The 56021-nt window shown below is 72.7% G+C and carries 53 protein-coding genes and 1 pseudogene (1 of these 54 running past the window's edge); 29 read left to right on the top strand and 25 right to left on the bottom strand.

Features of this window, described 5'->3' with window-relative positions:
* Positions 1 to 215 precede the first annotated feature (215 nt).
* From ACZ7C5_RS35735 to ACZ7C5_RS35745, 3 genes are all read right to left on the bottom strand, one after another.
* A complete protein-coding gene (locus ACZ7C5_RS35735; protein ID WP_470324270.1) occupies positions 216 to 1271 on the bottom strand; it encodes an ISL3 family transposase in 1056 nt (351 codons plus the stop codon).
* A gap of 820 nt (positions 1272 to 2091) precedes the next feature.
* Positions 2092 to 3021 (bottom strand): PIG-L deacetylase family protein, encoded by a 930-nt coding sequence (locus ACZ7C5_RS35740; RefSeq protein ID WP_401092460.1) that lies wholly within the window; start codon positions 3019 to 3021, stop codon positions 2092 to 2094.
* 1094 nt (positions 3022 to 4115) lie between these two features.
* Positions 4116 to 4415, bottom strand: coding sequence for a hypothetical protein (locus ACZ7C5_RS35745; RefSeq protein WP_401092461.1), 300 nt, complete (start codon positions 4413 to 4415; stop codon positions 4116 to 4118).
* A gap of 490 nt (positions 4416 to 4905) precedes the next feature.
* On the opposite strand from ACZ7C5_RS35745, the gene ACZ7C5_RS35750 reads away from it, so the two are divergent.
* The 4 genes from ACZ7C5_RS35750 to ACZ7C5_RS35765 all read left to right on the top strand — a co-directional run bounded on the left by ACZ7C5_RS35750 (position 4906) and on the right by ACZ7C5_RS35765 (position 8471).
* Positions 4906 to 5520 (top strand): class I SAM-dependent methyltransferase, encoded by a 615-nt coding sequence (locus tag ACZ7C5_RS35750; protein ID WP_470324271.1) that lies wholly within the window; start codon positions 4906 to 4908, stop codon positions 5518 to 5520.
* 272 nt (positions 5521 to 5792) lie between these two features.
* A complete protein-coding gene (locus tag ACZ7C5_RS35755) occupies positions 5793 to 6152 on the top strand; it encodes a PadR family transcriptional regulator (RefSeq protein WP_401092464.1) in 360 nt (119 codons plus the stop codon).
* On the top strand, positions 6149 to 7126 hold the full coding sequence (locus ACZ7C5_RS35760; RefSeq protein WP_470324272.1) for a hypothetical protein: 978 nt from the start codon (positions 6149 to 6151) through the stop codon (positions 7124 to 7126). Before ACZ7C5_RS35755 ends, ACZ7C5_RS35760 begins: the two co-directional genes overlap by 4 nt.
* A gap of 409 nt (positions 7127 to 7535) precedes the next feature.
* Positions 7536 to 8471: a glycoside hydrolase family 19 protein gene (locus ACZ7C5_RS35765; RefSeq protein WP_401092466.1), complete on the top strand. Its 936-nt coding sequence runs from the start codon at positions 7536 to 7538 to the stop codon at positions 8469 to 8471.
* Positions 8472 to 8720: 249 nt separating this feature from the next.
* Here ACZ7C5_RS35765 and ACZ7C5_RS35770 read toward each other — a convergent pair whose 3' ends face one another.
* Positions 8721 to 9266, bottom strand: a complete 546-nt coding sequence (locus ACZ7C5_RS35770) for an NUDIX hydrolase (protein ID WP_470324273.1) — start codon at positions 9264 to 9266, stop codon at positions 8721 to 8723.
* Positions 9267 to 9544: 278 nt separating this feature from the next.
* Here ACZ7C5_RS35770 and ACZ7C5_RS35775 point away from each other — a divergent pair, with 278 nt between their 5' ends.
* Positions 9545 to 9706 carry a hypothetical protein gene (locus tag ACZ7C5_RS35775; RefSeq protein ID WP_401092468.1) on the top strand — a complete coding sequence of 54 codons (162 nt, stop codon included), beginning with the start codon at positions 9545 to 9547 and terminating at the stop codon, positions 9704 to 9706.
* 77 nt (positions 9707 to 9783) lie between these two features.
* On the opposite strand, the gene ACZ7C5_RS35780 is transcribed toward ACZ7C5_RS35775, so the two are convergent.
* From ACZ7C5_RS35780 to ACZ7C5_RS35805, 6 genes are all read right to left on the bottom strand, one after another.
* Complete coding sequence (locus tag ACZ7C5_RS35780; RefSeq protein WP_470324274.1) at positions 9784 to 10236, bottom strand: hypothetical protein; 453 nt, start codon at positions 10234 to 10236, stop codon at positions 9784 to 9786.
* A 282-nt stretch (positions 10237 to 10518) separates the two neighbouring features.
* Positions 10519 to 11703: a helix-turn-helix domain-containing protein gene (locus ACZ7C5_RS35785; protein WP_401092470.1), complete on the bottom strand. Its 1185-nt coding sequence runs from the start codon at positions 11701 to 11703 to the stop codon at positions 10519 to 10521.
* 100 nt (positions 11704 to 11803) lie between these two features.
* A complete protein-coding gene (locus ACZ7C5_RS35790) occupies positions 11804 to 12433 on the bottom strand; it encodes an HAD family hydrolase (RefSeq protein WP_401092471.1) in 630 nt (209 codons plus the stop codon).
* 560 nt (positions 12434 to 12993) lie between these two features.
* Positions 12994 to 14262 (bottom strand): polysaccharide deacetylase family protein, encoded by a 1269-nt coding sequence (locus ACZ7C5_RS35795; RefSeq protein WP_401092472.1) that lies wholly within the window; start codon positions 14260 to 14262, stop codon positions 12994 to 12996.
* A gap of 233 nt (positions 14263 to 14495) precedes the next feature.
* On the bottom strand, positions 14496 to 15515 hold the full coding sequence (locus ACZ7C5_RS35800) for an aldo/keto reductase (RefSeq protein WP_470324275.1): 1020 nt from the start codon (positions 15513 to 15515) through the stop codon (positions 14496 to 14498).
* An 88-nt stretch (positions 15516 to 15603) separates the two neighbouring features.
* On the bottom strand, positions 15604 to 16563 hold the full coding sequence (locus ACZ7C5_RS35805) for an alpha/beta hydrolase family protein (protein ID WP_470324276.1): 960 nt from the start codon (positions 16561 to 16563) through the stop codon (positions 15604 to 15606).
* Positions 16564 to 16724: 161 nt separating this feature from the next.
* On the opposite strand from ACZ7C5_RS35805, the gene ACZ7C5_RS35810 reads away from it, so the two are divergent.
* The 5 genes from ACZ7C5_RS35810 (at position 16725) to ACZ7C5_RS35830 (ending at position 21649) form a co-directional block, all read left to right on the top strand.
* Positions 16725 to 17354, top strand: a complete 630-nt coding sequence (locus ACZ7C5_RS35810) for a TetR/AcrR family transcriptional regulator (protein WP_470324277.1) — start codon at positions 16725 to 16727, stop codon at positions 17352 to 17354.
* A gap of 307 nt (positions 17355 to 17661) precedes the next feature.
* Positions 17662 to 18690, top strand: coding sequence for a phosphotransferase family protein (locus ACZ7C5_RS35815; RefSeq protein WP_401092477.1), 1029 nt, complete (start codon positions 17662 to 17664; stop codon positions 18688 to 18690).
* A gap of 5 nt (positions 18691 to 18695) precedes the next feature.
* Positions 18696 to 19925 carry an acyl-CoA dehydrogenase family protein gene (locus tag ACZ7C5_RS35820; protein ID WP_401092478.1) on the top strand — a complete coding sequence of 410 codons (1230 nt, stop codon included), beginning with the start codon at positions 18696 to 18698 and terminating at the stop codon, positions 19923 to 19925.
* Between the two features lie 105 nt (positions 19926 to 20030).
* Entirely contained in the window at positions 20031 to 20204 is a 174-nt protein-coding gene (locus tag ACZ7C5_RS35825) for a hypothetical protein (protein WP_401092479.1), read from the top strand.
* Between the two features lie 155 nt (positions 20205 to 20359).
* Positions 20360 to 21649 carry an alpha/beta hydrolase family protein gene (locus ACZ7C5_RS35830; RefSeq protein WP_401092480.1) on the top strand — a complete coding sequence of 430 codons (1290 nt, stop codon included), beginning with the start codon at positions 20360 to 20362 and terminating at the stop codon, positions 21647 to 21649.
* A 74-nt stretch (positions 21650 to 21723) separates the two neighbouring features.
* On the opposite strand, the gene ACZ7C5_RS35835 is transcribed toward ACZ7C5_RS35830, so the two are convergent.
* Positions 21724 to 22137 (bottom strand): winged helix-turn-helix transcriptional regulator, encoded by a 414-nt coding sequence (locus tag ACZ7C5_RS35835; protein ID WP_188298436.1) that lies wholly within the window; start codon positions 22135 to 22137, stop codon positions 21724 to 21726.
* A 93-nt stretch (positions 22138 to 22230) separates the two neighbouring features.
* On the opposite strand from ACZ7C5_RS35835, the gene ACZ7C5_RS35840 reads away from it, so the two are divergent.
* Positions 22231 to 23052, top strand: a complete 822-nt coding sequence (locus ACZ7C5_RS35840; RefSeq protein WP_470324278.1) for an NAD(P)H-binding protein — start codon at positions 22231 to 22233, stop codon at positions 23050 to 23052.
* Between the two features lie 128 nt (positions 23053 to 23180).
* On the opposite strand, the gene ACZ7C5_RS35845 is transcribed toward ACZ7C5_RS35840, so the two are convergent.
* From ACZ7C5_RS35845 to ACZ7C5_RS35855, 3 genes are read right to left on the bottom strand one after another with little or no spacing between them, the layout of a single operon-like run.
* Positions 23181 to 24152: an NADPH:quinone oxidoreductase family protein gene (locus ACZ7C5_RS35845; protein ID WP_401092482.1), complete on the bottom strand. Its 972-nt coding sequence runs from the start codon at positions 24150 to 24152 to the stop codon at positions 23181 to 23183.
* Positions 24149 to 24937 carry an SDR family oxidoreductase gene (locus tag ACZ7C5_RS35850; RefSeq protein WP_470324279.1) on the bottom strand — a complete coding sequence of 263 codons (789 nt, stop codon included), beginning with the start codon at positions 24935 to 24937 and terminating at the stop codon, positions 24149 to 24151. Before ACZ7C5_RS35850 ends, ACZ7C5_RS35845 begins: the two co-directional genes overlap by 4 nt.
* Positions 24934 to 25692: an SDR family oxidoreductase gene (locus ACZ7C5_RS35855; RefSeq protein WP_317620342.1), complete on the bottom strand. Its 759-nt coding sequence runs from the start codon at positions 25690 to 25692 to the stop codon at positions 24934 to 24936. The genes ACZ7C5_RS35850 and ACZ7C5_RS35855 overlap by 4 nt, the downstream gene beginning before the upstream one ends.
* A 163-nt stretch (positions 25693 to 25855) precedes the next feature.
* Between ACZ7C5_RS35855 and ACZ7C5_RS35860 the strand changes: the two genes are divergently transcribed.
* The 4 genes from ACZ7C5_RS35860 (at position 25856) to ACZ7C5_RS35875 (ending at position 29305) form a co-directional block, all read left to right on the top strand.
* Positions 25856 to 26482, top strand: coding sequence for a TetR/AcrR family transcriptional regulator (locus ACZ7C5_RS35860; RefSeq protein ID WP_470324280.1), 627 nt, complete (start codon positions 25856 to 25858; stop codon positions 26480 to 26482).
* A gap of 385 nt (positions 26483 to 26867) precedes the next feature.
* Positions 26868 to 27131: an ABC transporter permease gene (locus ACZ7C5_RS35865; protein ID WP_401092485.1), complete on the top strand. Its 264-nt coding sequence runs from the start codon at positions 26868 to 26870 to the stop codon at positions 27129 to 27131.
* Positions 27132 to 27149: 18 nt separating this feature from the next.
* On the top strand, positions 27150 to 27920 hold the full coding sequence (locus ACZ7C5_RS35870) for a hypothetical protein (protein WP_470324281.1): 771 nt from the start codon (positions 27150 to 27152) through the stop codon (positions 27918 to 27920).
* 5 nt (positions 27921 to 27925) lie between these two features.
* On the top strand, positions 27926 to 29305 hold the full coding sequence (locus ACZ7C5_RS35875) for a hypothetical protein (RefSeq protein WP_401092487.1): 1380 nt from the start codon (positions 27926 to 27928) through the stop codon (positions 29303 to 29305).
* A 131-nt stretch (positions 29306 to 29436) separates the two neighbouring features.
* Here the strand turns inward: ACZ7C5_RS35875 and ACZ7C5_RS35880 are convergent, their stop codons facing one another.
* The 3 genes from ACZ7C5_RS35880 to ACZ7C5_RS35890 form a co-directional block, all read right to left on the bottom strand.
* Positions 29437 to 30534, bottom strand: coding sequence for a M14 family metallopeptidase (locus tag ACZ7C5_RS35880; RefSeq protein ID WP_401092488.1), 1098 nt, complete (start codon positions 30532 to 30534; stop codon positions 29437 to 29439).
* A 15-nt stretch (positions 30535 to 30549) separates the two neighbouring features.
* Entirely contained in the window at positions 30550 to 30885 is a 336-nt protein-coding gene (locus ACZ7C5_RS35885; protein ID WP_401092489.1) for a hypothetical protein, read from the bottom strand.
* Positions 30886 to 30990: 105 nt separating this feature from the next.
* The gene (locus ACZ7C5_RS35890) at positions 30991 to 31719 is read right to left on the bottom strand and encodes a TetR/AcrR family transcriptional regulator (RefSeq protein WP_401092490.1); all 729 of its coding nucleotides are present in this window, start codon (positions 31717 to 31719) and stop codon (positions 30991 to 30993) included.
* 591 nt (positions 31720 to 32310) lie between these two features.
* Here ACZ7C5_RS35890 and ACZ7C5_RS35895 point away from each other — a divergent pair.
* The 3 genes from ACZ7C5_RS35895 to ACZ7C5_RS35905 all read left to right on the top strand — a co-directional run bounded on the left by ACZ7C5_RS35895 (position 32311) and on the right by ACZ7C5_RS35905 (position 36826).
* Positions 32311 to 32940: a maleylpyruvate isomerase N-terminal domain-containing protein gene (locus ACZ7C5_RS35895; protein ID WP_401092491.1), complete on the top strand. Its 630-nt coding sequence runs from the start codon at positions 32311 to 32313 to the stop codon at positions 32938 to 32940.
* Between the two features lie 161 nt (positions 32941 to 33101).
* Positions 33102 to 34937 carry a M1 family metallopeptidase gene (locus tag ACZ7C5_RS35900; protein ID WP_470324282.1) on the top strand — a complete coding sequence of 612 codons (1836 nt, stop codon included), beginning with the start codon at positions 33102 to 33104 and terminating at the stop codon, positions 34935 to 34937.
* Between the two features lie 197 nt (positions 34938 to 35134).
* Positions 35135 to 36826 (top strand): S53 family peptidase, encoded by a 1692-nt coding sequence (locus ACZ7C5_RS35905; RefSeq protein ID WP_470324283.1) that lies wholly within the window; start codon positions 35135 to 35137, stop codon positions 36824 to 36826.
* A gap of 365 nt (positions 36827 to 37191) precedes the next feature.
* Here ACZ7C5_RS35905 and ACZ7C5_RS35910 read toward each other — a convergent pair whose 3' ends face one another.
* The 3 genes from ACZ7C5_RS35910 to ACZ7C5_RS35920 form a co-directional block, all read right to left on the bottom strand.
* On the bottom strand, positions 37192 to 37422 hold the full coding sequence (locus tag ACZ7C5_RS35910; RefSeq protein ID WP_470324284.1) for a hypothetical protein: 231 nt from the start codon (positions 37420 to 37422) through the stop codon (positions 37192 to 37194).
* 285 nt (positions 37423 to 37707) lie between these two features.
* Complete coding sequence (locus tag ACZ7C5_RS35915; protein WP_470324285.1) at positions 37708 to 38712, bottom strand: tetratricopeptide repeat protein; 1005 nt, start codon at positions 38710 to 38712, stop codon at positions 37708 to 37710.
* Between the two features lie 36 nt (positions 38713 to 38748).
* Entirely contained in the window at positions 38749 to 39675 is a 927-nt protein-coding gene (locus ACZ7C5_RS35920; protein ID WP_470324286.1) for a hypothetical protein, read from the bottom strand.
* A gap of 705 nt (positions 39676 to 40380) precedes the next feature.
* Between ACZ7C5_RS35920 and ACZ7C5_RS35925 the strand changes: the two genes are divergently transcribed.
* Genes ACZ7C5_RS35925 through ACZ7C5_RS35935 form a run of 3 tightly spaced genes read left to right on the top strand, consistent with a single transcriptional unit; the run spans position 40381 to position 42385 of the window.
* Complete coding sequence (locus ACZ7C5_RS35925) at positions 40381 to 41688, top strand: hypothetical protein (RefSeq protein ID WP_470324287.1); 1308 nt, start codon at positions 40381 to 40383, stop codon at positions 41686 to 41688.
* A 13-nt stretch (positions 41689 to 41701) separates the two neighbouring features.
* Positions 41702 to 42244 carry a GNAT family N-acetyltransferase gene (locus ACZ7C5_RS35930; RefSeq protein WP_470324288.1) on the top strand — a complete coding sequence of 181 codons (543 nt, stop codon included), beginning with the start codon at positions 41702 to 41704 and terminating at the stop codon, positions 42242 to 42244.
* Between the two features lie 18 nt (positions 42245 to 42262).
* The gene (locus tag ACZ7C5_RS35935) at positions 42263 to 42385 is read left to right on the top strand and encodes a hypothetical protein (protein WP_470324289.1); all 123 of its coding nucleotides are present in this window, start codon (positions 42263 to 42265) and stop codon (positions 42383 to 42385) included.
* Between the two features lie 58 nt (positions 42386 to 42443).
* On the opposite strand, the gene ACZ7C5_RS35940 is transcribed toward ACZ7C5_RS35935, so the two are convergent.
* Positions 42444 to 43349: a lysozyme gene (locus ACZ7C5_RS35940; protein WP_470324290.1), complete on the bottom strand. Its 906-nt coding sequence runs from the start codon at positions 43347 to 43349 to the stop codon at positions 42444 to 42446.
* Positions 43350 to 43662: 313 nt separating this feature from the next.
* On the opposite strand from ACZ7C5_RS35940, the gene ACZ7C5_RS35945 reads away from it, so the two are divergent.
* From ACZ7C5_RS35945 to ACZ7C5_RS35955, 3 genes are all read left to right on the top strand, one after another.
* Entirely contained in the window at positions 43663 to 44229 is a 567-nt protein-coding gene (locus ACZ7C5_RS35945; RefSeq protein WP_401092495.1) for a GNAT family N-acetyltransferase, read from the top strand.
* Between the two features lie 246 nt (positions 44230 to 44475).
* Positions 44476 to 46215 carry a glycosyltransferase family 2 protein gene (locus ACZ7C5_RS35950; RefSeq protein WP_470324291.1) on the top strand — a complete coding sequence of 580 codons (1740 nt, stop codon included), beginning with the start codon at positions 44476 to 44478 and terminating at the stop codon, positions 46213 to 46215.
* Between the two features lie 174 nt (positions 46216 to 46389).
* A complete protein-coding gene (locus tag ACZ7C5_RS35955; RefSeq protein ID WP_470324292.1) occupies positions 46390 to 48681 on the top strand; it encodes an acyltransferase family protein in 2292 nt (763 codons plus the stop codon).
* On the opposite strand, the gene ACZ7C5_RS35960 is transcribed toward ACZ7C5_RS35955, so the two are convergent.
* Positions 48672 to 49307 (bottom strand): hypothetical protein, encoded by a 636-nt coding sequence (locus tag ACZ7C5_RS35960; RefSeq protein ID WP_401092498.1) that lies wholly within the window; start codon positions 49305 to 49307, stop codon positions 48672 to 48674. The two genes, ACZ7C5_RS35955 and ACZ7C5_RS35960, sit on opposite strands and share 10 nt — an antisense overlap.
* A 137-nt stretch (positions 49308 to 49444) precedes the next feature.
* Here ACZ7C5_RS35960 and ACZ7C5_RS35965 point away from each other — a divergent pair, with 137 nt between their 5' ends.
* Both ACZ7C5_RS35965 and ACZ7C5_RS35970 read left to right on the top strand, forming a co-directional pair.
* On the top strand, positions 49445 to 49675 hold the full coding sequence (locus ACZ7C5_RS35965; protein WP_188298919.1) for a hypothetical protein: 231 nt from the start codon (positions 49445 to 49447) through the stop codon (positions 49673 to 49675).
* Between the two features lie 163 nt (positions 49676 to 49838).
* Positions 49839 to 50483 (top strand): class I SAM-dependent methyltransferase, encoded by a 645-nt coding sequence (locus tag ACZ7C5_RS35970; protein WP_401092499.1) that lies wholly within the window; start codon positions 49839 to 49841, stop codon positions 50481 to 50483.
* Here ACZ7C5_RS35970 and ACZ7C5_RS35975 read toward each other — a convergent pair.
* Both ACZ7C5_RS35975 and ACZ7C5_RS35980 read right to left on the bottom strand, forming a co-directional pair.
* Complete coding sequence (locus tag ACZ7C5_RS35975; RefSeq protein WP_470324297.1) at positions 50462 to 51400, bottom strand: WD40 repeat domain-containing protein; 939 nt, start codon at positions 51398 to 51400, stop codon at positions 50462 to 50464. The two genes, ACZ7C5_RS35970 and ACZ7C5_RS35975, sit on opposite strands and share 22 nt — an antisense overlap.
* 23 nt (positions 51401 to 51423) lie before the next feature.
* Positions 51424 to 51654 (bottom strand): annotated as a pseudogene (locus ACZ7C5_RS35980) (effector-associated constant component EACC1); the annotation flags it as partial.
* Between the two features lie 345 nt (positions 51655 to 51999).
* On the opposite strand from ACZ7C5_RS35980, the gene ACZ7C5_RS35985 reads away from it, so the two are divergent.
* The 3 genes from ACZ7C5_RS35985 to ACZ7C5_RS35995 are packed head-to-tail and all read left to right on the top strand — an operon-like array spanning position 52000 to position 55427.
* Entirely contained in the window at positions 52000 to 52314 is a 315-nt protein-coding gene (locus tag ACZ7C5_RS35985; protein ID WP_470324293.1) for a hypothetical protein, read from the top strand.
* Between the two features lie 3 nt (positions 52315 to 52317).
* A complete protein-coding gene (locus tag ACZ7C5_RS35990; protein ID WP_470324294.1) occupies positions 52318 to 54444 on the top strand; it encodes a DUF6571 family protein in 2127 nt (708 codons plus the stop codon).
* An 8-nt stretch (positions 54445 to 54452) separates the two neighbouring features.
* On the top strand, positions 54453 to 55427 hold the full coding sequence (locus tag ACZ7C5_RS35995; protein WP_470324295.1) for a hypothetical protein: 975 nt from the start codon (positions 54453 to 54455) through the stop codon (positions 55425 to 55427).
* 46 nt (positions 55428 to 55473) lie between these two features.
* On the opposite strand, the gene ACZ7C5_RS36000 is transcribed toward ACZ7C5_RS35995, so the two are convergent.
* Positions 55474 to 56021, bottom strand: the 3' portion of a protein-coding gene (locus ACZ7C5_RS36000) for a TetR/AcrR family transcriptional regulator (RefSeq protein WP_401092504.1). It continues 25 nt past the right edge of the window; the window shows 548 of its 573 coding nt (coding positions 26–573); the start codon falls outside the window, past its right edge — the gene reads right to left on this strand; it ends in the stop codon at positions 55474 to 55476.

The following is a 56021-nucleotide window of genomic DNA, read 5'->3' on the forward strand; positions in this document are numbered from 1 at the left end:
GCGCCAAGCAGAACCTGGCGCGCTGGACCTCCACCCGCTCGGTCAAGGAGACCTTCGTCCCGCCGACGGACTACCGCTACCCGCACATGGGCTGAGGTGTCCACACGATTCCCCGGGCTCATCCCCTGTTTGTCGGCAACGGCTGAATTCGGGTTCTGGATCACTTTCCGTGCTGACATGCTGCCGTCACCGACCGTGCCGAGAGAGGATACCGGTCACGCTGCGAGGAGTACTCGCTTGCGCAGGAGGTCCAGGCCGGCGCGGCCGAACATCTGGCGCTTCACCATCTTGATCCGGTTCACCTGCCCCTCCACCGCTCCCGAACTGAACGGCAGACTCAACCCCGCCACCACCGCTCCGAGATCAGAACCGATCCCGTTCACGAACGACACCAACTCGGGCAGGTCGGTGGATTTCACGTTGCCGATCCAGTCGACCAGCTGGTGGCGTCCGGGGGGAGCGGCCTGCGGTTCGGCGCCGGATCGTAGGGGCCGCAGGTAGTCTCGCAGGACCGTCAGGCCGCCGGTGTTGCCGGTGGCCTTGATCTCCTCGAAGAGTGTCTTCGCCGTGGTGCAGCCTTCCTGCCACCGCTGGTGGAGGTAGGGCTTGTAGTCGTCCAGAACGCTGGTGCGGCCCTGCCACTTGCCGACCACGAGTTCCTCGGGGATGCCGGCGTGGGCGAACCTGCGTACTGTGCCGCGAGCCAGGTCCAGCCGGCGGCTGATCTCCCGCCGGGACAGGCCCTGGTCGAGCAGCGCGTGGATGGCCTGGTGCCGCTCGCGGGTGCGGTCTGCGTATCGGTGGGCGCCCCTACCCGTCTTCGCCGCCTGGGTGATCTTCTCCAGTTTGGCGAGGGCCGCCGCGGATTCCTCGGGGGTGGGGACGTGGTCGGGTTCGCGCAGTTGGCGGGAGTGTCGGGTGACGCAGCGCTCCACAGCTTCGGTGAGGTTGTGGAACAGGTGCCAGCGGTCAGCGACTTGGACCGCGTTCGGTGCGCCGAGGCGGGCGCCTTCGGCGTAGGCGGTGGCGCGGTCGCGGCAGATGACCTCGACGCCGGGGTGTTCGGTCAGCCAGCGGGCGAGGGTGGCGGCCTCGCGGTCGGGCAGCAGGTCGACGGGGCGACGGGACGACGGGTCTCCATGTTGATCAGCAGGGTGCCATAGACGTGGCCCTTGCGCAGGGGCGATGCGGGCCGCCCGGGCATCGGCTTGCTGATGTGGTGCACCGGGGCCTCGGCCCCTGCCGTCCCGTGCCCTTGACTCGACGGGCACGGCTGGGTCACCCCGGGCGGTGCGTCAGGAGGCGCGGGATGCGGTCGCCCAGGAGGTGCCAGCCTCCGCGCGTTCGGCGTTCGGTACGCCGGCATCGTGGCCGGCGCACCGTCGGATTCGTTTCGCGGGCAGGCTGGTTCGGGAGACACCTCCTGTCCATGAGTACCGGCGTGCCCTGTCGGCCGCGCGCCGGGCCGCGCCTTCGCACGTGTCGAGAGGGCAGTAGCGGAGGGGTGGGGTACGAACGGCACGGGCAGCCTCGGAGTGACGGTCGGGCGGGGGCCGGCTACCTGGAGGAGGCCCGGTGTTCGAGCGTGGTCGTGGTGTGGTGGGGGTGGGCCGGCGGTGTCGGCGGGTGGTGGCGGTGCCGGGTGTGTTCGCGTTGGGCTGGGGTGTTCTCGGCGGCCCGCTGGGCCCGGCGCAGAGTGCGGCTGCCGTGGGCGCGGGGACGGTGCGGGCCACTGGTGAGCAGGCGTTCACCACAAGGGGTACGTTCACGGTGCCGGCGGGGGTGGGCCGGCTCGTCGTGCACCTCTGGGGCGTCGGCGGCGCGGGAGGAGGCGGCGGCCAGGGCGGCAACGGCGGCCTGGGCGACACCCCCCTGCGGCGCGGACAACGAACCCGGCGCCGCTGGCCAGAGCGGCCGGAGCGGCCGGAGCGGCCGGAGCGGCGCTCCCGGCGGCCCCGGTTACGCACTGATCACCTGGTAGATCCGGCCGCCCCGGGATGCGTCCCCGAAGGCCGCATCCCGGGTAACGCCCCGCTCCAGTCGGTTGTCGCGCAGGGAGAACAGGTCTCCGCCGAGGCCGTCGGCGGCCCGTCAGGACCAGTCCGGACGTCCCACGGTGATCTGCCCGTACTTGTACGAGGAGTTGGGGAGGGCGAAGACGTACTCGTGCGGGTCGCTGTGCGCGCTCTCCATCTTGGCCGGGACGCTGTGGTAGCCGAGCGCGTAGAGGTTCCGGGACGGGTTCCAGGTGTTGTAGCAGTAGATGGCGTCGCGCTTGGTGTCCATGTGGGCCGAGGGGATGTTCAGCACGTAGGCGGCGCCGTTGGCACGGGAGGCGAGCGGTTGGTCGTAGGCGTAGACGAAGTTGAAGCGCACGTCGGAGAGCTTGCCCTCGCGCGCCAGCTGCACGGCCGCGTCGGTGATCGCCTTGTGGGTGTCGGTGACCTCCAGCCAGCCCGCGGTGAACTTGTGCGAAGCACCCGGGTACTGCGCCGCGATGGACGCGATCTTCGACTTGACCGTCTTGGTGAACTGGGCGAAGGCGTCGACTCCTCCGTACGGGGAATCGGGGACCTTCAGGTTGATCACCTTGTCGACGCCGAGGACGGCGGCCGAGGCCATGAACTCCGCGGTCCGGGAGGGCACGACCATGCTGACACCGTCGGTCGGCCAGTTCAGTCCGTGGGGGCCGTGGGCCGCGCAGAGGTTCTTCTTGCGCAGCTCGCACTCCATCTTCTTGCCCTCCGCGTCCTTCTCGTTCATGATCCTCGCCAGCCCGTCGTTCTCGCCCTGTGTCACCAGCACCAGGTACACGGGCCGTCCGGCCGCCTTGTGCTCCAGGATCGACCCGGCCAGGCCCAGCACCTCGTCGTCCTGGTGCGGCGAGTAGAAGATCGCCGGGGCGGACGCGGCCGAGGCCTTGCCCCCCGACAGGCCGGTGCCCAGGAGCGTCGCCCCGGCCAGCGCGCCCGCCGTCAGCACCCGCCGCCGGGACAGGCCAGCACCGCCGATGTCGGCCATCGCTGCCTCCTGCCGGCCCCACCGGGGCTCCGTCCCGCCCCGCGCGGAGGGACCCGTTCCGGTCGACGCACGACCGCCACCAGACAGTTCACCCGGCCACGTCGCGGCGGCCGCACCGGTGGCTGGACGGTCGCCAGTGGAAGCGGTGGTATCACGGTGGCGGCGAGGGAAGTGACGATCGGCCATGCGCAGGCTCCTTGGAAAGCGGCGCCACGAGGGCGGCACGGGAAAGGGGAGTCGGAGGTGACGGCGGCCCGTTCCGGGTGAGCCGCCCGGCGGACGAACTGCCCGGTCACGCCCCCGAGACTACGAAGCGCACCCGTCGCCGGGCGTCACCCGTCGGAACGAGGACCGGGTTCCCACTCCGGCCCCGACCCGGTACTCCGCTCCCCGGCCCCGGCCCTCATCGCCGGCGGCGGCACACGGTTGCCCGGTCACCGGGTGCGGCCCTGAGGCGACGTGACCCGGTGAGGGCGCCGCTGCGTCACGGCCCTGCCCGACCTCGGGCCCGCCGCCGGCCCGCCGTCAACGTCGTGTACGCCTACGCCTACGCCCCTGCGCCGGGCCGGTCGGCTGTCGCGGCTCCACCGGGTCTGACGGTGTGCGGTCGGACGGAGGGGCGCCCTGACCCCTGGCACCGCCAGGCCGGCCTGCACACCCTGGGCCCTGTGGGCTGGTTCAGCGTGGGCGGACGTTCCGGAATCGGACGCACCAAGGCCCTGACCGACGAGGAGTAAGCCGTACGGGCAACGCGGCGACGTCCGACAAGGCCCCTGACCGGTGATCGGGGTCGTTCCGCGCCGGGTCCGCAGACGGGAGACGGCCAGGCGGCGCACCCGGCCAGGCCTGCCGCCGTCGTGTTGCCCGCCGTTCCACCTGGTACCCGGCCCAACAGCCGTCCCGGACCGCCGGACGGTCGCCGTACCCCGCCCCGCACTGCCGCGGCCAGGTCGTTGGCCGCGGGGGTCAGCGGGCGGCCGTCACCGTCGCCGCGGAACCGTTCTCGGACAGGACCCGGGGTGCGGCCCGCAGGTAGATGACCGTGCCGATGACCCCGACCAGGGTCCGACCGGGCGGACAGCGGACCGAACCGCCTACCGGGTAGCCCAGATCGCCGCGGCTCCGCATACGGCAAGGGACACGAAGACCTGCGCCATCATGGCGGGAGGCCAGGTGTTCTCCTCCGACTCGCCCCTCCGCTGCGCCTCCGTCAGGTTCTGCGCGAACTTCCTGCGGTGGCCGATCATTCCCACCGGGAAGGACACCACCGCGAACGAGTACATGGCGAGCACCGCGGCCGTGTCCATGTGCTTCGCGTAGTGGCTGCCGACCCCGAAGACCGCCATCGCGGCCGGCGCCAGCGCCATGCTGATCCGGTGCGTGGGGGTGGGCATTCCCGGCACCAGGACCGCCCAGAACACCGCCGTCGCCAGGATCGCGAGCCACCACCACGACACCACACCAAGCCCCAACGGATACACCGCGCACCCCCTCGCCCAGGCCGTGGGGCCCCGCGTCGGACGCGGGCTCGACAGCACTGTTCCGTCACGGCCTTTCGAGCACGGCCGATCACTCACAGCCTAGCGATGACCTGGTGAGCCTCCGCGCCTCCGTCACGGTTCCGGGCCGTGTACCGCCGTGTCGGGCGGGACTGGACACTCACACTCAGCACGTGTTCGGCCGGCCGCTGCCGCCCGTACGGCGCGATGGCCTCCTCGAACCGTCCGGTCCGAAGCACGCCCGCACCTGCTCCCCGGCCGGGGAGCCGTCGCTGAGAGTGAAGCGCGCGATGCGACGGCGCCGGTACCAAGGCTCCGGCGGTATCGGCTGCGGCGCCTAGCCAGTACCGTTCCACGGACGGCCCGGCAGTACCGGAAGGATCCCGTGAACGCGACCGAACTGACAGCGAAGGCACCCTCGATCGCGGCCGCCATGGCCACCGCCGACGTGTCCCCCGGATTCCAGCCGGCCCAGACCCGCTACCGGGCCGCACTCGTCTCCGGCTGGGACATCCCGGCCGGAGCGTCGGTCCTGGAGGTCGGCTGCGGACAGGGCGACACCACGGCCGTCCTTGCCGAGGCCGTCGGTCCGCGGGGCCGGGTGGTCGCCGTCGACATCGCCGATCCCTCGTACGGTGCCCCGGTCACCCTGGGACAGTCGGCGAAACACCTCAAGGCGACCCCGTTGGGCTCCCGCATCGACTTCCGCCTCGGCCTGGACGTCCTCGACGAGGCGGTCACCTTCCCCAACGGCGGGTTCGACCACGTGGTCCTGGCGCACTGCTCCTGGTACTTCGGCTCCCTGGACCAGCTCGCGGCCACCTGCCGCCGATGCCGGATCCGACCGGAGGAGCGGACGCCACGACCTCGCCGAGTCGCCGGTCGCTCAGCAGGGACAGGCGGGTGGCGACGGCCCCGTAGGCAGCCACACGCGCGGCGTGCCGTGAATCGGAAGGGTGCGTCGACGGCTCCTCGGTGCCCCGGACCAGGGCGTCGGTGATCACCCGAACGTAATCGACTCCCGCCGACGAGGTCTACCTGGGACGGCAAGCAGCCCGACCGCCCCGGCGAAGGCCGCCCCAACCAGGGGCCGGGAAGGTGCTGGTTCGGCTCCGGGGCGCGGTAGTTGAGGCCCGGACGGTCAAGCCCGGCGAGTCCTGAGCCCGATGGCTCGCTGAGCGGTCATCCCCGCCGTCACCGCTACCGAACCGCCTCTGCCACCGCAATAGCTCAACCATCGATATATCTCAATGATTGATCTATGGTCACGCCATGGCACATCCTCAACTACAGGAGCCGACAAGGCTCGTGCTCACCGCGCTGGCCGACGAGCCCCGGCACGGATACGCGATCCTCCAGGAAGTCCTGGCGATCACCGAAGGCCGGACCAAGATGCTCACCGGCACCCTCTACACGGCGCTGGACCGCCTGCTCCAGCAAGGACTCATCCAGGTCGACCACGAGGAGGTCGTGAACGGACGCCTGCGCCGCAGCTTCGCCCTGACCGAACAGGGCCGGGGCGTCCTGGCCGAGGAGACGCGACGGCTGCGCGCCGGCGCGGTCGAGGCCGAGCGCCGGCTCGCCCTCGGCGGCCTCCGCCCGGCGCTGCGGACGAACGGGGGGACGGCATGACCGACTCGCACCTGCCCGCTGCCGGGCTGCTGCGCCGGCTTCCCCTGCGCGGCCTCTACCCGGCCGGGTACCGTGCCGCGCACGGTGAGGAGATCGCGGCCGTCCTCGCGGAGTCCGTCCGGCACGCCGATCGCCGCACCGCCCTGCGCGAGTGGTCCGTCCTCGCCGCACACGCCCTGCGGCTGCGTACCCGGCTCAGCTCCCGCGACCCTGCGGGCCGGGTACTCGCCGGTGCCGCGCCGTTCCTGCTCGCCGGCGGAGCCGCCCTGGGCGCGGTCCACCTGCTGACCGGGCTGTTTCTCCACAGTTCCCGTACGGGAGTGGTCTCGGCCGCGGTGGGCGCCCCCTGGGGCCTCGCCCTGCTGGGCGCCCTCCTCGGCCGCTGGAACGCGGCCCGGGTCCTCGTCCTGGTCGCCGTCGTGGCGTCCCAGCTCCGTCCGGGGGCGGCGTTCGGCCCGTCCGCGGACCTGCTCGACCTCTGGGCCGCGATGGGCGCCCTGGTGCTGCTCGCGCCGCCCGACGCCGTCGACTTCTCGGCGCGGAACCGCGCCCGGGCCGTGGCCTCGGCGGTCGCCGTCGCCCTGCCGATGAGCGGTATCGCGACCCTGTGGCTGGGCACCTGGCCCGAGAACCACGCCGACGTCGTCTTCCCGCCGCTCCAGCAGATCGCGCTCGACGCCTCCACGGCCTGGCCGGCGCTCGTCATGGCCCTCGCCTACCTCCTGCACCTCGGCAGCCCGGACAGCGACCGCCTACAGACCGCCGGAGTCGCGCTGGCCGTCCTGCCCTGGACGGCCATGGCCGCTCCGCCCCTCTACCGCAACATCCCGATCGACGCCCACGACCTGCTGCGCAACAGCGCCGTGGTCCTCGGCTTCCTGGCCGCCGCCACCGCCGCCGGCGTCCTGCGGCGCACCATGCGGCGCACCCGCCTCGCCGGGCCGGCCCGATCGGGGGCGTCCGACCCGATGTGACGGTCCGGGGCACCTACGTGTCCGGTCCGGGCGGGGTGGCCGCCCGGACCTGGGCGAGGCGGGGTCGGGGGCTCGTCCGCCCGTCTTCCCGTCCGTCCTTCCGGACGAAGGGGCCTGACCATGCCGCGGAGGGCGGCACGAGGGCGGCGCGAGGGTGGCGCGAGGGCGGCACGGTGGACCCGAGGACACCGCCGAGCAGGCCGCGACCGTTCCGCGGGGTGCCTCTTTTCCCCGTAACCCCTTGACAGGTATAGACCACTCCGCTTGAGTCTGGGGCAGCCCCGCACCGGCCCGCACCCCGGTCGGCCCGTCCCCCACGACGTGCCCCCACCCGCGGGGCTCGGCTCCCCTGCCCCGACGTCCCTACCTCCACGACCGTGCGGCCCCACACCGCACAAGGGGTGATCAAGTGTCCACGAAACGCCTGCTCGCACTGCTCTCCGCCGTCGCCACGGCACTGGCGGTGGTCCTGCTGCTGCCCGCGGCCAACGCCAGCGCCGCCGTCTGCGCCGGGCCCTGGAACTCCTCGGCCGTCTACACCGGCGGCGCCGCCGTCTCCTACAACGGCCACAACTGGCTCGCCAAGTGGTGGACCCAGAACGAGCCGCCCAGCACCGGCGGTTCCGGCGTCTGGTCCGACCAGGGCGGCTGCGGCACCGGCCCGACGACGACCCCGACCCCGACGTCGACCGTCACGCCGACGTCCACCAGCACGCCGAAGCCGGGCGCATTCCCCGTCAGCCAGGCCCAGTTCGACCAGATGTTCCCGAACCGGAACCCCTTCTACACCTACCAGGGCCTGATCGACGCCCTCGCCGCCTACCCCGCCTTCGCGGCCACCGGCAGCGACACCGTCCGCAAGCAGGAGGCCGCGGCCTTCCTGGCCAACGTCAACCACGAGACCGGCGCACTGGTCTACGTGGTCGAGCAGAACACCGCCAACTACCCCCACTACTGCGACAGTTCGCAGTCGTACGGCTGCCCGGCCGGCCAGTCCGCGTACTACGGGCGCGGCCCGATCCAGCTGAGCTGGAACTTCAACTACAAGGCGGCCGGCGACGCCCTCGGCATCGACCTGCTGCACAACCCCAACCTGGTGCAGACCGACCCGGCCGTCGCCTGGAAGACCGCCCTCTGGTACTGGAACACCCAGAACGGCCCTGGCACCATGACCCCGCACAACGCGATCGTCAACGGCTACGGCTTCGGCGAGACCATCCGCAGCATCAACGGCTCCCTGGAGTGCAACGGCGGCAACCCGGCGCAGGTGCAGAGCCGGATCAACGCCTACCAGCGCTTCACCCAGCTGATCGGCACCGTGCCCGGCAACAACCTGAGCTGCTGAGCACTTCGGGCCGGTCTGTGAGTTCGTAGAACCCGGTCCGGGCGCTCGGGCATCGTGACGGCGATGCCCGAGCGCAACAGCGGGTGGCGGACGGCCTTGCCGGAGTGGGGCGTTGTCGCCCAGCGACCGCTCCCGCTCGCGGACGCGCCGGTTTGGTCGTGTAGCCGAACCCGATCGGGGTCGGACGGTCGAACAACACCCGTTCCACCGTGGGCTACATGGGTGACGTAGCGGATGTGCACCGAGGGTTCAGGCGCGACGGCTCAGCCGGTACGGGCCCAGGTAGTAGGAGAGCGCGGCGTGCGAAGGCCCGTCCGCGATCTGGCCGCCGACCAGCAGCTCGACCACCTCGGCCTCGGTCAGCCACTCCACCCGGGTCGACTCGGACACGTCCTCGGGCTCTCCGGTCCGGGTGCAGCCGGTGACGTGGTAGGCGCGGAAGTGCGCGTCCGAGATCCCGGCCATGGCGTCGTACTCGGTCAGCAGCTCGACGCGGCCCGGGCGCCAGCCGGTCTCCTCCTCCACCTCGCGGGCGACCGCCGCCGCCGGGTCCTCGCCGGGCTCGGCCCATCCGGCCGGGACCTCCCAGCCCCACCGCCCGGTGATGAACCGGTGCCGGTGGAGGAGGAGGAACCGGCCCTGGTCGTCGGTGACGACGGCGGAGGTCGACGCGCGGGGGTAGCGGACGACGTGGTGGTCGATCCGGCCGATGCCCGGGACCTCGACCTCGTCCAGCCACACCTCGACCCAGGGGCTGCCGTAGACCTGCCGGCGTCCGAACGTCTCCCACTTCACGACAGGTCTCCTCACGTGCGTACCAGGTGCGTTCCCGACCCTCTCACGTGCGGGGCAAGCTCCCGTGCCGGACGGTGCGGGGGGCGCTGGAGCCGCCGGACGCGGCCCTTGACCGCCGGTACTCCGGACTGCCGACCGGTCCTGTCGAGGGGATCGTGGCCGGAGCCCGGGAGCCCGAGGCGGCCGCCGGCCATCACGACACGGCCGGCGCGACCCGGACATGTGCCCGCCCGAGTGCGAGCCACGATGATGGACTCGGCCGACACGAGGAGGACTTGATGAGCGGAACCGTCGACCCGAGCGACCAGGGCCGTTGGCGCGCCCAACGCGCACGCGGCACCCGAGGCCCGAACCGTGGGCTGAGACAGCCGCTGATGCCGCCGCCGGACGAGGTGGTGGTGGACGAGGAGGCGGAGGAGACCGAGACACCCCGGCAGTAGCGGGGCGACGACGGAGCGGGGGAGCACCCCCGACAGGGAACCGAACGCGGTGATCCCCGAGATGCCCCTGGGGCCGGTCACCGGGCAGCCTCGGACGCGGGACCCGACTGGTAGTTCGCGAGCTGGACCTGTCGGCGGATCCACTCGCGGGCGGCGGACTCGGAGCCCAGCCTCTGCGCGGCCGCGACGTCGCGTTCCAGGTCCCACACGACCCATTCCTCGGGCCGGCCGCCCCGGCGCTCCGCCCGGCGGGGATCGTAGCGGGCCGCCACACGCTGCCGGCAGGTCAGCCGGTCGCCGTACGACACGCGCACGATCGCGAGGGTGCCGTCATCCAGGGACACGGGCCAGTCGGTGGTCTCGTCGCCGTTCATCCGGTACTCCAGGTCGGCGCCGGAGCTGTCCAACAGTCGCCGCATCGCCTGCCGCTCGTATCCGCTGATCGGCAGTGCGCACACCGCCTGCCGCAGTGTCTCCAGGGCCTCACGAGGCGGCAGCGTCACGGGAACGAGGTGCCCGTCGATCGACACCGTGAGAGGGCCAGTAAGACTCATTCGGCACGCTCCTCGGGCCGGCAGCCCGGGTGCGCGACCACAGCCCAGCCGAGCGGTGCCGTGCCGGGGCCGGTCGGGGTATGAACGTGGCCGGCCGGGACCAGCGGCAGCTCAGGCGAGCCGCACGTCACGCATGCCTCTCCACGGAGCCTCGCCGGGCTGATCACGGCCGGATCCACGGTGAGTGAGTTCAGTGTTGCCGTCACACCGGTTACGATCCCCGCCCGCTCCCCCCGGAAGTGCCACAACCTGTGACACCTACACGGCCCGAGCCCACCGGGCGAGCGCCATCACCCGGGCGTCGCGTCCCCGGGTCAGCCGGACCATCGTTGCCAGCTCGGTCCGCACCTGCCCGTGCTCGCGGACGTGCTGCGGTGCGATCTGCCGGGCGACCAGCAGGCTCTCGACAGCGTGCTGCGGGCGGCCGAGCCGTACCTGGGCCCGCCCGAGGTCGATGTAGTAGTGCGAGCGACGCTCGGCGGGGAGATCCCGGGGCGGGGCCCACCGTGCCGCGGCATCCGCCGCCTCCTGGAGATCCCCCGGTTCCCCGAGCTCCACCGCTACCGCCAGCCGGTGGACCTCCAGGGAGTCCAGCCCCACCGCAGTGCCGTCGTACAACCGTTCCGGCACTCGGCCGGCCAGGACCTCGGCCTCCCGCAGATGGAGCCGGGCGTCGTCGGCCTGCCGCATCCGGCCGGCCACCACCGCGGCCCGCATGTGCAGAGCAGCCGCTGCCGCGGCCAGCCGCTCCGAGGACGGAGCGGGCATCCTGTCGACCGCAGTCCGCAGCGACCGGAGGCCGGCGGCAAGATGACCGGCGGCGAAGTGGGTTTCCGTACGAACGTACGCAGCGGCCGCGTCAAGCGCCGGGTCTCCGGCGGACCCGGACGCCCACCGCATCAACTCCACCAAGCGGCCGCTGAGGTCGTGGTACCCGTACTTGTAAGCCACCGCGTCCGCCGACCGCACTGCCAGCGCCAGAAGCCGGGCGACTTCCTCCTGCTCCCGCCCACGAGCCTGGTCAGCCGCGCGGAACAGCTCCTCCAGCAGGATCGGCATCTGTTCGACGAGATGCGCGTACCGGGCCTCCACTCGGTTCTCGACGGCGGTTTCGACGTCGGCCGCGAGGAGGCGGAGCGGCCGTACCGGACCGTCCGCCGGCAGGTCGTAAGCCGCGATGACCTGGCGCAGAGCCGGGATGGCTTGGTGTACCCGGCTGTCGGTGCGGCGAGGCCCGTCCAGCAGATCCTCCGGGGACGTCCGCACCGCCCGGGCCAGCGCTTCCAGGACGGCGTCGGAGGGCCGACGTTCGCCGTTCTCGACCTTGCGGAGCATGCTGATGCTCACCCCCGAAGCAGCGCAGACCTGTCGGCGCGTCAATGTGGCCGCGTGCCGGGCGGTTTCGATCTGCTGGCCGAGCGCTACAACAGTGGTTCCGGGCATCGGGTGGCTCCGTTTCCGTGGTCGCGCTCGGAACGGTACCGGTGCCAGCACGGCGCCGTGCGGGATCGCCCCGACGGTGCACACCATCGGGGCGATCCCGCTACCGGCTGACGAGCAGATCTGCCAGCTCGGTCAGCGAGCCAACCGTCCAGTCCGCGTCCGGCGCTGTGGTGGTCAGCCCGATCGGGCCGCGGCGAAGGTGCACGGTTCGCAGGCCGGCCGCCCGGGCCGGGGTGATGTCGTTCACCGGGTGGTCGCCGACGTACACGATCTCGTTCGGCTCGCCCGGCGCCCACCTGATCACCCGCTCGAAGAAGCGGGCTGCCGGCTTCGCGACGCCCCACTCGGCCGAGGTGGCGATGGAGTCCGCCGGCAGATCGAGGTCGCGCAGGAGGCTGGACACGGCCGCGTTCTGGTTGCCCGCGATGCCCACCCACAGACCTGCCTCACGCAGCCAAGACAGGGCGGGGCGTACGTCCGGGTAGAGGTCCGTCTCGTCCAGTCGGTCGCCCTGACCGGCCGCCTGCCGGGCCCGCCACTCCGCCGCGACATCCACGCCCGGCCGCACGATCCGAATCGCGTCCGCGTTGTCGCGGCCCTGAGCCAGCACCGAGCCGACCAGAGCCGACATGGTGTGTGTGGGGACGCCGAGCCAGCGGGCCCAGTCACCCCAGTACCTGGTATCGCTGGTGAGGGTCTCGCCGATGTCGAACACCACGGAGCGCAACATGTCGGGCAGCCTAGTGACCTGGCCGTTGCGCGCCCGCGCTCGGCGTCCCTGACCTGCGTTGTCCGACCTCGGCCGTACGATGAGGGCATGCCCACTGCACTGCCGCTGCACGCTGTCGTCGTGGCCGCCGACCGGGCGATGATGGGGGCTCCGCGGCGGGCGGAGACGTGGACGCGGCGCGTCAGGCCTACCTCGCCGCCGGCTGACCCGCGCGGGTGCGGGGAGGACCGCTCGTAGGCCCCGCCGCCCTTGCCGCCGATCGGCTGACCCCCGCGGGTGCCGGGGAGGACCCCTTCGAGGGTGCCGGATCCTCCGCCGACTTCGGCTGACCCGCGCGGGTGCGGGGAGGACCCTTTGCGACCTGGGGTGATGCGGCGGCTTTGCCATTTCTTTGCGCGAGCCGACGCATCAGCGTCCAGGCGTTGCCCTGTGGGAGTTGTCGAGGTGTCAAAGTGCCTGTGCATCATGCCACGTGACCGAAGGCGGCAGCCCGATCCGGACGGCGGCCCGGGTCCCGCGCCATGGCGCGGGACCCCGGCCGCCGAGGGGTGGCGCTCCGGTCACTTCGTCAGGCGGGACCAGTCGGCCGGTTGGGCGGGGTCGAGCTGGCGCAGCTTGTCGAGCACCTTGGGGTCCTGGACGTCGAGCCAGTCGGCGACCTGGCGGAAGGAGACGCAGCGGACGCCGTCGCGCTTGCACACGCTCTTCATCACGTCCTCGATGGCCTGCATGTAGATGCCGCCGTTCCAGTCCTCGAAGTGGTTGCCGATGAAGAGCGGGGCGCGGCTGCCGTTGTAGACGCGTTCGAAGCCGGCGAGGTAGCTGTCGCGGGTCTCCTTCTCCCAGGTGTCGTACTTCTTGGGGTCGCCGTTGGTGCTGTTCCCGGACTGGTTGGCCAGGAAGTTGAAGTCCATCGAGAGGCTCTGGGTGGACTTGCCCGAGTACGGGAGCATCTGGAGCGGGAAGTTCCAGATGCCCTCCTTCTTGACGGGCCAGACCTGGAACTCGCCCGGGGAGCTGGCGTCGTAGCGGAAGCCCGTCGCCTTTTCGGCGGGGAGCAGGTTCTTCTGGCCCTCCAGGCAGGGGGCGCGGCCGCCGACCAGTTCCTTGGTGTAGTCGAAGGGGAGTGGCGGGAGGTCCTTGAATCCGGTGTTGGTCTTCCAGTTGGTGACGAAGGAGATCGCCTGGTCGAGTTCGCTCTTCCACTCCTCGGTGCTCCAGTCGCCGCCGCCCTTGGCGTTGCAGAAGTGCCCGTTGAAGTGGGTGCCGATCTCGTTTCCGTCCTGCCAGGCCAGGCGCAGCTGCTCCAGGGTGTCCTTGATGTGGGGGTCGGTGGCGTAGTCGATGGAGGCGGCGCCGGGGTTGTGCTGGGGTGGGTGGTAGAGGGTGCTCTTGGACTTGGGGAGGGTGTAGAGGCCGCTCAGGAAGAAGGTCATCTGGGCGTTGTTCTCGGTGCCGAGTTTGCGGAAGCGGGAGAACAGGCGATCGTCGCCCTCCAGGGCGCCGTCCCAGGAGAAGACGACGAACTGGGGCGGTTTCTCGCCGGGTTTCAGCCGCTCGGGCGTGGGCTGTTTGGGCTGCGGGCCGGTGTCGGAGGTGGAGCCGTCGCCGAGGATCCTGACCTGGCCGTCCCAGGTGGGGGTGGGAACGGGCGGTGGCGGGGCGGGTGTCTCGGACGGAGTGCTCGGCGTGGTGGCGGCCGGGGTGGGGCCGGTGGCGGTGGCGGTGGCCGCGGGTCTGCTCGGTGTGCCGGAGCATCCCGTGGCCAGGGCGGAGGCCCCGAGGACCCCCATCGCCAGCAGGACGGCAGTGCCGCGAGCAGTCCGCACGAGACCCCATTTCTCTGATGTTCGATCAGGTGATGTTCGGAAGGTGATCAATGAATGTGATCATCAGAACACTATTGATCGACCCCTGTCGAGGGATGGCCGGTGTAACCACGACAGGTGGGTGGATTTGAGCAACTCGCTTATGTGGCACGGGATTTGGTTGCAGTGATTGCCGTCACAAATGGGAGGTCCGCCGGGTGCCCGCCGGTCGTCCCGACGCAGCCGGCGACCCGTCAGCGGCGGCGCCGGGACGGGTCGAGGAGGGCGGGCGGGGTGTCGTTCTTCTCGTGTGCCGCGAGGTCGACGCCGGGGGCGACGACGGCGTCGATCGCGTCCAGCACGTCGGGCGTGAGCACGGTGTCGGCGGCGGCGAGTTGGGCGTGCAGGTGGTCCGGGGTGCGGGGGCCGATGAGGGCGCTGGTCACGGCGGGGTGCGCGGTGACGAATCCGAGCGCGAGCTGGATCATCGTCAGGCCGGCGTCCTCGGCGACCGTGGCCAGCTGCTCGACCGCGTCGAGCCTGGCCCGGTTGGCCGGCACGGTGGTGTCGAAGCGCTGCGGCATGAACGTCGAGCGGTTGGTGGTGATCTCCCGGCCCGCGCGGATCGCGCCCGACAGCCAGCCCGAGGCGAGCGGGCTCCACGCCAGCACGCCGAGGCCGTACTCCTCCGTCACGGGCAGCACGTCGGCCTCGATGCCGCGCTGGAGGATCGAGTAGCCGGGCTGCTCGGTGACGTAGCGGCCCAGGTGGTGCTCGCGGGCGGCCCACTGGCCCTGCACGATGCGGTACGCGGGGAAGGTGGAGGAGCCGAAGTAGCGGATCTTGCCCGCGCGTTGCAGGTCGGTCAGGGCGGACAGGGTCTCCTCGTCGCCGGTGCTCGGGTCCCAGCGGTGGATCTGGTAGAGGTCGACGTGGTCGACGCCGAGGCGGCGCAGGCTGCCGTCCAGCGCCGTGACCAGTCGACGGCGCGAGGCGCCCCGGTGGTTGCGCTCCTCGCCCGTCGGCAGACCGGCCTTGGTGGCCAGCACGATGTCGTCGCGGCGGCCGGCGATGGCCTTGCCGACCATCTCCTCCGAGTCGCCGCCGCCGTACACGTCGGCCGTGTCGATCAGGTTGATCCCGGCGGCCAGGGCGGCGTCGACGATGGCGGTGGCCTCGTCCTGGCTGGTCCGCCCGATCCTGCCGAAGTTCATCGCGCCGAGTGCGAGGGAGCTGACCTGTACGCCGGTACGGCCCAGGGTGCGGTACTGCATGGCTGTGTTCCTCCATGACGGTTCGAGGGGGGTGAGGGGGGTGAGGGTGGCGCGTGGCGCCCGGGACTGCGGCGCGTGGCGCCCGGCACTACTTGGACTCGACCCGCCCGAGCGGGTCGGGTCCGGCCGCGAGCAGTGCGCACTCCGCGCCCCAGGCGGGATCCCCGGGGCGGAGCCGGCTACGCAGGTACGCCCAGGTGAGCCGCTGGACCACGGCGACCCGCCCGGGGTGCTCGTCCGTGGTCTCGGCGGCGTCGTATCCGGAGATCCCGCCGAGACCGTGCTCCGCGCCGAACAGCGTGAGCAGGGACTTGGCGCTGGGGGAGAGGGCGTACGGGTCGGTGTGCCAGGCCGCGCCGCGCACCGTCAGGTGGGGGGAGAGGTCCTGGTCGCCGGCGACCACGAGGGCGGGCGTCGTCATCCGGGAGAAGTCCGTGGTCAGGAGGAACGGGTGGCGCTCGGCGGTGGACCGGGTGAGGGCGTCGCCCCCTCGGCCGGGCGCGGCGAGCAGCACGCCCGCCGTGATGCGGGGGTCGGCGAGGTCCGCCTCCGTGCCGTCGTCGGGGTCGGTGAGGCGGGCGCCCAGCAGCAGGCTCGCGGTGTGGCCGCCCATGGAGTGCCCGGCCACCGCCACCCTGCTCCGGTCCAGGCGTCCCAGGAGCTGCGGGACGGCGGCCTCGATCAGGTCGAGGCGGTCCAGGATCCGCGTCATGTCCTCGGCCCGCGATCGCCAGTACAGCGGCGCGCCAGGGGTACCGGGATCCAGGCGCAGTGTTCCGGAGCTCAGGTGGGTGGGCTGAACGACGGCGAAGCCGTGCGCCGCCCAGTGATCGGCGAGCGGGGCGTAGCCGTTCAGGGAGGAGAGGTGGTTCGAGGGCCCCTGGCCGTGGGAGAGCAGGACGATCGGCAGGTCGCCTCCGGTCACCGGGGCGGAGACCCGTAGGTGCAGGTCCACGGCGCGGCCGGGAGCCGGCAGGACCACCGGGGCGACCGAGAGGACGGGGGCGGGCTCGCTGACGGTGCCAGCGGTGTGGGGTGAGGTGTCCATGAGGTGCCTTTCCCTTCCCGCGGCTGCCGGGTTGGTGCGGCAGGCGGCGGGGGAGGCGGATGGGAGGACCCCGCTCGACTAGACTCAAAGCGGAACCTTGTTCCAGATACGATACGGAACGCCGTTCCGCTTAGTCAATCACCGCCCGGACGGAGATCGTGGTGTCCACAGCAGACCGGTCCGCGCAGACGCAGACGCGGACGCGGACGCCGGCCCCGGCCCCGGTCCGAGGCAAGCGGGCCGACGCGCTGCGCAACCAGCAGGCGCTCCTCGCAGCCGCCGCCGAGGTGTTCGCCGCCTCCGGCGTCGACGCGCCGATCCGTACCATCGCGGCGACGGCCGGCGTCGGCGTCGGGACGATCTACCGCCACTTCCCGACCCGAGCGGACCTCGTCGTGGCCGTCTACCGCCACCAGGTCGAGGCCTGCGCCGAGGCCGGCCCGACCCTGCTGGCCGACGCCGACTCCCCGCTCGCGGCCCTGCGGCAGTGGGTCGACCTCTTCGTCGACTTCCTGGTCACCAAGCACGGACTCGCCAACGCGGTGCAGTCGGACAGCGGCTTCGACGCGCTGCACGCCTACTTCGTCGACCGCCTGGTGCCCGTCTGCACCCGACTGCTCGACGCCGCCGTCGACGCCGGCGAGATCGAACCCGGCACGCAGGCGTACGAGCTGATGCGCGGCATCGGCAACCTCTGCATCGGGCGCGACAGCGATCCCGGCTACGACCCGCGCCGACTGATCGACCTGCTGCTCCGGGGGCTGCGGCGGCGGGCCGCGGAGGCGGGCTGAAGGCCTGCGCATCGTGGTTCGCGGGGCCTTCCGGCGCCCAAGTGGCCTCCGCGAAGCGCTGGTTCTGCCTACATTGCAGGGAAGCGTCTTCGGGTGTCCGGCCCTTCGGCGACATGGCATGCCGGTGGTGGAGCGGCAACCTGGCGGGAGGCGGAGGCGGGGCTGTGCGGTCGAAGGCGCAGCCCCGCACTCGTTGTCGACCGCCCCGCCGGTCGCGCCACGGGGGCCCGTGGCATTGACAGGGGCCTTCGGCGGCTGAATGCTAAGCAAGCGCTTAGTCAACGAGAAGAGACCGAGGAGCCGCCCGATGTCCGAGACCCCTGCCTCCCCTCCGGGTGTGGACCTGGCTCGTCTCCGTTCCCGTCTGGAGCGTGAGCTGCCCGGTCTGGCCCAGGGGCCGCTGCGGGCCGACCTGATCGAAGGGGGCCGCTCGAACCTGACGTACGTCCTCGGCGACGGCGCCTCCCGGTGGGTGCTGCGCCGGCCGCCGCTCGGGCACGTCCTGGCCACCGCGCACGACATGGGGCGCGAGTACCGCGTGATGACCGCGCTGCGCGGCACCGGGGTGCCCGTGCCCCGCACGCTGCTGCTCGACCCGGGCACCGACACCCTCGGCGCGCCCTGGTACCTCATGGAGTACGTCCCCGGCACCGCGCACCGGGACGCCGCCCCGCTGGCCGCCCTCGGTGAGCAGCGGGTGCACGCGCTCGGGAGCAGGCTGGTCGACACCCTGGCGGCCCTGCACCGGATCGATCCCGCCGAGGTGGGCCTCGCCGACTTCGGGCGCCCCGAGGGCTACCTGGAGCGCCAGCTGCGCCGCTGGTCCAAGCAGCTCGCCGCCTCCCGCAGCCGCGACCTGCCGGACCTGGACCGGCTGCACGACCTGCTCGGCCGGCGGCTGCCCGTCTCGCCCGCGCCCGCGCTCGTGCACGGCGACTACCGCCTCGACAACGTCCTGGTGGACGAGGGCGACGGCATCACCGCCGTCCTGGACTGGGAGATGTCCACCCTCGGCGACCCGCTCACCGACGTCGGCCTCCTGGTGATGTACACCGAACTCGCCGGTGTCGGCGGCGGCATCATCCCCTCCGCGATGACCGCCCCCGGCTTCCCGAAGCCCGACGAGATCGTCGCCTCCTACGCCCGGGCGACCGGCCGCCGGGCGGAGGACCTCGACTGGTACGTCGCCTTCGCCTCCTTCAAGCTCGCCGCCGTCGCCGAGGGCATCCACTTCCGCTTCCGGCAGGGCCGCACCCTCGGCGCCGGATTCGACCGCGCGGGCGAGATGGCCCCGATCCTCGCCCGGCACGGCCTGAGCACCCTCAAGGAGAACTGAGACCGATGGACTTCGCCTACGACGCCAGGACGAACGAACTCCGCGAGCAGCTGCTCGCCTTCATGGACGAGCACGTGTACCCGGCCGAGCCCGTCCTCGCCGCCCAGCTCGCCGACCCGGCCCGGGACCGCTGGGCCGTCCCGCCGGTCGTCGCCGACCTCCAGGCCGAGGCCCGCAAGCAGAGCCTCTGGAACCTGTTCTTCGTGGACCAGCGCGGCCTGCCCGGTGAGTCAGGTGCCGGTCTGACCAACCTCCAGTACGCGCCGCTCGCCGAGATCACCGGCCGCAGCATCCAGTTGGCCCCGCCCGCGCTCAACTGCGCCGCCCCCGACACCGGCAACATGGAGCTGCTCGCCCAGTTCGGCAGCGCCGAGCAGCGCGAGCGCTGGCTGCGGCCGCTGCTGGACGGCGGGATCCGCTCCGCGTTCGCGATGACCGAGCCCGAGGTCGCCTCCTCGGACGCCACCAACATCGCCACCCGGATCGAACGGGACGGCGACGAGTACGTCGTCAACGGCCGCAAGTGGTACATCACCGGGGCGATGAACCCCGACTGCCGGATCCTCATCGTGATGGGCAAGACCGACCCGGCCGCCGAGCCGCACCGGCAACAGAGCATGGTGCTCGTCCCGCGCGACACCCCGGGCGTGACCGTCCGGCGCGGCATGACGGTCTTCGGGTACGACGACGCCGACCACGGCGGCCACGCCGAGGTGCTGTTCGAGGACGTCCGGGTCCCGGCGGGGAACCTTATCGGGGAGGAGGGCGCCGGCTTCGCCATCGCCCAGGCCCGGCTCGGCCCCGGCCGCATCCACCACTGCATGCGGGCCATCGGCATCGCCGAGCGGGCGCTGGAGCTGATGTGCCGCCGGGCCACCGAGCGGGTCGCGTTCGGGAAGCCGCTCGCCGAACAGGGCGTGGTGCAGGACTGGATCGCCGAGTCCCGGGTGCGGATCGAGCAGCTGCGGCTGCTGGTGCTGAAGACCGCCTGGCTGATGGACACCGTCGGCAACCGGGGCGCCCACACCGAGATCCAGGCGATCAAGATCGCCACCCCGCGCACCGTCGAGTGGATCCTGGACAAGGCCGTCCAGGCGCACGGCGCGGCCGGCGTCAGCCAGGACACCCCGCTCGCCCAGCTCTGGGCCGGCAACCGCACCCTGCGGCTGGCCGACGGCCCGGACGAGGTGCACAAGCGCTCGCTGGCCCGGCGGGAACTCAGGAGGTACCGCTAGACCGCACGGGGCGGATCCGCCCCCTTGACCCGGGCGGGACGTCTGCGGAAGTTTGCTTCCAGGCGACTGCACTTCATCGGCGCCGACCCGCTCGGGGGGCCGGCCATGGTCTGGGTCGACCTGGACACGGCGAGCATCGTCGTCAAGGGCCTCAAAGCGCTCCCCGACGACCCGCGCGTCGTCCCCATGCCCGGCACCGAGGCCATCGAACTGCCGGACCGCATGAGGCCGATCCTCCTGGAGGCGGTCGAGTTCGTCGAGGCGCTCGGGCGGGGCTGACCGGGGCCGGGCTGACGCGCCGTCACCCGCACCGTCCCGTAAGGGTGTGACACCCGGGTACTCAGGGACCGGTCGGCCCCCTGGTATGACGGCCGCGGCCCGTCCCCGACCCTAGTGTCCTCCGTGTTCGACCGATCGGAACACGGAGGAACATCATGGGCATTGCGGGACGGGCCGTCGCGGCGGTGGTGCTGGCGGCGACCGCGGTGGCGGCGGTGGCGGGCACGGTGGGGACAGCCGCGGCGGGCGCGCTCGCGCCACCGGAGGCCGGCACCGGGCGGCAGGCGCGGGCCTGGCTGCCGGAGCCCAGCGGGCCGTACCCGATCGGGACGACCGCCCTGCACCTCACCGACCCCGGACGGGAGGACCCGTGGCAGCCCGGTCGGCGGCGCGAGCTGATGATCAGCCTCTGGTACCCGACCTCCCACCCGGCCGCCGGAGCCGACCGCGCCCCGTACATGGAGCCCGCCGCCGGCCGGCACTTCGACGGCCCGGACGGCGTCGGCCTGCTCAACTACGGCACCGCTCCCGGCCGCACCGACTGGTCGGCGATCCGCACCCACGCCCGCCGGGACGCCCCGGCGCTGCCCGGCGGCCCGCGCCCGGTGGTGCTGTACTCGCCCGGCCTCGGCGACCCGCGCACCTGGGGGACGGCCCTGGTCGAGGACCTCGCCTCGCGCGGCTACGTGGTGGTCACCGTCGACCACACCTACGAGGCCTCCGAAGTCGCCTTCCCCGACGGCGACCTGGCCACCTCGGTGCTTCCCGGCATGCTCGGGCAGCCCGGCCTGGACATCGGCGCGGTGCTCCGCAAGGCGATGGACACCCGGGTCGCCGACACCCGCTTCGTGCTGGACCGGCTCGGCGGCCTGGCCGACCGGCCGGGCCTGCCCGCCGGGCTGGACGCGGCCCTCGACCTCACCCGGATCGGCATGGTCGGCCAGTCGGCGGGCGGCTTCACCGCGCTCCAGACCATGCACGACGACCCGCGGATCACGGCGGGCGTCAACATGGACGGCCAGCTGCACTTCCCCGGCCCGGACGGCCACACCGGCGTCGCCCTGCCCAGCGTCGCCGAGGACGGCCTGAACCGGCCGTTCCTGCTGATGGGCACCGGCGGCGAGGACTCCGGCAGCTACCGCGACCAGCCCGGCTGGAACGCCCTGTGGCAGCACAGCACCGGCTGGCACGCCGACGTCACCCTCACCGGCTCCCGCCACGGCTCGTACACCGACGCCCAGCCGCTGCTGCCCCAGCTCGCCCGGCAGGGCGTGCTCGACGCGGAGCGGCTGCGCAGGGACGTCGGCGACATCCGCCCCGGCCGCGCCGAACTCGCCACCCGCTCCTACGTCGCGTCCTTCTTCGACCGCTGGCTGCGCGGCCAGGACGACCACCTGCTGGACGGGCCCTCGGCGCGCTTCCCGGAGATGGCGTACGAGCGGTAGCCGCGGTGGGGGCGCGTCCTCCTTTCTGCCGAACTGCGGCGGCCTCGCCTCGAAGCCCGCGGCCGTGGAAGGAATCAGCGGATCTCCGAGCCGGGGTTGGCCTCGTCCCAGCGCCGGCGGGAGGAGACGATCGCGTCGTGGTGGTCGTACGACCAGTCCGTCATCGCCCGCACCAGGTGGGTCAGGCTGTGTCCGAGTGGGGTCAGCTCGTACTCCACCTGCGGGGGGACGGTCGGGTGGACGGTCCGCGAGACGACTCCGTCCCGTTCCAGCCGGCGTACGGTGAGGGTCAGCATCCGCTGCGAGATGCCCGGCAGGGCGCGCTGAAGCTCGCGGAACCGCCTTACGCCCTGGGCGAGTTCGACGACGGTCAGCACGGACCACTTGTCGCCCAGCCGGTCCAGCAGGTCGCGGATCCCGCAGTCCACGCCGTCCTCGCACCAGACCACCGGGCGGGGGGTGGTTACCGCGGTGTGCCCTGCTGACATGAAAGTGCCTCCTTACGCCGGACGGCCAGGCTACCGAGGATGGTCGTGGCGCCGATCGCGGTGCCGACGAACGATCAACCCCGGAGGAACCCCATGCTGCTCGTCACCGGTGTCAACGGAGGTCTGGGCGCGCTCGTGCTGGAGCGGCTCGCCGGACGGGACGGGGTCGTGGCCGGCTCGCGCACGCCGGAGCGGGTGCCGGACGGCGTGCCGGCCCGGCTGGTGGACTTCGACCGGCCCGAGACGCTGGCCGAGGCGTTCGCCGGCGTGCGGACCCTGCTGCTGATCTCGGCCGGCGCCGCCGAGGACGACGTGGTGACCGCCCGGCACGGTGTCGCGATCGAGGCGGCGGAGGCGGCGGGCGTACGGCACGTCGTGTACACCAGCCTGTCCGGCGACGGCGACCACCTGCCGTACGCCCTCGCCCACCGCTGGACCGAGCGCCGGCTGCGCGCGTCCGCCACCCTGCGCTGGACGGTGCTGCGCAACGGCCTGTACGCCGAGTTCCTGGGCGCGATCGCGGCGCCGGGCCCGACCGGGGTGATCAGCGCCCCGCTCGGGGACGGCGGGCTCGCGGCGGTGGCGCGGGCCGACCTCGCCGAGGCGGCGGTGAACGTCGCCCTGGCACCCGAGGGGCACGCGGGGCGGACCTACGAGCTGGTGGGGGAGCGGGCGCTGGGCGGCGCGGACCTGGCCGAGGCGCTCGGCGCCGAGTACCGGCCGGGCCGGCTCACGGCGGCCAGGGCGGCGGTGGCGGCCTCGGACGCGCTGGACTTCCAGGTGCCGATGCTGGTGGGCACCTACTCGGCGATCGCCCACGGCTTCCTCGCCGGGCCGGGCGGGCCGGGCGACCTCGCGGCACTGCTCGGCCGCGAGCCGCGCCCGGCCCTGGAGGTCATCGCCCAGGGGCGGTGAGCCCCGCGCCCACCGGCCACCGGCCACCCGCCACCGGCCACCCGCCACCGGCCACCCGCCGCCCACCCGCCCACCGCCCACCCGCCGGTCACCGGCCGCCCACCGATCACCCGCGGCCCCGGCGCGCGTCAGTCGCCGAGGACGGCGATCCGGCCGGTGCTGCGCCCGGTGGCGACGCGCAGGACGGCGTCCGAGGCGGCCGCCAGCGGCACCCGGGCGCTCACCAGCGGACGGACGATGCCCTGGCGGGCCAGCTCGGTGAGTTCGTCGTGGGCGGTGCTGACGGCGCGCGGGTCGTGGGTGTTGTAGAGCCCCCAGTGCAGGCCCAGGATCGAGTAGTTCTTCACCAGGGCGTGGTTGAGCGCCGGGGCGGGGATCTGCCCGGCGGCGAAGCCGACCACCACGATCCGGCCCTCGAAGGCGACGCACTTGGTGGAGCCGGTGTAGGCGTCGCCGCCGACCGGGTCGAAGACCACGTCCGCGCCGCGTCCGTCGGTGGCCTCCTTGACGGCGGCGACGAAGTCCCGCACCCTGCGGTCCACCACCAGGTCGGCGCCGAGCGCCCTGGCCGTCTCCGCCTTCGCGGGCCCGCCGACCACGGCGATCACCCGGGCCCCGGCGGCCCGGCCGAGCTGGACCGCCGCGCTGCCGGTGCCGCCGGCCGCCGCGTGCACCAGCAGGGTCTCGCCGGCCCGCAGCCGGGCCCGGCGGTGCAGCGCGAACCAGGCGGTCTGGTAGCCGACGTGCAGGGCGGCCGCCTCGGCGTCGTCCAGCGCCTCGGGCGCGGGGAACGCGGCGGCGGCGTCCAGCAGCGCGTACTCGGCGAAGGCACCGTGCGGCAGCACCGGGTTGCCGATCAGCCGCTCGCCGCGCCGGGCGCCGTCCGCCACCTCGCCGCACAGCTCCACGCCGGGCGTGAACGGCAGCGGCGGGCGGACCTGGTACTGCCCGCGCACCATCAGCGCGTCCGGGAAGTTCACGGCCGCCGCCCGGACCCTGACCAGCAGCTGCCCCGGGCCGGGCACCGGCCGGGCGACGTCCTCGGCCAGCCGCATCACCTCGGCGGGCTCGCCGAGTTCCTCCACCTGCCAGGCCCTCACAGCACCTCGCTCCTCTCCAGTCCCTGCTGGAGCCGGTTCATCCCGGCGATCCAGCGGTCCGGGTCGGTGGCCCGGACGCGGTAGTAGTCGGCGACCTCGGGGTGCGGCAGGAGCAGGAACCGCTCCGCGAGGATGCCGTTCAGCGCGGCCTCGGCGACGTCCGCCGGGTCCAGTGCGGTGGGGGCCAGCAGCGCCTCGCCGACCGCACCGGTGGAGGCGAGCAGGTCGGTGCGCACGCCCTGGGGGCAGAGCGCGTGCACCCGGACGCCCCGGTGGCGGTAGGTCGCGGAGAGCCACTCGGCGAAGGCCAGCGCGCCGTGCTTGGTGACGGCGTAAGGGGCGGAGCCGAGCATGGTGAGCAGCCCGGCGGCGGAGACGGTGGCCAGGAAGCGGCCCTCACCGCGCTCCAGCCAGCGGGGGAGCAGCAGGTCGGCGGCCCGGACGTGGGCCATCACGTTGACCTCCCAGGCGTCCGCCCAGGCCGCGGCGGGCGCGTCGGCCCCGGCCGCCGGGGCGACGCCCGCGTTGGCGCACCAGACGTCGATCTCGCCGAGTTCGGCGCGGGCCCGCCGGACCAGCTCGGCCAGGCCCTCGGCGGAGGCGGCGTCCCCGGGCAGTGCGGTGCCGCCGCACTGCCCGGAGACGGCGTGGGCCGCCGCGGCGTCCAGGTCGTTGACCGCCACCCGGGCGCCGGCCGCGGTGAAGGCCCGGGCCAGCGCGGCGCCGATGCCCCGCCCGCCGCCGGTCACCACCACGCCCCGGCCGTCGAACGCCCCGGTGGTCACAGCCCACCGCCGAGGGTGACCCCGCCGTCCAGGACCAGGGTCTGGCCGGTGATCCAGCCGGCGTCCGGGGAGAGCAGGAAGGCGACGGCGCCGGCGACGTCCTCGGGGACGCCGAGGCGGCCCAGCGGGTAGGCCCTGGCGACCTTCTCCTCGCGGCCCTCGTACAGGGCCTCGGCGAACCTGGTCTTGACGACGGCGGGCGCGACCGCGTTGACCCGGATGCCCTGGGGGCCCAGTTCGGCGGCGAGTTCGGTGGTGAGGCGGATCAGGGCGGCCTTGCTGACGCCGTACATGCCGATCCCGGGCGAGGAGCGGATGCCCGCGACGGAGGCGACGTTGACGATCGAGCCGCCGTGCCCGGCCATCCAGGCGGCGTGCACGCGGCGGGTCCAGGCGAGCGGGGCCAGCACGTTGACGGCGAGGATCTTGGCGGCGGAGGCCTCGTCGGTGTCGAGGACCGGGCCGTACACCGGGTTGATGCCGGTGTTGTTGACCAGGTGGTCCAGCCGGCCGAAGGCCTCCAGGGTGCGGGCGACGGCCTCCTCCTGGTGCGCCGGGTCGTCGGCCCTGCCCGCGACGGCGATGGCGTTGTCCGGGCCGCCCAGGTCGCGGACGGCCTCGGCCAGCGGCTCCGGGTTGCGGGCGGTGAGGCAGACCCTGGCCCCGCGGTCGACCAGCTCGCGCGCGATGCCGAGGCCGATGCCCCGGCTCGACCCGGTGACGACGGCCACCCGGTCCTTGAAGGAGTGCACCACGGAGCGTCCTGCCTTTCGTGCGAGGATCCCTGCCAGTCCCTGACTAAGCGCTTGCTCAGCATGCTGTCGGTGCGGGAGCCTGTCAACAGCCTGCCGAACGCCTGCCCGGTCCGTGGGGTGGTCGGCGGGAATGCCTGTACGAGTTCTCTGGGAGGATGACGCCATGACCAGCACCCCGCTCGCCGACCTCTGGCCGACCCTGCCCGGCGCCGACGCGCGCCCCGAAGCGGCGTACCGGCTGCTCCAGGCCGCGGTCGAGTCGTTCGCGGAGCGCGGCTTCCACGCCACCACGACCCGGGACATCGCCACCGCGGCGGGGATGAGCCCGGCGGCGCTGTACATCCACTACCAGTCGAAGGCCGCGCTGCTCGCCGAGATCAGCCGGGCCGGGCACGCCGCCACGCTGGCCCTGGTCCGGGGCGCGGCCGCGGGGCCGGGCGGTCCGGCCGAGCGGATGCGGCGGCTGGTGGAGGAGTTCACCGCCTGGCACGCCAGGGCCAGGACGGTCGGCCGGGTGGTCAACTACGAGCTGCACGCGCTGCCCGAGGACGCCTACGCCGTGGTCGCGGCGCTGCGGCTGGACATCGAGCGCGAGGTCAGCGCGCTGATCGGGGCGGGGGTGGCGGTCGGCGAGTTCCAGGTGGCGGAGGTGCGGACGGCGGCCCGCGCGGTCACCTCGCTGGGCATCGACGTCTCCCGCTGGTACACCGGCAACTCCACCGAGGCGCCGGAGGAACTCGGGCGCCGTTACGGCGAGTTGGTCCTGCGGATGCTCGGCGCCCGGGCCTGACCGCGGGCGTTGCCGGGCCTGACCGCCCGGGCGTCCCCGGGGCGGGTCGGAGAAGTTCCGGGCCCGCCCTTGACCTGCTCACGGAGTGCGAGCAGACTCGTATACGAAGTACGTGTGCCTCGTAGGCGTACAGCGCACAGGGACCGGCACGCAGGGTGACACCGCGGACCCCTCCCGGCGCACTCCCACCGCAGCTCCGACGCTGCGGATCGAAGCAGATCACCTCCCGCGGCGACCACGCCCCCGACCGGCGGCGCCGACGGGACCAACCCCCCGACCCGGGCCGGCCCGGCCGGGTCGTGCCGCCGCCACCGTGCGGCGGCACGGGACGGCGCGCGCCGCGCCGTGGCGCGGCCCGGGCGGTTGGAGAGAGGGAGGCGCAGTGATGCCCTTCCGGCAATCGCATCAGGTCCGGCCCCGCTTCTGGCTGGAGACCGCCCTCGGCGGGCTGTCCGGACTGCTGTTCCTGCTCACCCTGGTGTGGCCGCAGTGGATCGAGACGCTCCTCGGCGTCGACCCGGACGCCGGCAGCGGCGCGGCGGAGTGGCTCGTGGTCGCGCTGGCGGCCGCCGTCACCGCCGCCTGCCTGCTCGGCGCGCGGATCGAGTGGCGCCGGGCGCACCCGTCCTCGGTCCGCGCCGTGCGGTGAACGGAGAGGAGGATCGTCATGACGGACACCACGCCCGTCAAGGGCGAGGAGCTCACCGATCTCGTCCGGCGGGCCCCGCTGAGCTTCCTGGGCACGGTCACCCGGGTCGGCGGCACCTCGCTCGCCGCCTTCCCGGCCAACGCCAGGAACGAACGGACGACCGTGGTCCGGGTGGACCAGGTGCTGCACGCGCCGGAGGCCTTCCGGCAACTCGGCGGCAGCGAGGTCACCGTCCAACTGGCTCCCGACGCCGACCTGTTGAAGGTCGGCGACGCGGCGGCCTTCTTCACCCAGGGCCTGGTCTACGGCGAGGGCCTGGGCGTCGCCGAAGTCGGCCGGCTGCCGGCCGAGGCCGTCCGGCCGCACGTCTCGATGGCCGCCACCACGGCCGACGAGCTGCCGTTCTCCTCGGTGCAGCGGAAGATCCGCGACCAGGACCTGGCCGCGCACGCGGGCGAGGCGGACGCCGTCGTCCTCGGCACCGTGGTCGGCCTGGAGGACCTCGGCCTGCCCGACCACTCCGAGCACGCCCCGCACTGGTGGCGGGCCACGCTCGACGTCTCGCTCGTCGAGTCCGGCGCCGCCGCCCCCGGACGGATCACCGTCCTCTACCCGAGCAGCGGGGACGTCCGCTGGCGCCGGTCGCCGAAACCGGTGCCCGGGCAGCTGGGCCTGTGGCTGCTGCACGCGGCCGGGGGCGACCTGGCCGCGCAGGCCCCGTACACGCTGCTCCACCCCGACGACTACCAGCCGGCGCAGAAGCTCGCCGTGCTGAGGGAACGGAGGTGAGCCGGATGCCCACCATCAAGGTCGTCGACATCACCCCCAGGGCGCAGAGCGGCGACGTGGGGCTGGACAGCGAGCCCAACCTCGCGGTCAACCCGGAGAACCCGGACGAACTGGTCGCGACCGCCTTCACCGCCGACCCGATGAACGGACCGCTCGCCCCGGTCTACGTCTCGACGGACGGCGGGGACACCTGGGTGCTGAACAGCGTCGTCCCCGGCAACGGGGACCTCGGCACCGGGGACATCAGCGTCGGTTTCGGCGCGAAGGGAGGCCGCCTCTACACGGGCATCCTCAACGGCGTGACCGGCGACCTCCAGATCCTGCGCGCGCCGGTCATCACCTCGACCGCGCCGATGGCCGTGCTCGTCGACCGGAGCGGGGAGGACCAGCCCTGGGTGGTCGCCACCACCGCCACGGTGAACGGCAGCAGCACCGACCGGGTGTACATCGGCAACAACGACGTCGCGCGGCAGGGCGGCACCGCCACCGTGGACGTCTCGCACGACGCGGGCACGGGGCCCGCACCGGCCGGCTTCGCGCCCGTGCTGCTCGACCGGCGGGCCGGCACGCTCTTCGACGGGCCGCCGGTGCGGATCGCCGCGCACCCGGACGGCACGGTCTACGTCGCGTTCATGAGCATCACCGCCACCGGTGCGGGGTCCGTGATCACCTTCGACGTCGTGGTGACCCGCGACGACAAGGGCGGCATCGGACCGAACCCCTTCGAGGACCTCCTCGACTCGGCCGACAGCGAGGTCGGCCAGCGCGCGGTCACCGGCCGGAAGGCCCGGTTCAACCCGCGCCAGCGGACGCTGGGCCAGGAGCGCACCGGTGCCGACCTGTCCGTCGCCGTGGACCCGACGGACTCCAACAGTGTCTGGATCGCCTACTGCGACAACCTCGGCGGGACCGCCCCCACCGACTACGTGCTGCACAGCCGCCACTCGGCGGACCGCGGGCAGACCTGGTCCGCGGCCCGCCCGGACGTGGTCAACGGCAAGAACCCGTCGCTGGCGGTCAACTCCGACGGCCTGGTCGGACTGGTCTACCAGCGGTTGGTCCACAACCAGTGGTCGACGGTGCTGGAGCTGACCGCCGACGGATTCGGGACCACGGAGAGCCACGTGCTGCACCAGGCCCCGGGGGACGTCCCGCCGGCGGGCGCGCAGCTGCCGTACCTCGGTGACTACATCCGGATGGTCACGGTCGGGAAGGACTTCTACGGGATCTTCGCCGGCAACAACACGCCCGACCGGGCCAACTTCCCGGTGGGCGTGACCTACCAGCGCAACGCCAACTTCACCACCCGTCAACTGCTCAGCACGGACGGCGTGACCAAGGTCGCGCCGTCCATCGACCCGTTCTTCTTCCACCGGGCCGCCTGAGCGCACGGGTCGCCTGGGCACACGGGCCACCGCGCCCGCCACGAACGGTCGTGGCGGGCGCCGTGCTGTCGGGCACTGTGGCTTCGGGGGTCTCCAGGGGTCTCCGGGGGTCTCGACGGTGGCGCGGGGTCTCAGGTGGCGGCCAGGCAGAACTGCACCAGCCCGGCGTCCACGTCGAGGACGATCTTCTCCATCTCCGCCCACGGCGGGTGGAAGGGGTTGGGCGACGGGACCGCGTCGTTGCCCCACTCGACCGTGAAGCCGAGCACCTTGCCCCGGTGGTCGGGGTCGGTGAAGTGGCGGGTGTAGACGTAGTCGTCGCTGGTCCCGCTGGTCGGGTACAGGTGGAAGCCGGTCATCGGCTTGTACGGCACACCGCGTACGCCGCTGACGCCCTGGCAGAACGCCTCGGCGAGCAGCTTGGCGGTGTCCTCGTCGCCCTTGGGGATGTACTCGGAGTACGCGAGGTCGCCGGGCAGGCCGCGTCTGCCGTCGTACTGGGAGTTGCGGAAGTTCATGTCCGGGTCGACCGACTGGTTGTCGTCGTCGCCCCAGTTGTAGAGCATGTCCTGCGCGTAGCTGTGGACGTCGACGAACCACCTGGTCCGCGGGCACTGGTCGAGCAGCCAGCGGACGTTGCGGGTCTCCGGCTCGGAGAACGCGCTCGGGCCCGCGTAGACCTGCGGATCGCACGGGTCGGCCGACACCTGGGGGTTCGCGGCCGGGTCGAAGGCCGTGGCGAAGTCGAAGAGGAAGTCGTAGTTGCGGTTGAGGTCGACACCGACGCAGGACGGGTTCGGGCTGCCGCCGGCGTTGGCCGGGTTGCGGTTCTTGCGCCACATCGACCGGACGGTCTGGCTGTAGAGCCGCCCGTCGGGGTTGACCAGCGGGTAGACCACCAGGTCCAGCCGGTGCAGCAGCGCGTCGACCTGGTCGGCGGTGAAGGTGGTGCCGCCGTAGCCGAGGCCGGTGCCGTCGCGCTGGGCCTCCAGGAGGTCGGCGGCGAAGTGGACGAGCACCTCGCAGCTGCCCCACTCACGGGCGTGCACGCCGCCGATCATCAGCACGCAGTCCTTGGGGGCCGGCGCGGGTGTGCTGATCCTCAGGGCGTGGGCGGTGCGGCCCTCGAAGGAGCGCTCGGGCAGGGTGATGAGCTGGGTGGAACCGGGGAAGGCGGCGGCCAGGCTGGTGACGGCGGACTCGACCTCGGTGATGTTCAGGTACGGCATGACGGGCCTCCCGGGTCAGCCGGTGAGCTTGGCGGCGAGGCCGTGCGGGACGGCGTCGGCGGGGGCGAACCGGTCGCCGCCGCCGACCTCGGCCTGGGCGGCGCGCCCGGCCTCACTGGCGTTGCCGGTCCTGGTGACCGTGACGCCCTCGCGTTCGAGGGCGGGCACCTGGGCGGCCGTGGCGTAGACGTCGATGCCGATGCGGCCGTCCGCCTCGACGTGCGGGCGTCCGCCGGTGTCGGATCGGGTGTCGCGCAGCAGTGCGCGCAGGGTCTGCGGGTCCTTGGCGGTGACGCGCAGGCGCAGGATGTCGTCGTGCGGGTCATGCGGGTCGTACGGAACGGCGGACATGGCGGTCTTCTTCCGGGTGCCGTCGGAGCGGGGCCGGAGCGGTGTCCGGCGGCTCCCCGGGCGGCGCCGATTGGAGGGTATATGTCCGACGTGTACCTCGTATCCTCAGGATGCGTCGTCGCCGTAGAAGTCGTCAAGGGGTGGCTTGGGCATCCCGTCGAGCAGGCTGTCCAGGCCGCGCAGCATCTCGGCGTCGTCGTCGAAGTCGGCGAACCGGGGCACCAGGGCGCGCAGCCGCGGGTAGTCGGCGGCGGGCAGCAGGTGCAGGCCGAGCCGCAGGGCCGGGTCCGGCTCCTCCGGGTTGTCGACCACCTGACGCTTGTCCACCAGCAGACAGCCGAGGTTCCAGGCGACGAAGGTGCGGTAGACGGTCAGCGAGCCCGCGTCGTCGAAGCCGGCCCGGCCGAGCACGGCGAGGATGTGCTCGGTGAGTTCGAGCACCGAGGCCGGGCGGCGGACCACCGGGACGGCCAGCGGGCGGGTCGCGACCAGCGGCAGGATCTCCGGGTGGGCGTGCGCGGTGGCGGCGAACGCCTGGGCGATCCGACGCAGTTCGGCGCGCCAGTCCACCCCGCCGGGGCCGCGGCCGGTGCTGCTGCCGGTCCGCAGCCGGGTGTTGATCTCGTCGAAGTAGGCCTCGACCAGGCCGTCGATCAGGGCCTCCTTGCCCGGGGTGTACCGGTACAGGGCCATCGACTCCACGCCGAGGTCGGCCGCGAGCCTGCGCATGGTCAGCGCGGCCAGGCCCTCGCGGTCGACCAGGGCCACGGCGGCGCCCAGCACCAGCGGGCGGCTCAGCCGGCCCCGCTTCTCGGGGGGGTCCTGCTCGGCCATGTCCGCACTCCTCCGGGTCGGTGGCAGCGTCGGCGGCCGTGCCCGGGCTGGTCGGGTCCGAGCCGGTCGGGGAGCGGCTCGGCGGATCTGCCGCGGTGCGGGGCCCGCTGCCGGGCTGGGTCTTCGGCGGATGTCAATCGGCGGATGATGTCACTCAGCGGATACAGAACCAGGATACAAGGTATGAATCGGACGTAGCCGGGTGAGCGGGTGCTGTCTGTGGATTCGTTGATTCCGCTGGTCAGTCGACCGGTCGGGCGGCGGGTCGGGCCGTGAGGGCGGCGACCGGGATGGCGGGGTCGGCTGCGGTGAGTGACCGAAACGGGCGGCGACGGCCGGTGGCGGGGGTGGCGTGGCGGGCTCGATCCGCCGTCGGGCGTTGGGGGTTGGGGTCGTACGCGGGACGGTGGGTGTGGTGACGGGGACGGACCGGTCGAACGCGGTGTGCAGTCGGGCGGGGCTTCAGTCGAGGGGCAGACGGACGGCGAGGACGGCGACCAGGGCTGTGCCCCGGGGCGGGGGTGGCAACCGGCATTCCAGGGGCGCCGGGTAGCGTGGGCCGTCCGGACACCGTCCCCGTGAGGAGAGCCGATGAGCAGTCAGAACGACCGGGTGCGCGAGCTGTTGGCGGAGGCCTGGACCTCCTGGGCGGAGCGGGGTGCGGGTCTGGGCGTCGAGGAGTGGGACAGGCCGACCCGGCTGCCCGGGTGGACCGTCCGGGCGCTGTACGCGCACGTGGCGCCGGTGCCGGAGATGTTCACGGGGCTGCGCGGGGCGGTCGTCGACGGGCCGGCCGAGGTGGCCACCGGGGCCGGCATCCTGCGGGCCTACAACCGGCCGGGCGGCCTCGCCCACACCGCCGCCGGGCAGATCGCCGAGGCGGCGACGCAGTCGGCGGGGGAGACCGGGCCCGCCGTGCTGATCGCCCGGTTCGGTGTCGAGGGTCCGGCGGCGCTGGCCGGTCTGGCCGACCTGTCGCCGGACGCCACGGTGGCGCACCCGCTGCTCGGGAGCGTGACGGTCGGTGCGCTCGGCGAGGTGGCGCTGATGGAGGCGACCGTCCACCTGCTCGACCTGATCGCGGCCGTCGGCGGCCCGCCGCCCGCGGAGGGGGCGCTGTCCTTCACCCGTGCGCTGCTGGCGGAGGTCGCCGACCCGGTGGCCTTCATCGAGGCGGCGACCGGGCGCGGCGCGGAGGCGGTGCTGCCGGTCATCCGGTGAGCCGGCGGGGCGCCGGGGCGCCGGGGCGGCCATCAGGTGAGGTGGCCGACCGGCGATCCGGTCCGCGGATGAGGCGTACGCGTCACATGTCATGAGCCTTTCAAAGGTGCGGGTTTGCTGTCACGCTGCTGCTCCCGGCCCGCTCCCCACGAGAGGCTCCGATGAGAAGAATCCTGCCTGCCCTGACCGGCGCCGCCCTGTTCGCGGCGACCGGCCTCGCGGCGCTCGCCACCCCCGCTGTGGCGAGCGCCGCGGACTGCACACCCGCCCAGGTGGTGGCCAACGGCGGTTTCGAGTCCGGCGGTTCGCCCTGGACGGCGCCCAGCGGCGCGATCACCGCCGACGGCGGCCAGAGCGCGCACTCCGGCAGCTCCTACGCCTGGCTCGACGGTTACGGCTCCAGCCACACCGACACGCTCTCGCAGTCCGTCACCCTCCCGGCCGGATGCGGCGCCGCGACGCTCGGGTTCTGGCTGCACGTCGACACCGCCGAGACGACCGGCAGCACCGCCTACGACAAGCTGTCCGTCAGGCTCGGCTCCACCACCGTGGCCGGCTACTCCAACCTGGACGCCCAGGCCGGGTACGTGCACAAGACCGTCGACGTGTCCGCCTTCGCGGGCCAGACCGTGACGCTCGCCTTCACCGGCGTCGAGGACGCCGGCCTCCAGACCAGCTTCGTGCTGGACGACGTCACCCTGGACGCCTCCGGCGGCGGCACCCCGCCCCAGCCCGGCGACCCGACCCGCACCCCGGCCGCGCCGGCCTACACCGTAAGCCTCACCAGCGACGCCTCCGGCGGCAGTTGGACCGGACACGAGAGCGTGACCTTCGCCAACGCCTCGCCCACCCCGCTGAACGAGGTGTACCTGCGGCTGTGGGACAACGCCCACGGCAGCTGCCCCGGCACCCCGGTCACGGTGACCAACGTGACCGGCGGCACCGCCTCCCCGCTCACGGTGAACTGCACCGCGCTGAAGATCACCCTGCCGGCTCCGCTCGCGCAGGGCCAGAGCGGCACCGTCGGCTTCGACCTCGGCATCACCGTGCCGAGCGGCGCGGACCGCTTCGGCCACGACGGCGCGTACAACTTCCTCGGCAACGCCCTGCCCGTCCTGGCGATACGGGACGCGGCCGGCTGGCACCTCGACCCGTACACCAACAACGGCGAGTCCTTCTACGCGGTGGCCTCGGACTTCGCCGTCACCCTGGACCACCCGACCGGCCTGCTGGTGCCCGCGACCGGCACCTCGGTGGACACCCCCGGCGCGGCCGGCCGGACCGTCACCAAGGCGACCGCGAGCAAGGTGCGCGAATTCGCCTGGGGCGCCGGACCGTTCACCAGGATCTCCGGCACCTCCGCGGCCGGGGTGAAGGTGAACGTCTACTCGGTGGCCGGGATCAGCGCGGCCGACTCCGCGTCGATGCTCTCCACCGCGACCTCGGCGGTCGACGCCCACGCCCAGCGCTTCGGGGCCTACCCGTACGGCGAGCTGGACGCGGTGATCGACAACAACTTCTGGTTCGGCGGTATGGAGTACCCGGGATTCGTCCTCGACCTGGTCAGCAACACGGCGCTCACCCACGAGATCGGCCACCAGTGGTGGTACGGCATCGTGGGCGACGACGAGTACAACGGCCCCTGGCTGGACGAGGCCTTCACCGACTACGCCACCGACCTCGCCCTCGGCAAGACCGGCAACGGCTGCTGGAACAGCGTCTCCTGGGCCTCCCCGGCCGAGAAGATCACCAACTCGATGGCGTACTGGGACGCCAACTCCTCCCGCTACTCCACGGTCGTCTACGGCTACGGCAAGTGCGCCCTGCACGACCTGCGACGGACGATCGGCGACACCGCGATGACCACGCTGCTGCGGACCTACGCGCAGGCGCACTGGTACGGCATCTCCACCACCGCGGAGTTCAAGGCCGCGGCCCAGGCCGCCACCACCGTGGACCTGACCTCCTTCTGGAGCCGGCACCGCATCGAGGGCTGAGCCCGTACGGCCCCGTGCCGCCTCCGGTCCCGGCCGGGGGCGGCACCCTTCGATGCCCCCTGACGCCCCTTGACGCCACGGGGGGCCGGGAGGACGCTGTACGTGTACGACATAAGCGTGTGCCGTACGCGGACAGTCGAAAGCACACGACCAAGAGTCGCGAGGCTCCCGGCGCTGACCCGACCGCTGGAGCGATCATGTCGACCAACCACTACGTGGCGCTGCCGGACAGCTCCCGCGTTCCGCTGGGCGGAGCGCGGGTCATCGGACCGGCCGACCCACGGGCACCCCTGACCGTCACCGTCTACCTGCGGCGCGACCCCGACGCGCCCCCGCGTCCCGACGTCTACGAACTCGCGATGCAGCCACCGACCCGCCGCACCGCCCCCGACGACGACGCGTACGCCGCCGTCCACCGGTGGCGCGACACCGACCTCAAGGCGGTCGAGGCGTTCGCCGGCGATCACCACCTCGCCGTCTCCCACGAGAACCCGCTGGCCCGCAGCGTCCAGCTGACCGGCACCACCGAGGACGTCTCGAACGCCTTCCGGGTCACCCTGGCCCGCTACCGCTACCGGGACGCCGACGACAACCCCCGGATCTACCGCGGCCGCGAAGGCGCGGTCAACGTCCCCGCCGGGCTGAGCGGCATCGTCACCGGCGTCTTCGGCCTGGACAACCGGCCGATCGGCGCCAACCTGCTGATCCGCCAGGCCTTCACGGACCTCTCGCTGCCGATCGCCGAGGCCGTGCCGGGGCTGCCGGCCGGAGTCTTCCTCCCGACCGACCTGGAGACCCCGTACGCCTACCCCGCCGGAACCGACGGCAGCGGACAGTGCGTCGCCGTCCTCGCGTTCAACGGCGAGACGGATCCCGGCGTCCCCTCCGGCGGCTACTCGGCCGACGCGCTGCGCACCTACTTCGCCGCCCTCGGCCGGCCCATGCCGGACATCACCAACGTGGTGATCCCGAACGTCGGATCCACCGGCAACGACCCGGGCCGGGACGACGGGGGACCGCTGCGGCTCGACAGCACCGGTGAGATCATGCTCGACCTCGCGGTGGTCGGCTCCCTCGCGCCCAAGGCGAAGATCGTCGTCTACTTCAGCAAGTTCACCGAGCAGGGCTGGGTGGACGTGATTCACCGGATCGTGACCGACACGGTCAACCGGCCCTCGGTGATCTCCTGCAGCTACGGCAACGCCGAGGAGGGCCGCACCGTGTGGACCCCCGGGGCGATCGCCAGCGCCGACGCGGCCTTCGCCAACGCGGCCGAGAAGTTCATCAGCATCTGCTGCGCCTCGGGCGACGACGGCTCGAAGGACCAGGCGCTCGACGAGCGCGCCCACGCCGACTTCCCCGCCTCCAGCCCGCACGTGCTCGGCGTCGGCGGCACCCGCCTGGTGGTGGATCAGGGGCAGGTGGTCAGCGAGACCGTCTGGGACGACGGTGCGGGCAACCGGACCGGTGGCGGCATCAGCAAGCTGTTCCCGGTGCCGCCCTTCCAGGACGGCGCCGAGGTGCCCCCGTCGGCCAACCCGCCGCACGCGCAGGGCCGGGGCGTGCCGGACGTGGCCGCGCTCGCGGCCGGCAGCACCGGCGTGGTCGTCCCGAGCATCGACGGCGAGCACGTCCTCGTGACCGGCGGCACCAGCGCCGCCGCGCCGATGTGGTCCGCGTTGCTGGCCAGGGTCAACCAGGGCCTGCCCGGCGCGGCCCAGGTCGGCTTCCTGAACCCGCTGCTGTACGCGAAGCTGGCGACGGGCGTGCTGCGGGACGTCACCAAGGGCAGCAACGGCGCGTACTTCGCCGGGAAGGGCTGGGACGCGTGCACCGGCCTCGGCACCCCCGGCGGCCAGCGGTTGCTGGACGGGCTCAAGGCCCTGTGACCTGCGGCCGCGCACCCGTCGGGCCCCGGCTCGGGGGCGGGGCCCGACGGCCGGCGGGTCAGCCCAGGGCGAGGGCGCGGAGGCGGTCGGCCGCGCCGTTGAAGTAGTTCTGGTCGCCGGGGAAGGTGCCGGCGTCGGCGAACTGCCAGAAGGTCTGGTAGCCCCAGCCGTTCGGCAGGGTGCCGACGGAGGAGGCCCCCCGGTGGTCTTGTCAGAACATCTGGCGGGGACCGGCGCGCCGTCCCTGGGGGGCTGTTCCGGGGGCGCCCTGGGGTGGGGCACTGTGTTCGAACCGTTCCGCGCCGGGGCTGGTGCCCCGTTTCCGGCGGGCTTCGTGCTGTCTGCCGGAACGGGGAGTCTGGGGGTCAGCCGTCCTTGCGGGGCAGGACGACGTCCGCGCCCAGGGTCCGCACGGTCCGTACGTCCTCGCCGGTGGGGCGCTTCAGCGCGGTCACCGGGCACTTCCACACGGTGTCGGGGGTGTCGGCCTGGCGCAGGGTGGTGAGGCCGCGTCCGGTGTTGTGCACGACGCCGACCCGCCCGTCTCCCCACGCGATCGACCCGATCGAGGGGGCGTACAGCTGATCCGATGCCACGGCTACGTGGTCCTGCCTTCCTGTTCTCGGGACGGGGGTCTCACGGGGCCGATGGGAGGTTCGTGAGTGTGCGTGGTGCCAGGTCGCGCGCGCGGAAGCCGAAGCTGATGAGTGTGATGCTCTCTCCGGCGGTGAGGGGAGTCCGGCCGTGCGGTGTGAACGCGCCGTCGAAGACGACGCAGTCACCAGTGGTGAGGTCGCATTCGAAGTAGCCGTCGGCGTTGATGAAGACGGTCGTGCTGGCCGTGGGCGACTCGGCGGGGCACTCGTGCTTGAGGCACAGGATCAGGTTGGCCTCGCCGAAGTCGGTCTCGTCCAGGTGGAAGTCGAGGAACTGGCCTTCCTCCCGGTACGCGATGTAGACGGCGGTGTGGGGCTGTTCGACGTCCAGGCCGGTGGACCCGCTACGACTGCGGCGAGATCGACCTGTCCGGCGAAACTGTTCGCGGCGTCCCCGACGGCCGCGTTCCACTTGCCGTTGTGGAGGTAGCCGTCAGCGGTTACGGCCTTCTCGGCCTCCTCGGCCATGGCGGCGATCAGCTCGGCGGGGAACGACTGGTCGCGCAGATGGCGCAGGTGGCGAGGGTGTACGCGCTGGTGTGCGGCGAGCCCGCGAACCGCCTCCCGGAGTGCGGGGAAGTCCCCTGCCCACCGGGCCGGCGTCTGGGCCGTGGTGTGGGACTGGAGCCATGAGGTCCACCGGCCGCTCCACCGGCGTGGCACCGTGCCGTCTGCCGCCGAGGCGTCGGCCCGGCCGATCAGCATTTCGACCCGGTCGAGTGCGGCCTGCGTGGACTCGACCAGCTCGGTGTCCCCCTTGGCGATCCGCAGCCGCATCGCTTCCTGGAGGTGGGCCTGGGCACCCGTGAGGTCGCCGCGCTCCATGAGGTGCTTGCCGGTGTGCTGGAGTGCGTAGTCGACGAGTTCCGGGTGCTGGCTTCGTGCGGTGTTCAGCGCGCTGTGGTAGAGCGCGTCCGCGGTCTGCGCGTCACCGGCGTAGCGGTGCGCGTCGGCCAGGTTGAGGCCGGTGGCGACGACGGCCCCGGTGTTGCCGATCGCTGCGGCCAGGTCGAGCGACTGCCGCAGGAACGTACGGGCGTCCTCGTGGTGGCCCTGGCACATCTGGCCGATGCCGATCCACCGGGTCAGGACCCGAGTACGCGCGGGGTCGCTCCCCTCGGGCAGGCCCTGCAGTTCCTCGCGGAGCCGGCCGACCGCGAAGGTCAGCTCATTCCGGTCGGTGGGGACCATCCGCAGGTTGTCGTCGTGAGTGATGAGGTGCCCAAGCACGTCAGTCTCCGTCGTTCGGTTCTGCTCAGCGGGGCGCTACAGCTGGTCGGTCTGCTGGCGCAGGCCCGCCAGCAGGTCCACGCCGTGCGGGGTGAAGTGCTCACCCAGGAGTTCGAGTTCGCGCATGAGGTAGCGGACGGCCGGCAGGCCCTCGTCGTAAGCGGCCTGGAAGCCTGCGCGCTCGTCGGCGGTCAGGTCGTCCCGGGCCAATTCGACCCGGCGGAACCGCAGCAGCTGGTTGTACACGACGGTGGCGTGGAAGGACCGGTCGATCTCCCAGAACAGGTTGCGGTCCTCCCCCTGACCGGCCCGCCACCTGATCTCGATCTTCGGGGAAGCCTGGGACGAATAACCGTCGGCGAAGACCTGCTGCTGGAGGATGTGGAAGCTGACCGACTGGTGGGTTCCCTCGTGCAGGATGTTCTCCGCCAGGAAGAGATGGGACGGCTGCTCACTGACGGTGTTCGGTGGGATGTGGTGCCGGGCCTTCTCGGAGAACACGATGACGTACGGGAGCGCCGGGTCGCTGGAGCTGGTCAGCGAGGACGCGCGGACCCCGGGCTTCAGGCCCACCCACAGCAGCCGCCGGACGAATGCGCGAACGCGGGCGAACCCCTCGGGATGGACCAGCGACAGATGGTCCAGAGCCTGGGTCAGCGCCACGCGACGCTCGTCGGTGTGCGGGACGATCTCGTAGCCGCTCAGGTTGATCTCGTCGGCGATCTCGCTGGGGAGGCCGGCGTCGAACCAGTCGAACTGCGCGCCGGCCACGGTCACGGAGTCGCTGCGCAGGGAGCGGGCGTGCTCCGCGTAGGGGGTGCCCGACTTCAACAGGCGCTCCATCAACGCGAACGGCAGAGCGCTCTCCGCGCCCACTTCGCGCAGACGGACCAGGTCCGGGTCCTTCCGGTCGAGGTCGAAGAAGGAGCCGGTGGGGACGTGGGTGGCGATGGCGGTCTGCAATGCGGACTCTCCTTGATCGGGGTGGGGGGTGCGACGCCGGGTGGCGGGTCGGTCCGGATGATCGCCGGCCGACCCGCCCATGCCGTCAACTGACCGGCATCAGTCGGAGACTGCGGTCAGGCCGCGACGCTCATCGAGGTGAACTTGCCGTCCGGGACGGAGTGGTCCAGGCGACGGGTCAGGGTGGCGACCTCCGGGTCACCGGGCTGGATGGTGGCGGTGCTCACGTGCCTCTCCAATCGGGTTGGCCCTGCTCACCCGGGCGCGAGCGAGCAGTCATGCAGGGTGGTGCAACCCGCTTCCAGAGCCGCCATGCTTCCTGCAACGGCCATGGGGCGGGGGTCTGTCAAGAAGGGGTTGGGGCCCGGGAGGGTCTCCGCGTGCTACTCGTTGCTGCTGCTCTCGCCGTCGTTCTCGTGCTGGTTGCCGCTGTCGTCGCCGTGGTTGCTGTTGCCGTCGCTCATCGAGGTCTCCGTTCTGAGGAGCTACCGGTCTCCGGCAGCGTCGGTGTGTGATCAAGCCACCGCAGCGCCCTCGGTGATCCTCGCCTCGGGCCATTGGTAACTGACATTCAGTCAACGCTCGTCGTTCGGATGCGGATAGGACGTTTCGCAGGTAGCCGCGTTCACGCCCTCCGGACATTTCCTGAGGGTTGACGGCGGAGCGAATGGCGGTAGCGTCACCCCACCGGACTGAGGAGCTCTCATGGCCGCCGACCGCCCAAACCAAGTCCTTCGGGGGCTGATGCTCGCGCACAGCCTGTCCGCGAATGACCTCGCGCGAGACGTTAACGCTGCTGAGGAACGACGGTTCGGGCAGCCTGGGAATGCCTCGGGCCGACAGGTCCGGCGGTGGCTGTCCGGTGAGACCGAGCTGCCACAGATGCACTACCTTGTGGCGTTGACGGACGTCTTCAACCTGCCTGCGGATCAGCTTGGGTTCACTCTTTCGGGTGTGAGGGCTCGCCGGCTCGCTGCCCTCCAGCCTCGATCTGCGCTGCGGGGAGAGACATCTGCCGACCCTCAGGAGAATCACGTGCTCCGTCGCCAGTTCATGATCGCTGCTACCGGAAACCTCATCGGATTCGCGTTCGCACCGTTGCCGACATCGGGACGCATAGGAATGGCCGATGTCGAGCGCATCCGAGGGAGTATCGACGAACTCCACGCGGTGGACGACGCGTACGGCGGCGAGCAGCTCGCCGACATCGCCGAGGAGGCGGTCACGCAGATCGAGGATGCGATGGGCCGGTGCGTGTACGGGCCGCGCGTCGAGTCAGCGCTCTATCAAGTGATCGGCGAACTGCACGCCAGTGCGGGCTGGTTCGCCTTCGATACCGGCGACCACACCCGTGCGGGCCAGAACTTCGACGCAGGCTTGCGTGCCTCCCTGTTGGCCGGCGACCGCATGCTCCAGGCCCGCATCTGGGCCTACATGTCTCGCCAGAGCTGGGAGCTCGGCCGGGCAACGGAGACCGTCACCATCGCCCGAGCGGCACTCGACGCCACCCGTAACGGCCGTGACCACCGCCTCAGCGCGTTGCTGCACGGCCGGCTCGCTCTCGGCTACGCGGCTTCGGGAGAAAGCGTCCGGTGTGCGGGTGCCCTGGCGCGGGCCGAGGTTTCCCTGGACAGGGCCACTGGTACGACGCCGTCGGCATGGCTGGCCTTCGTCGGCCCAGGGGAGCTTCTTGGCGCTGCTGCCATGGCGCACATGGACCTGGGTCAGGCCGATAAGGCGGCCGACCAGGAGGAGCAGGGCATGCGGTTGCTCGCCCCCGGTTTCCGCCGGAACCGCTTTGCCAAGACTGTGCATCTCGCCGAGTGCTACCTGGCAGCCAACGAGCCGGAGCGGGCCGTCGACACGGCGGACCAGGCGCTCGCCCTCTATCCCTCGGTGAACTGTCCCCGTTGGGCCACGCGGCTCGGTGAGTTCCGGGAGAAGGCGGCCAACCTCGGTCTACCAGTGACGGCTGCCTTCGTGGAACGCTACGACGTCCTGACCACCGCGTAAGGAGCAGAACACCGTGGCCGCCACCCTGACCGTCAGCTACCACACCGCCGACGACTTGCCCACCATTGAGGGGCAACTGATCGAGGTGTACACGGAGGTGTATGCCGAGGAGGCCGTTGCCGATCCGTTCTTCCGTGTCGAACGGTTCACCGAACGTCTTCACCGCCATGCCGCCGGGCCGCGCTGGGGATGCGCGCTCGGCGAGGTCGACGGCTCGGTGGTCGGATATGCCTACGGCTTCGGTCGAACGGCGGCGTATCGCTGGGGCGGGCTCATCACCCCGGTGCCGGCCGACCTGCTGGAGGAGACCGACAGTCGGACTTTTGCCTTGTGCGAGGTGATGGTCCGGGTACCGTGGCGCGGCACGGGCATTTCGCGCACCCTGCACGAGGAACTGCTGTCGCACAGGCCTGAGGACCGTTCCCATCTGCTGGTGGAGAAGGACCACCCCCGGGTTCGGGCGCTCTACGAGCGATGGGGTTACACCTGGATGGGCACGATGCAGCCGTACCCTGACTCGCCCCAGTACGACTCCATGCTTCGCCCGATCACGTGACCTCGATAGTCGGGGTGAGTGGTCAGGGACGTCACCAAGGGCAGCAACGGCGCGTACTTCGCCGGGAGGGGCTGGGACGCGTGCACCGGCCTCGGCACCCCCGGCGGCCAGCGGTTGCTGGACGGGCTCAAGGCCCTGTGACCCGCGGCCGCGCACCCGTCGGGCCCCGGCTCGGGGGCGGGGCCCGACGGCCGGCGGGTCAGCCCAGGGCGAGGGCGCGGAGGCGGTCGGCCGCGCCGTTGAAGTAGTTCTGGTCGCCGGGGAAGGTGCCGGCGTCGGCGAACTGCCAGAAGGTCTGGTAGCCCCAGCCGTTCGGCAGGGTGCCGACGGAGGAGGCGTAGCGGGCTATCCAGAGCGGGTTGGTGGCGCCGAAGCCGGCGTTGTTCCCGGTGCACTGGGTCCACCAGTTGGTGGTGGTGTAGATGGTGGGGTAGCGGCCGGTGCGCGCGTGCACGGTGTTGCTGAAGTCGCGGATCCAGCTGACCATGGCGCTCTGGCTGAGGCCGTAGCAGGTGGCGCCGTAGGGGTTGTACTCGATGTCCAGCGCAGGCGGCAGGGTCTTGCCGTCGGCGGACCAGCCGCCGCCGTGGCTGACGAAGTAGTTGGCCTGGGTGGCGCCGGAGGAGGAGTTCGGCAGCGCGAAGTGGTAGGCGCCGCGGACCAGGCCGGAGTTGTACGAGCCGTTGTACTGCTGGGCGAAGTACGGGTTGGTGTAGCCGGTGCCCTCGGTGGCCTTGACGTAGGCGAACCTGCCGCCGTTGGCGGACACCGAGGACCAGTTGACGTTGCCCTGGTAGCCGGAGACGTCCAGTCCGGGGGTCTGGGTGGCGGCGAGGGAGGCGAAGGGTGCGGCGGCGGTGCGGCCCTCGCGGGCGGCGACGGTGGAGCCGGCGAAGTCCTGCTCGGGGTGGAAGCCGGGGCGGCCCTCGGCGACGGGGGCGACGGGGGCGGGCTCGGCCGCGTGGGCGGGGGTGGCCAGGCCGGCGGTGAGGGCGGCCGCGGCGGTGAGGGCGGCCAGTGCGGGCAGGCGGCGACGGGCCGCGCGGACGGTGCGGGCGGTGCCTGTGGTGCCTGTGGTGCGGGCGGAGCGGGAAGAGCGGGGCATGAGCACTCCTCTGGTTCCGTGCGAGGGGAAGGTCGAAATGACCCGGTACGGCCGGGGACTGACCGGCCGTACCGCAGAGTAGCCATGTACCTGGCATCACCGCCAGGCATCTTTGTTCACATCGTGAACGCACGTCACATGGGCCGGATCGCCATGACCGGCAACCGGCGTTGCCGGTCTTGCCGGTGGCGCGGGGCGCGAGCCGGCGGCCGGGCCGGGCCGGGGCGGACCCGGGCGTGCCCGGCACGCTGTGGCACGATGCCCGCGGGCCGGCCACCACGGGCGGCCCCCGCACCTGAGGAGAGCAGCAGCCATGACCGAGACCGCCACCGACCCCGCCCGGCCCGTCGGGGAGCCCGCGTTCCGCCCCGCCACCCCCGCCGACGTCCCGGCGCTGGTCGCGCTGGTCGAGTCCGCCTACCGGGGCGAGTCCAGCCGGGCCGGGTGGACCACCGAGGCGCACCTGCTGGACGGCCGACGCACCAACCCGGAGGCCGTCACGGAGGCCGTGAGCCACCCCGAGGGCCTGGTGCTGCTGGCCGAGCGGGACGGCGAACTACTCGCCTGCTGCCAGCTCGAACGGCGCGGCGGGCTGGCCTACTTCGGCATGTTCTCGGTGCGCCCCGGGCTCCAGGGCGGCGGGATCGGCCGCGCCGTGCTGGCCGAGGCGGAGCGGCTGGCGGCCGAGGAGTGGGGCGTCGGCGCGATGGAGATGACGGTGATCGAGCAGCGCGCCGACCTGATCGCCTGGTACGAGCGGCGCGGCTTCCGGCGCACCGGCGAGTTCAGCCCGTTCCCGTACGGCGACGAGCGCTTCGGCATCCCGCTGCGGCCGGACCTCCGGTTCGCCCACCTCGTCAAGGAGTTGAAGGCAGTGTGACAGAACGGACGCCGGTGTACGGGAGTTGACGGCTGTGACGGGGGCCTTGCGGGCATCTGAAACGGCCCGCCCTCGGGGTTCGGTTCAGCCTCGCTCGACCGGGTTTCCGCAGGTGACATGCCGTCAAGTCGCTGAGCTGGGGCGATGCGGAGATGTCATACCTCGTTCATGATTGGTCTAGGCCAATGTGAGAAGCTGAGCGCGAACGGCCACGTTCCGTCCGCTGCCCAGGGGGGCCATTTCCGCATGCCCGTTCTCCATGGCACCGCCATGTCCGCACCCGACACCGGTCCGCGCCGGACACCCGAGGAGCCCGACGACCACCGACTGCCCAGCCCGCCCGACGACGAGGAGCTCTACTGGTACTTCGGCCCGCAGCGCCGCTGGGTGCTGCTCTGCGCCACCCTCTCCTACGCGGGAGCCACCGCCACGCTCGGCCTGTTCGCCCTCAGCAAGCCGCTGCTCTGGCCGTTCCTGGTGCTCACCGTGCTCAACGCGGCCACCTGGCTGCTCTCGCTCACCGACGGCCAGCGCGCCCGGCGCTTCACCCGTGACTCGCACGACCTGCTGATGCGCGCCTGGAGCCCGGCCCGCGCCCCGAGCGTGGACCTGCTGCTGCCGACCGCCGGCGAACCGCTGGCCGTCCTGGACAACGCCTACCGGTACACCGCGGCCGTCCGGTGGCCCGGTGAGCTGACCGTCCTGGTGCTCGACGACGCCGGCCGCCCCGAGGTGCGCGAACTCGCGGAGTCCTACGGCTTCCGGTACCACGCCCGCCCCGACCGGGGCCGCTTCAAGAAGGCCGGCAACCTCAACCACGGCCTGGCCGAGGGCACCGGCGAGATCATCGCCGTCCTGGACGCGGACTTCTGCCCCCGCCCCGACTTCCTGCACCACCTGGTGCCCTACCTCGACAACCCCGAGGTCGGCATCGTGCAGAGCCCGCAGTGCTTCGACACGGACGCCGACATGTCCTGGCTCGAACGCGCCGCGGGAGCCACCCAGGAGATCTTCTACCGCTGGATCCAGCCCTCCAGGGACGCCCAGGACGGCACCGTCTGCTGCGGCACCAACGCGCTCTACCGCCGTGCCGCGCTGAAGCGGATCGGCGGCTTCGCCGAGATCGACCACAGCGAGGACCTCTACACGGGGCTCGCCCTCGCCCGCGCCGGATGGTCCACCCGCTACGTCCCCGCGCTGGTCGCCAAGGGCATGTCGCCCACCGGCCTGCCCGCCTTCATCAGCCAGCAGTACCGCTGGTGCCTCGGCTCCCTGGCCCTGGTCCGCGACCCGGACTTCCGCAAGGGACCGCTGCCCAAGTCCGCCCGGCTCTGCTTCTGGAACGGCATCCTCGGCTACGTCACCAGCGCGGTGAACGTCTTCGCCGTGCCGCTGCCCGCCCTGATCATGCTGTTCTTCCGGCCCGAGGAGATCCAGCCCTGGCAGGTGCTGCCGTTCCTGCCGCCGATCTGGGTCTCCCTGGTGCTGCTGCCCGCGATGTCCCGCACCCGCTGGCGCTTCGAGGTCACCCGGGTGCAACTCCTCGGCGGGCTCTGCCACGTGGTCGCCATCGCCCACGCGCTGCGCCGCCGCTCCGCCGACTGGGTGCCCACCGGCGCCGTCTCCGGCGGCAGTTCGCTCGCCCGCGCCGTCGCCCGGATCGGGGTCGGCTGGCTCGGTTTCGTCGTCCTCGCCGGCATCGCCGGACTGGTCCGGGCCGCGGTGCTGTACGGCTGGCAGCCGTACTGGGCGCTCACCCTGCTGCTCGGGCTCACCGCGTACACCATCATCCCGCTGATCCGGGAACTGTGGCCGCTGGTGAACGGCACGAAGGGCGGCAAGGGCGCCGCCGTCGGTGAGGTCGCCGCACCCGCACGGGGCCGTTCCGACCTCGGGTTCGGCCGGGCCGAGGCCGTCGCCGTCACCGCCGTGCTGCTGCTGTGCGGGCTGCTGGCCTCCGGCTGGGCCGATCCGCTGATCTTCTGACGCACCGTCCGACTGGCTGACGCGCCGTCGCGTCCGCTTCCCCCTCCGCTCTCTCCGATCCCTGTCGATCGCCGCGTTTCCTTGCGCGTCGCCCCACCGGCGCGGACACCGCCAGGCCGCCCCATCGGCCCGGCGGCCCCGACAACCGCTGCCAGCCCTGCAAGGAGCACCGCCGTGTCAACGGCCGTACCACCTTCGTCCTCCGCCTCATCCGCTGCCGCCTCATCCGCTGCCGTCCCGTCCTCCGCCGCCTCGTCCACCGCCGCCGTACCGGACACACCGGCCTTCGGCTCCGCCGAACTGCTGCTGCCCGGCGTCGTCCGGGTGGACCGGGACCCCGCCGTCCCGCAGCGGGCCGCCGTCGCCGAGAGCGGGCAGCCCCGCCGGCGCACCGCCTTCCGCCCCGACATCGAGGGGCTGCGCGGCGTCGCCGTGCTCTCCGTCCTCGCGTTCCACTCCGCCGTCCCCGGTCTGACCGGCGGCTTCGTCGGCGTCGACGTCTTCTTCGTCATCTCCGGCTTCCTGATCACCGGCATGCTGGTCGGCCGGCCGCTCGGCCTGTGGGACTTCGCCGCCCGCCGGGCCCGGCGCATCCTGCCCGCCGCGGCCACCGTGCTGGTCGCCACCGCCGTCGCCGGCGGCGCGCTGCTCGACCCGCTGCGCGGCACCGACCTCGCCCGCGACCTGATCGCCTCCGCCGGCCAGTTCGCCAACTGGCGCTTCGTCGGCCAGCAGACCGACTACCTGGCCGCCGAACGCGACCCCAGCCCGCTGCAGCACTTCTGGTCGCTGGGCGTGGAGAACCAGTTCTACCTGCTCTGGGGCGTCCTGCTGCTCGGCCTCGCCCGCTACCTGCACGGGCGCCGCCGCACGCTGGCGATCACCCTCGCCACGGTGGCCGTCGGCGGCGTCTCGCTGGTCCTGTGCCTGCGCTGGACCGCCACCTCCGCGCCGCTCGCCTACTTCTCCACCGGCAGCCGGCTCTGGGAGTTCGCGGCCGGGGCCTGCGCGGCGCTGGCCGGCGCGGCGCTCGCCTCCCGCACCGAGCGGCGCCCGGTGCTGTGGACGCTGCGGTTGACCGGCTGGCTGGGCCTCGCGGCCGTGCTCGCACCGGTCGTCCTGTACGACCGCAGCACGCCGTTCCCCGGCGCCGCCGCGCTGCTGCCCGTCCTCGGCACCGCCGCCGTGCTGCTCGCCGGACAGGGCTCCCTCGGCGCCGCCGACGCCGGACGGCTGCTCGCCACCCGCCCGCTGCGCGCCGCCGGACGGCTCTCGTACGCCTGGTACCTCTGGCACTGGCCGGTGCTGACCATCGCCCAGGCCCGGTACGGCACGCTGCCCTGGACCACGCTGCTCGCGCTCACCGCCGCCAGCGCGCTGCCCGCCTGGCTCACCATGCGGCTGGTCGAGCAGCCGCTGCGGTACGGCAGCAGCCCGGCGCCCCGGCGCGGGCTCGCGGTCGGCGCCAGCGCCCTGGTCATCCCGCTGATCGCCGCGCTCACCCTCGGCGGCGGCACCGTACGGGCCCTCGGCGACCCGGCCTCCGGCACCCTGGCGGCCCCCGCCGGGGCCCCCGACGGCCCCGGCCTGCTCGCCCCCGGCACCCGGGTGCTCGCCCTGACGCCCTCGCTCGCCCGGGCCAGGGAGGACTTCCCGCCCGGCAAGGGCTGCGAGATCCCGCTCAACGCCGACAGCAGCCCGCGCTGCCTGTTCGGCGCCGAGGACAGCCCCGACCGGATCGTGCTGCTCGGCGACTCGCACGCCGGGCAGTGGATCTCCTCCGCCCTCGCGCTCGCCGAGCAGCGGCACTGGGCTCTGGAGGTCCTGGTCAAGCCCGGCTGCCCGCTGGCCACCCTCACCGTGCGCAACAACGTGCTCGGCCGCACCTTCGAGGAGTGCGACCGCTGGCGCGAGAACACCCTCACCCGGCTGACCTCGGGGCCCAAGCCGCGGCTGGTCCTGATGGCGGGCCTCAACCGTTACGGCAGCCAGGAGGAGCGCGCCGAGGGCTGGACCCGCACGTTCGACCGGCTCACCGCGCTCGGCGCCCCGCTCGCCTACCTCGGCGACACCCCGATGCCCGGCAAGGACATCCCGACCTGCCTGGCCGCCTCCGACGGGCGCTCGGACGCCTGCGCCTTCCCGCGTGACACCGCCTTCGAGCCCGACCCGGTGCTGGACGGCGGGCTGGCGGCCCGGTACGGGGTGCGGACCCTGGACCTCGGTCCGCTGCTCTGCCCCGGCGCCGGGGCGTCCTGCCCCGCGGTGCTGGAGGGCGTGGTGCTGTACCGGGACACCGGGCACATCACCGACACCCTGGCGCGGGTGCTGGCGCCCAGGCTGGACAAGGGGCTGCTGGGGACGCCCGGGCCCGAGGGCGCGCCGGTCGCCCCCGGCACCCCGGGTGCCGAGGCCGGCCCCGGCGCCTCGTCGGCCCCCGGCGCTTCGGCGGTGGCTCAGCCGTAGACGCTGTGGCAGAGCCGGGACTGCTCGGACCCGGCCGGCCACCTGCCCGCCCGCTCGGCCTGGTCGCAGATGCCGCCCCGGCCGCCGCCCGACCCCGCCGCGTCCGTCCCGGAACCCGTCGGGGCGGGCGCGGCCGACGGGACGCGGGGCGGCGCGGCCGTGTGCGGGCTGTGCGCGGGCTTGGGCCGCGGGCTCGTGGTGGCGTGCTGGGCGTCGGCGACGGCCGAGGCCGGGGCCGAGGCGTGGACCGTGGGCGTGGCCGCCATCACGCCCAGGCCGGCCGCCGGGACCGCCGCCCCCGGGGTGGGCGCCGGCAGCGGCGAGGGCGCGGGCGTCGCGGGCGACGGGGTGACCGGCAGCAGGGGCGTCTCCGGATCCGTGGCCGAGGCCGAGGGCGAGACGTCCGGCAGTGCCGTCAACTGCGTCTCGTCACCCGACCCGGGCCCGCACATCACCAGGACGGAGGCCAGCGCGGCGCCCGTCCCGACCATCGCGGCCGTCCAGGCCCTGCGCGAGAGACGCCTCGGCGGCGGAGGCGCGAAGGGCGGGGTGTGCAGGGGAACCGGCGGGGGCTGCCAAGCGTTCTGCGGCCACTGCCACTGCCCTCCGGTGGGCTGCCCAGTCATGTGCTCGTCCTTCCAGCGGCCCCCCGGCGACCCCCCTCGAACGTTTCCGTGCTCAACGAGCGCACCGACGCCGGGACATGACCCGGAAGAGGGGTTTGGACAGGCGTTGATTGCCACCGCCGCACATGCTGGGGGGCATGGAGACCAACAGCACGTCCACACCCCTGGTCGAGGTGGCCGAGTTCGGCGCCGACAACCGCTACCGCCTGGTCCACTTCGAGGGCCATGACTGGGAGCCGCTCGAACGGGAGGAGTTCGAGCCACGCGTCCACCAGCTCTTCCCCGGCCTCGACCCGCACGATCCGCAGCGGGTCCACTGGGCCGACCACCCCTGGGAGTGGCCCAGCTGGCACCCCGGCGAAGCCTGAGCCGGTCCGGCCGGCGGTGACCTCCTTCGCGCGGGCGGTGCGTTCGTTACGCTGAGCGGGTGAATGTGGATCACTTCTGGTGCCGCCTGCCCGGCCAGGCCGTGGACACCTGCTCGTCAGCGCCGGCCTCGGCCGGCGGCGCGGTGCTCGTCCGGGAGCCGCGGTGAACGCCCCGAGCTGCCCGGCCGGCACCGCCGGCTACGGCGAGGAGGCCGCACGACTCGTCGTCCAGTACGAGGGCGTGACCTTCGCCGAGGTGCACCGCGAGCTGCTCCACCACTACCCTTCGCCGCCCGCCGCCGTCCTCGACGTCGGCGCCGGCACCGGCCGCGACGCGGCCGCCCTGGCCGCCCTCGGCCACCGGGTGGTCGCCGTCGAGCCGACCCCCGAACTGCGCGCCGCCGGCGAGCGGTTGCACGCCGGCACGGGCGTCCGCTGGGTCGCCGACGCCCTGCCGGGACTCCCGCTGCTGGCCGCCGAGGGCGAGCGCTACGACCTCGTGCTGCTCACCGCCGTCTGGATGCACCTCGCCCCCGACGAGCGTCCGCCCGCCATGGCCGCCCTCACCCGCCTGCTCGCTCCCGCCGGCCGCCTCGCCCTCACCCTGCGGCACGGGCCCGTCCCGCCCGGCCGCCACATGTTCGACCTCCCGCCCGAGCCCACCATCGCCCTCGCCGCCGGCCACGGCCTGCGCCTGCGCCACCGCGCCACCCGCCCCGACCTGCACGGGAGGGGCGGGGTGCACTGGTCGCTGCTGCTCTTCGAACGGGACGAGGAGGGTGAGGGTCAGCGGCACGGTGGCTGGTAGGGCGTGCCGGGCAGGTACTGCTCCCACTGCTCGCGGGTGATGGTGCCGCCCACGGCCGCGCACAGCCGCCGGGTGATCCGGTCGATGTCGGTGTCGACGAGGTAGACGCGGCTCTTCACGCCGTCGGCGGTCACGTCGTTGACGAGCAGGCTGCTTCCGTCGGGGTCGAATCCCACGTGTGCGACCGAGCGAGGAACGGTGAAGGTGCCGAGCCTGTCCGCGGTTCGCGGATTCCCGACCTGCCACAGGTGGACCTGCCCCAGGTCGGGGTCGGACTTCCGGACCGTCCCGGACACGCTGACGAGCAGCCGGTCGTCGCGGCTGAACGCGACCGTGTAGTGCCGTTCGACCGCGAGGGACCTGACCTTGACCGGGTGGTGGATGTCGGCGATCTCCCAGAGCTCGATGGCCTTGTCGGTCGCCACCGCGAGGGTCCGCCCGTCGTGGCCGACCGCGAGATCGTGGACGACGGCCTTGGGCAGTTCGCCGTGGGCGGGGTGCTGGGGGTCGTTCAGGTCCCAGAGCCGGATGGTCCTGGGCACGGATCGGCCGCCCACGTCGATCGGCGGGGCAGCGCGGGGGTGGCGGGGGTCGGCGAGGTCCCACAGCTGTGGCAGCCCGACGTCGCTGAACGCGAGCAGGGCGTGGTCGCTGACCGCGTGGACGACCCCGCCGTTCGCAACCGTCAGAGTGCCCGCCGGGTGTGCGGAGTAGGCCCCGCTCGTCCGCCACAGCCGGAGCGTCCGATCGGCTGGATAATCGGTATCGGACTCCCAGGCCAGGACGCGGCCGTCCTCGGTGAAAACGCCGAACGCACCCGTGTCGGTGAGCACCGAGGCGGGGGCGGGGTGCCAGCGCATGACGTCCGTCCCGTCGGTCGCGCCGAGCAGGGACGCGGGTTCGTCGCCGACCGCCACCGCATTGGTCTTCCCCGACGTGGGATAGCCGGCCACGAGGACCGGGCGCTGGTCAGGCCGGAGGCGGTCCCGCCGGCGCCGACCGCGACGGTGAGCACGTCCGCGACGGTGCCCAGCGTGCCGGGCGGCGGTGGCGCGCCGACCGTCCCGACGCGCCCGTACGGCCCGGCCTCGGCCCGCAGCCAGGACAGCAGGGAGGCGAGGGCGCCCCGGTCGTCGGCGTCGTCCACCCGGATCGTCAGCGCCTCATCCACGGTTTCCCCCAGCGGTGTCGCGGCGAACTGTCTGACCCAGCGTCACAAACTTGACCGGGCGGCATCAAATGCCCAGGTGGGGGCCGTCGCGGAGGAGGGAACGTTCATCATCATGTGCATGCGGCTTCGGGGCTGCTGCCATGCACTCTGGCCGTGTCACGGTCGGTCACTCTTAGTATGATCAGGCCAATAGTGCGTCGGCGTCGGATGTGTATGACAGAGGGTGGCCGCTTCCTCGGCCGGTCGTGGGCGCTATTGAGAAGTGCGCGGACCGGAAAGGCCTGGGCCAGGCCGAGCCTTCCGCAGCCGGCGCCGTGTGAATGCATGGGCAAGGGGGAGTCGGACGTGAGTACGCCTGCGGCGAACGGGCAGTTCAGCTTGAGCAGTCAGGCCATGACCGGCGCGGTGGCGGCTTTGAACGGGATGGCTCTGAACAACCCGACCGTCGGCGCGGTTGCCGACGAGTCGACCAACGCAGCCACGACGGCGCACAGCGGCTGGGACACAGCGGGGGCGCTGCGGGCTGCTCTCGCCGAGTGGCACAAGCAGGTGGCCGAGTTGACGGCGAGGTTGAACCAGAACAGCGCGGCGATGGAGCAGACCAACTTGAACTACCACAGCACCAACTTCTCCATCGCCGACGCAATGAACGGGAAGTGAGTCGTGCTGGGATACGAGGACGTTCTCAAGGCGAACCCCGGCACGCTCGCCATGGCGGCGGCCAAATGGCGCGAGATGGCCCAGAAGTTCCACACAGTGGAGTCCGACTTCGACCAGAAGGTGCTGTCCGTGACCCGCAACGGGCTGTGGACGGGCGGCACCGCCAGCATGGCGAACTTCCAGCTGATCGCCACCAAGGGGCAGATCACCGCCGCCCAGGTCGAGGCGAACGCCGTGGCCTCACTGCTCGATGACGCGAAGTCGGACTTCGAGGCCGCCCAGAAGCAGGTCCGCGCCGCCGCCGAGGGCGCCGTCAAGGCCGGCTTCAAGGTGACCGGCACCGGCGTCGCCGTCCTGGACACCAGCACGATGGACAAGGCGACCCTGGACGCGCTGCGTCACGACCGCGAGACCCGGGACGCCTACAACGAGGCCGCGGCCAAGTGGACCAAGGCCATCGAAGCCGGTCTGCAGGCGGCCGGCGACGCCGACATGCGGGCCGCGACCGCCCTGCGCAGTGCGTCAAAGGCCGGCAGCCAGGACAACACCTTCAACGGGCAGGCGGTTGGCGGTGGTGACGCTGCCGACGCGCAGCGCGCGGTCGCGCTCGTCACCAGGCTCGACAGCCTCAGCCCGGAGGAGCGGGAACAGTTGGCAAACCTGATGAAGGCGAACGCCGACAGCCCGCAGTTCTCGCAGCCCCTGCTGGACAAACTCGGTCCCGACGGCATGCTGAAGCTCGCGCAGCAGCTCGACGACCCGGGTAAGGACGGCGGGAAGAAGTCCTCCTACCCGGGGCTGCGGACCGACCTGACCAGGGCACTGGCCTCCGCCACCCAGGACCCGGGCAGCGACTTCTACAAGAAGTGGCGCGAGGGCATGAACGGGGCCGGGGAGAAGAACTTCGGCTCCAACACCGAACCGGTGTACGGCTACCAGATCCTCACGACCATGATGACCAAGGGCAACGCGAAATACTCCACGCCCTTTCTCACGGACCTCGCCGACGACATCACGGCCAGCGAAAAGAAGCACTCGGGCAAGTGGAGCTTCAAGGCCAACCACACCGGCAGCGCGCTCGGCGCCGACCCGCTGGACAATGTCCTGTCCGTGATGAGCCGTCAACCCGAGGCTGCGACGGCGTACCTGGACCCGGGCGCGGACGGTGCGAACAAGCGCCTGAACTACCTGATGAAGGAACGGCACTGGCCGGAGGGCTACCTGACCGGTTACACCACGATCAAGATGCCGGACCCGCTCGCGCAGAGCGGCCTCGCCGCCGCGATCGAGGCGGCCTCCACCGGTGAACCGGCCGGCAGCGCCCACGACGGCAAACACACCGAGGCGCAGGCCAGGGTCATGCACGACACGATCCTCACCCTGGACGAGGGCCAAGGCGGCGACAAGATCAAGGACACGCTGCGCCAGCCGCTCGCCAACGCTCTCGCCGACTACGTCGGGGACACCCACGAGCTGCTCAACGGACGCAACGACGTCTACGGCGCCCACACCGGGCACGACTCGGTGTGGAAGGACGGTGACACCGTACGCATGGCCGTTGGCCAGGACAGCCTGGTCCGGGTCATGCGCGGGCTCTCGGACGACCCGGCCGCCTATGGCGCGCTGCACAAGGCGGAGACCGGGCAGATCGCCCAGGACCTTGCGGGCCTCGGGCCCAACCCCGACCGTGACGCGGTGAAGGACGTGATGGGAAAGGGTGCGGCCGCGCTCGGCGTCTACGATGCCATCCGCGCCGACGCGGCGATGGACATGCGCGACGACAAGAACGCCGAGGCCGACTGGAAGGCCAAAATCCTCTACCACACGATCGGCGGTCCCATTACCCCGATCCCCGGGGTCGGCGACGCTGCCCAGCGCCTGGTCGACACCTGGACCTACGAGGTCAGCTTGAACGAGAAGGACCAGAACAACGCCGAGGCCAATGCCAAGATCTCGGACACCTACCTGGACGGCACCAAGGAGATGTCCGACCTGGTCGGCATCTGGGCCCGGGACCGGGGCGTGAACCCGGAGGACCACATGATCAACGGCCTTCAGGACGACGTCCTGAACACCCGCAACCGCAGCAGCGACGTCGCAGGCCGCTACCTCGGCAGGGGCAACGCCTGATGCCGGTCGTGGGCACTTCCCGCCGCGCCGCCGCCGTCCTCACCGCCCTGGTGGTGGCCGCGGTCGGCGTGGGCCTCTGGTGGACGTTCGGGCGCGACGACCCCGACCGTGACTGCGCCGGTCTGCGCGGCGACGAGCGCATCCGTACGGTGCTCGCCTCCGACTGGCGTTCCGACCTTCCGTGCGGCGACCTGGCCGGCCGACTGCGCGGGGCCACCACGGGCGACCGGCCCGGCGTCCACACCGTGGAGCAGGCCCGCGCCATGCGAGGCGTCGTCCTCGCGCTCGCGGATCGCAAGGACCACCACGTTCACCCGGATGTCCGCCGTCCGCTGGCCGAAGCCCTCGCGGACTACGCCTCCGACACCCACGCCGTCCTGTCCCTGGTCGACGCGGGCGACACGACGCACGCGGGGTCGAGCGACGGTGCCCGGCAGGACGGGCAGGGGGTCCACTTCTCCGTCGACCGGGGGGAGTTGGTCCGGGCATTGCGCGGTCTCTCGGAGGATCCGACCGCCTACGCCCTGCTGCGCACCGCCGACCTGCGGCGGGCCGCCGCAGGCTTCGCCGCGGTCGGGCCGAACCCGCCCGATGCCGAGATCGAGAACCAGGTGGGGCGTGCCGCCATGCCCGCCGGAGCCTTCGACGCGATCGCCGACGACGTGCTGCGCGGGCGCGGCGCCGACTCCCGACGTGAGTGGCAGAGCGAGGCGTTGAGTCGCTTGCGCGCCTCGGAGGGCGACCCGCCGCCGGACTACTCGGCCGACCCGGCCGGCCATCTGGCGGCCGCGTGCCTCGCCAGGGTGGATCCGGAGGACACGAGCGGCGTCGTCCAACTCCAGCGCCAGACCGTCGACCTGCTCAACCGGTGGTCCGAGGCCTCCCGCGCGAACCTCGATCCGCACAGGCTGGGGGTGCTCGGGGACCGCGCGTTGAACACTGCCCACGCCGGATCGCAGGAGGCGCGGAAGGCCCTCGGCTGACAGCGGCCTCGGTGAGGCTCCGGGGGTGGCCCCCGTGCGGGTGCGGTCAGCCGCCGAGCAGGTGGCGGACGGCGTGGCGGGCGTGGTCCAGTGGTTCGCGGCTGCGGCGGACGGAGGCGAGCAGGGCGGCGCCCTCCAGCAGGGCGAGTGCCTGGCCGGCGGCGGCCTCGGCCTTCGCCGGGCCGAAGCCCTCGCCCTCCAGCCGGACGGCCAGGACCCGTTGCCAGCCCGCGTACAGCTCGGCGCAGACCGTCCGCAGGGACTCGTTGGTGCCCGCCACCTCCAGGGCGACGGTGGCGATCGGGCAGCCGCTGGTGTAGCCGGAGAGCTCCAGGCGTTCGGCGAAGGCCTCGATCAGCCGCTCGGCGAGGGCGGCGGTGTCGGCGCCGCCGGCCGCCAGGGCGGCGAGCAGTGCCTCGACCTCCTGGCCGGCCTGGGTGAGCGCCGCTGCCACCAACTGGTCCTTGCCGCCGGGGAAGTGGAAGTAGAGCGAGCCGCGCGGGGCGCCGGTCGCGGCCACGATCCGGTTGAGGCCCGTCCCGGAGTAGCCCTGCGCCTCGATCAGTTCCCTGGTTCCGGCGATCAGCCGGGCCC

This window comes from Kitasatospora sp. NPDC036993 (genome assembly GCF_055607525.1).

Excerpts from the sequence above, each read along its gene's own strand:
- ACZ7C5_RS35740 (WP_401092460.1), bottom strand. The coding sequence starts at position 3,021 with ATGGCCGACATCGGCGGTGCTGGCCTGTCCCGGCGGCGGGTGCTGACG.
- ACZ7C5_RS35745 (WP_401092461.1), bottom strand. The coding sequence starts at position 4,415 with ATGCCCACCCCCACGCACCGGATCAGCATGGCGCTGGCGCCGGCCGCG.
- ACZ7C5_RS35755 (WP_401092464.1), top strand. The coding sequence starts at position 5,793 with ATGGCACATCCTCAACTACAGGAGCCGACAAGGCTCGTGCTCACCGCG.
- ACZ7C5_RS35760 (WP_470324272.1), top strand. The coding sequence starts at position 6,149 with ATGACCGACTCGCACCTGCCCGCTGCCGGGCTGCTGCGCCGGCTTCCC.
- ACZ7C5_RS35775 (WP_401092468.1), top strand. The coding sequence starts at position 9,545 with ATGAGCGGAACCGTCGACCCGAGCGACCAGGGCCGTTGGCGCGCCCAA.
- ACZ7C5_RS35785 (WP_401092470.1), bottom strand. The coding sequence starts at position 11,703 with ATGCCCGGAACCACTGTTGTAGCGCTCGGCCAGCAGATCGAAACCGCC.
- ACZ7C5_RS35790 (WP_401092471.1), bottom strand. The coding sequence starts at position 12,433 with ATGTTGCGCTCCGTGGTGTTCGACATCGGCGAGACCCTCACCAGCGAT.
- ACZ7C5_RS35800 (WP_470324275.1), bottom strand. The coding sequence starts at position 15,515 with ATGCAGTACCGCACCCTGGGCCGTACCGGCGTACAGGTCAGCTCCCTC.
- ACZ7C5_RS35805 (WP_470324276.1), bottom strand. The coding sequence starts at position 16,563 with ATGGACACCTCACCCCACACCGCTGGCACCGTCAGCGAGCCCGCCCCC.
- ACZ7C5_RS35815 (WP_401092477.1), top strand. The coding sequence starts at position 17,662 with ATGTCCGAGACCCCTGCCTCCCCTCCGGGTGTGGACCTGGCTCGTCTC.
- ACZ7C5_RS35820 (WP_401092478.1), top strand. The coding sequence starts at position 18,696 with ATGGACTTCGCCTACGACGCCAGGACGAACGAACTCCGCGAGCAGCTG.
- ACZ7C5_RS35825 (WP_401092479.1), top strand. The coding sequence starts at position 20,031 with ATGGTCTGGGTCGACCTGGACACGGCGAGCATCGTCGTCAAGGGCCTC.
- ACZ7C5_RS35830 (WP_401092480.1), top strand. The coding sequence starts at position 20,360 with ATGGGCATTGCGGGACGGGCCGTCGCGGCGGTGGTGCTGGCGGCGACC.
- ACZ7C5_RS35835 (WP_188298436.1), bottom strand. The coding sequence starts at position 22,137 with ATGTCAGCAGGGCACACCGCGGTAACCACCCCCCGCCCGGTGGTCTGG.
- ACZ7C5_RS35840 (WP_470324278.1), top strand. The coding sequence starts at position 22,231 with ATGCTGCTCGTCACCGGTGTCAACGGAGGTCTGGGCGCGCTCGTGCTG.
- ACZ7C5_RS35860 (WP_470324280.1), top strand. The coding sequence starts at position 25,856 with ATGACCAGCACCCCGCTCGCCGACCTCTGGCCGACCCTGCCCGGCGCC.
- ACZ7C5_RS35865 (WP_401092485.1), top strand. The coding sequence starts at position 26,868 with ATGCCCTTCCGGCAATCGCATCAGGTCCGGCCCCGCTTCTGGCTGGAG.
- ACZ7C5_RS35870 (WP_470324281.1), top strand. The coding sequence starts at position 27,150 with ATGACGGACACCACGCCCGTCAAGGGCGAGGAGCTCACCGATCTCGTC.
- ACZ7C5_RS35875 (WP_401092487.1), top strand. The coding sequence starts at position 27,926 with ATGCCCACCATCAAGGTCGTCGACATCACCCCCAGGGCGCAGAGCGGC.
- ACZ7C5_RS35880 (WP_401092488.1), bottom strand. The coding sequence starts at position 30,534 with ATGCCGTACCTGAACATCACCGAGGTCGAGTCCGCCGTCACCAGCCTG.
- ACZ7C5_RS35885 (WP_401092489.1), bottom strand. The coding sequence starts at position 30,885 with ATGTCCGCCGTTCCGTACGACCCGCATGACCCGCACGACGACATCCTG.
- ACZ7C5_RS35890 (WP_401092490.1), bottom strand. The coding sequence starts at position 31,719 with ATGGCCGAGCAGGACCCCCCCGAGAAGCGGGGCCGGCTGAGCCGCCCG.
- ACZ7C5_RS35895 (WP_401092491.1), top strand. The coding sequence starts at position 32,311 with ATGAGCAGTCAGAACGACCGGGTGCGCGAGCTGTTGGCGGAGGCCTGG.
- ACZ7C5_RS35900 (WP_470324282.1), top strand. The coding sequence starts at position 33,102 with ATGAGAAGAATCCTGCCTGCCCTGACCGGCGCCGCCCTGTTCGCGGCG.
- ACZ7C5_RS35905 (WP_470324283.1), top strand. The coding sequence starts at position 35,135 with ATGTCGACCAACCACTACGTGGCGCTGCCGGACAGCTCCCGCGTTCCG.
- ACZ7C5_RS35925 (WP_470324287.1), top strand. The coding sequence starts at position 40,381 with ATGGCCGCCGACCGCCCAAACCAAGTCCTTCGGGGGCTGATGCTCGCG.
- ACZ7C5_RS35940 (WP_470324290.1), bottom strand. The coding sequence starts at position 43,349 with ATGCCCCGCTCTTCCCGCTCCGCCCGCACCACAGGCACCACAGGCACC.
- ACZ7C5_RS35945 (WP_401092495.1), top strand. The coding sequence starts at position 43,663 with ATGACCGAGACCGCCACCGACCCCGCCCGGCCCGTCGGGGAGCCCGCG.
- ACZ7C5_RS35950 (WP_470324291.1), top strand. The coding sequence starts at position 44,476 with ATGCCCGTTCTCCATGGCACCGCCATGTCCGCACCCGACACCGGTCCG.
- ACZ7C5_RS35960 (WP_401092498.1), bottom strand. The coding sequence starts at position 49,307 with ATGACTGGGCAGCCCACCGGAGGGCAGTGGCAGTGGCCGCAGAACGCT.
- ACZ7C5_RS35965 (WP_188298919.1), top strand. The coding sequence starts at position 49,445 with ATGGAGACCAACAGCACGTCCACACCCCTGGTCGAGGTGGCCGAGTTC.